Consider the following 57,671-nt stretch of genomic DNA (forward strand, 5'->3'; position numbering starts at 1 on the left):
CAACAAGATACAGGAGTATGGAAAAATCAAGGCTCTGGGAGCGACAAAAAAGCAGATGAAACAACTGATCTTCAGAGAGGGCATTTTTTTGACAATTTTTTCAATACCGGTTGGATTGCTTTTTGGCTTTCTGATTGCAAAATGCGGTTTTAACTGGCTGGTAGAACAGGGGAACCTTGTATCAACCGGAACTGGCTCTATGGGAGTTCAAAATCAGCAGGTTCCTCTGTTTTCCCTGCCTGTTATGCTTCTCTGTATTTTCGTATCATTTCTTACCGTTGCTTTGGCACTGCGTAAACCAATGAAAATTGTTTCACGGATTTCGCCTATCGAAGCAACACGGTATTTAGAAAATGCAGAAACACAAAGAAATGGAAAACGAAATGGCAGAAAAAATGTTACCGTGTTTTCTATGGCAATGGCAAATGTAACGGGTAATCCCAAAAGAACCATTGGTACCATCCTTACGATGGGGCTTTCCTGCACATTGTTTGTGATTATCTCTAATTATGTGGGAAATATTGACACGGAGCATGAAGCACGTCTTTCCGTTAATCATGGACAATTTGAACTGCAGCTTGACTATTCTGCTGAGTATGATGAAAGATATCCGGAGAATAATCTGGATACGATTCTGACGGATGATCCATTGAATGATTCGCTGATTGAAGAAATCAAAAGCATTCCGGGAGTAACAGATGTCATGACGAGAGAGATTGTCTCTGTAAATCTGAACGGAACAAGATTTCCGGCTACTATTGTGAGTAAAAAGGATTTTGATTTTATGCGCCAAGAAGGGGATATTGGCTCTATGGACTATGATCAGGCGGTAAAGAATGGTGATATTTTCTTTGGCTGGTCAACGTGGATGGAACAAGATGGATATGCTCCGGGTGAATCCATTGCATTTGACTTTGAGAATGGAAGTGGAACCTATACCTATCAGGGAAAGATTGCAGGATCTTTTGTAAGTGCGGACACTTATCTTGTCATTCCGGAAGGTGTATATCGTTCCATGAATCCGAGAGGGACAGCCTATGGCTATCTGTGGGTGGACTGTGATAAAAAAGATGTGGCATCTGTAGAACAAAGTCTGAATACTTTGATTTCTAATACTTCGCATATAAAAATGGATACTTATCATGCCCAGTTACAATCTGCAGAATTTGCAGCCCGCATGATGAAGCTTGGCTGTTATCTGTTTATGGCTATTGTAGGACTCATCGGGTTTATGAATATGGCGAATACCATGATCATGAATATTACGACAAAAAAGCAGGAATATGGTATATTACAGGCTGTGGGTATGACAAATAAACAATTAAATTTATGCCTGCAGTTACAGGGACTGATTTTTTCGGTTGGCACCATATGTGTAGCACTTGTCGTTGGTCTGCCACTTGGCTACGCGCTCTTTGCCTATGCAAAGCATAATGGAATATTTGGAATAAATATCTATCATGTTCCAATCGTACCAATTTTTATTATGATTTTTTTGGTCGGTCTGTTGCAGATTGTACTTTCCTGCGTTTTAAGCAGTAATCTGAAAAAGGAAACGCTGGTAGAAAGAATAAGGTATCAGGGATAGTAAGTATGAGAGTATCAGATAATTGCTTATACCGAATGCAGAAATGAGAATGGAATAAGAAACACTATATGCCATATATATTAGTTTATTAGTTGATATTGCGGAATTTTCGATTATTGAAATTATAAAGAGGATAGAAGAAGTGTGGTGAAAATAGGGTAGAAGATGGAACAAAAAATGGGATAGAAAAGAATTTAACCTTGCACCTCCACCGAAAATAGTGTATAGTTTGCTTGTTTTTGAATACTAGAAAAGTATTGGAGGAATGGGAAATGGCAAAAAATCTGGTAATTGTCGAGTCACCGGCAAAGGCAAAGACAATTAAAAAATTCCTGGGTGCATCCTATGATGTTATCGCATCGAACGGACATGTACGGGATATGCCGAAAAGCCAGATGGGTATTGATATTGAACATGATTACGAACCGCATTACATCACAATTCGGGGGAAAGGTGAATTATTGGCGCAGCTTCGTAAGGCAGTCAAAAAAGCAGATAAGATCTATCTCGCAACGGACCCTGACCGTGAAGGAGAAGCAATCTCGTATCATCTGATTGCCGCCCTGAAACTGGAAGGCAAAAATTATAAGAGAATTACATTTAATGAGATTACGAAAAATGCAGTCAAATCTTCTATAAAAAATGCCAGGGAAATTGACATGGATCTGGTAGATGCACAACAGGCAAGACGTGTGCTTGACCGTCTGGTTGGCTATTCCATCAGCCCGCTTTTGTGGGAGAAGATCAAGAGAGGTTTGAGTGCCGGTCGTGTGCAGTCAGCCGCTTTGAAACTGATCTGTGACCGGGAAGATGAGATCAATGCATTTATTCCGGAAGAATACTGGAGCTTAGATGCGTATCTGTCAGCGAATCCGGCGTTGAAACCGGTTTGCTTTCATTATGCGAAGGATAAAGTCAAAAAAGAAGAACTTGATCGGGTAAAGAAAGAAATCGACGGAAAGCCATTTACGGTTTCGGAGATAAAGGTAAGCGAGAAGACGAAGAAACAGCCACTTCCGTTTACAACAAGTACGTTGCAGCAGGAAGCTGGAAAGAAATTGAATTTTGCAACAAATAAGACGATGCGTATCGCACAGCAGTTGTATGAAGGTGTGGAGATCAAGGGCATGGGCTCGATCGGTCTGATTACATACCTGCGTACAGATTCGACACGAATCTCAGAGGAAGCAGACAAAAATGCGAAGGAATACATCAAGCAGCAGTTTGGTGAGAATTATGTCGGTGAGGCAAAGGATGTAAAGACCGGCAAGAAGATTCAGGATGCGCACGAGGCAATCCGTCCGACAAATGTCGAACTGTCTCCTGTAAAATTAAAGGAGCAGCTTCCACGTGACCAGTTCCGTTTATACCAGCTTATCTATAACCGTTTTCTGGCAAGCCGTATGGCACCGGCAGTTTATGAGAACAAGACAGTATATGCCACGGCAGAGGAACATAAGTTTAAGGCTTCTACATCGAAGGTTGTGTTCGATGGATTCATGTCTGTATATTCGTTAGATGAAGAGAAGGAAGAAAAGACAAGACTGACCGGACTGGAAAAAGGTACAATACTTACCTGTGCAGAGCTTGAGGAAAAGCAGCATTTCACACAGCCGCCGGCACATTATACAGAGGCGCTTCTTGTAAAGACGATGGAGGAGCTTGGAATCGGGCGTCCGTCTACGTATGCATCGACGATCACAACGATTTTAAACAGGCGTTATGTGATCCGGGAGAACAAGAATCTGTATGTGACAGAGCTTGGTGCGGCAGTCAATAAAATGATGTCGGATGCATTCCCGGCAATTGTGGATACCGAGTTTACAGCAAATATTGAGTCGCTTCTGGACAGCATTGAAGAAGGGAAATTAGAGTGGAAGGTTGTTATCCGGAATTTCTATCCGGATCTCGCAGAGTCTGTGGAGAAGGCAAAGGAATCTCTGGAATCTGTGAAGATTGCCGATGAGGTATCCGATGTGCCGTGTGACCAGTGCGGACGCATGATGGTCATCAAATATGGTCCACATGGAAAGTTTCTTGCTTGTCCGGGATTCCCAGAGTGCCGGAACACAAAGACATACTATGAGAAGATTGGCGTTGCCTGTCCGAAATGTGGCAAGGATATCATCCTTCGAAAGACGAAAAAGGGCAGACTTTACTACGGATGTATCGGTTATCCGGACTGCGATTTCATGTCCTGGTCGAAGCCGTCGGACAAGAAATGTCCGAAATGCGGCGGCTACATGGTGGAGAAGGGAAACAAGCTTCTGTGCGCCTCCGAGACGTGCGGATACACCTGCGAACGCGAAAAAAATGAAAATGAGTAAATATTTAGTGGTAGGAAAAGATTTTTGTTGAAGCATACCACAAAATATGGTAGGATAGTTACTGTATGGAAATCTGTACAGTAACTATTTTTGTATGGATACAATATGGGTGTTTAAGACGGCTATATTTTATATCAATACATATCCGTTCTGATATGTGTTAGATGATTTGAATATAGATAAAGGAGGAAGTCGATGATCACATCCGGTATTTATAATTATGTGAATATTTTGGACAAAGCAGCGGATGCAGCGAATCTGCGAAATGAGCTTCTGACAAACAACATTGCGAATGTAAGCACACCGAATTACAAGCGGAAAGATCTGGATTTTGAGTCGGTTCTGCAAGGTGAGCTTGCAGGGGAAAAGAATCTGAGCAAGGCAGTAAAAAAAGCAAATCAGAATCTTGAGACATTGGATGCACAGGTGTATACGGATAATGCATCACTTTCTTACCGGTTAGATGGTAATAATGTCGATATTAATACCGAAGAAGCAAGACTGGCGGAAAACCAGATCAAGTATCAGGCACTTGTAGATCTGATGAATCAGGAATTTGCCAGATATAATACTGTGCTTAGCTCTGGAAATTAATGAGGATAATATCTGATAGTGATGTACCCATAAGAACATCAGATATCAGAATAGGGAGGTAACAGCGATGGGTGTATTTTCAGCGATGAACGTATCTGCAACCGGTATGACGGCACAGCAGATGCGAATGGATGTAATTGCACAGAACATTGCCAATGCAAATACTACACGTACAGAAAACGGTGGTGCGTATCGCAGAAAGACGGTCGTGTTTGAAGAACAGGATACAACATCTTTTGATCATATGTTAAATGGTTATATGGCAAATTATGAACCAAATGGTGTCAAGGTAACAAAGATTGTGGAAGATCCATCAGATTTACGTCTTGTATACGAGCCGGATAATCCGGATGCAAATGCAGATGGCTATGTGGAATATCCAAATGTGGACACGGTGACCGAGATGACAAACCTGATTGATTCAAGCCGTTCCTATGAGGCAAGTGCGACGGCATTCAATGCAGCGAAAAATATCGCAGCAAAAGGATTGGAACTATTTAACAGCTAAGAGTAGCAGGAGATAAATAAATGGCAATTACACCAGTAAGTCTGTTCAGTGATGAATGGACAACCTTAAACAGTATTCAGTCTGCGAATTCCGCAAGCTCTGCGGAACGTGCAGATAAGAAGACGTCTGGCTCACAAGGTACGGCGTTTGATACATTTTTGAATGCGGCAGTGGATATGTACAAAGAAACAGATTCTCTTCAGAAGTCTGCAGAGTCTGCGGAGATGAGTTATGCACTCGGTTATTCAGATAACATCCATGATGTTGCTGCTGCTGCGCGTAAGGCAAACATTTCCCTGCAGTATACAGTGAAAGTTACAAATGCGGTTGTATCCGCATATAAAGAATTGATGAATATGCAGTTGTAATCAGATGCATATAGAGTAGGTAGCATATGAGAGAATGGTTTAGTCAACTACCGTCAAAGATAGTTGAGTTTTGGAAAAAATACACAAAGAGACAGAAAGCGTTATTTTTCTCGGTTCTGGCGGCAGTTCTGGTTGCAGTGATTGCGTTGGTTGCAATCTTAAATCGGACTTCTTATGTGGTGTTGTCCACCTTTGAGGATACAGCGACAGCCGCGCAGGCAGCGAATCTGCTGGAAGAAAATTCAATTACATACAAGGTCAGCGACGATGCGTTAAAAATCGAGGTCGATGAAAATCAAGTGTCTCAGGCACGTCTGCTCCTTGGCGAGAATGGTATTGGAACGAACAACGGACAGTCGGATTATGACAGTCTGTTTAACAACAGTTTTAATACCACAGATTCGGAGAAGAAGCTTAAGGCAAAGCTTTATAAACAGTCTGAGATGGAACGGGATATCGCATCCATGCAGGGCGTGACGAAAGCATCGGTTACAATTAATCTGCCAGAAAGTACGAACACGGTATATGCGAGTGATCAGACTGCATCGGTCAGCATTATGCTTACCATAAACGGTGATTATAATCAGGAAAGTACAAATGCGATTGTAGAATATGCAAAAACATGCGTTGGTAATTCGGATACTAAGGCAATCACAATCGTGGATAACAAGGGTGAATTATTATTCTCCGGTCAGAATTCCACAACAAGTGCTTCTCCGGTTATTATGGTACAACAGCAGGTCGAGGAGTATTACAACAGCAAGCTTTGGAACTTGATGGTGAATTCTGGTGTATACGATGAAGTATCTGTATCTGCAAATCTGGATGTGAATATTTCCCAGCAGGAGATTGAGGACATCAAATACTATTCCAACGATGAGGACGATACCGGTCCGAAATCATCCCACTATTATTATCTGGCGGAAAACACAGATGGTACCGGTGGTGTAGTTGGAACGGATGCAAATGGTGAGGAAATTACAGACTATAATCTGCTTGATAATGCAAATGCCGGTTCAACACTGAGTGTTCTTCGTGAGGATTATGAGACAAGCAGTACAACTACACGTACTGTGACACCGGTCGGAGATGTCGATATGAAGAATTCCAGTATGGCGCTGTATCTGACACGGTATGAGAATTATTACGAGGATCAGATGAAGGAGCAGGGGTTGTTGAATGACACAACCTTTGCAGAGTATCAGGCAGCGAACTCGACACCGACGGAGAATATTAATCCGGAAGAAATGGTAAATATGCTTGCAAGTGCAACTGGCATGAAGGCGGCAAATATCTATGTTGTAGAACGGATTGTGCCTGTTTTTTACCCGGCAGAGACAAAGTCTGTACCGGTACAGAGTATTTTGTCAATTGTTCTTGCTGTGGTTATTGGTGGATTACTCTTATTTGTTGTATTCCGTAGCATGAAACCACAGGAGGTTGTAGAGACAGAACCGGAGCTTTCGGTAGAAGCTTTACTTGCGACAACGAAGGAAAACCAGACTTTGGATGATATTGAGTTTAGTGATAAATCCGCTTCCAAGCAGCAGATTGAGAAATTTGTGGATGAGAATCCGGAAGCAGTAGTGGCATTGTTACGAAATTGGCTAAACGACGATTGGGAGTGATACTATGGCGACAACATTACATTCATCGGATATTACAGGTGTGCAGAAAGCTGCAATTTTGCTGATCGCGCTTGGCCCGGAACGTTCCTCCAAAATCTTTCAACATTTGAAGGATGATGAGATTGAGGCACTGACATTGGAAATCGCCAATACAAAAAGTGTATCGGCAGAGTTAAAAGATGAGGTGTTGGATGAATTCTATGAGGTTTGTCTGGCACAGCAATATATTGCAGAGGGTGGTATTGCATATGCCAAGGAGCTTTTGGATAAGGCGCTTGGCGAGGATCGTGCAAGAGATGTCATTGGCAGATTGACGGCATCTTTACAGGTGCGTCCGTTTGAGTTTGTTCGAAAAGCAGACGCAAATCAGCTGTTGAATTTCATTCAGGATGAGCATCCGCAGACAATTGCTTTGATTCTCTCGTATCTTCCGGCATCACAAGCGGCAGCTGTGGTTAGTGCGTTAGCTCCGGAGAAGCAGGCGGATGTAGCAAAACGTATAGCAATGATGGATCGAACCAGCCCAGATGTAATCAAAGATGTGGAGAAAATTTTGGAGAAAAAACTGGCATCTCTGGTCAATCAGGATTACACAATTGTCGGTGGCGTGGACTCCATCGTCAATATTCTGAATACCGTCGACCGGAGTACCGAGAAACATATTATGGAAAATCTCGAAATCGAAGAACCGGAATTGGCAGACGAGATCCGCAGAAAGATGTTCGTGTTCGAGGATATTCTGTTGCTTGATAATCGTGCAATCCAGACAGTGCTTCGTGAGGTGGAGAACAACGAACTTGCAATTGCACTTAAAAATGCAAATGAGGATGTACAGAAGGTGATCTTTGATAACCTGTCTTCCCGTCTGGCTTCTATGATCAAAGAGGACATGGAATTTATGGGACCTGTCCGGCTGAAGGATGTCGAGGATGCACAGCAGAAGATTGTAAATATTATCCGAAAACTGGAGGATGCCGGCGAGATCGTAATTTCCCGTGGTGGAGGTGACGAGATCGTTGTCTAATATTTTTAAATCCGGGATACCGGGCATGCGAACGGTGTCGCAGGAACCGTTTGTGATTGATGCAAACAGCCGTGTGATTGAACCGCCCAAAACGCGTGTGGTTCGTCAGAAGAATGATGTACCAGATAATTCTGCAGATGCAGGAGATACCTTTGAGGCGGGTATTACAGAGATGGCTGCCACAATCAATCTGGAAGAACACAAAGAGCTTTTGGATGATGCGATGGAGAAGGCGAAGCTTTTGCAGGATGATGCGCGCGCGCGGGCACAGAAGATTTTGGAGGATGCCAATGCAGATGCAGAGGCAATCCGCAAGGCTGCACAGGAAGAGGGCTTTGCAAAAGGACTCGAAGATGGAAATATGGAAGCGATGCGCCGAGCAGATGAGTATCTGGAAAAGATCAGCCGGGAACGCGATCAGGCACTCGCACAGGCACGGGAAGAAATGATGGAGAACATCACAGATACCGAGGAACAGATTGTGGATGTTGCCTGTAAGCTGATTCAGAAGCTGACCGGCATACTGGTCGATGATTATAAGCCGGTAATGATCTATATGATCAATCAGGTGTTAAATGAGGATGAGGATTCCAGAAAATTTGTCATCCGGGTATCAGAAGAGAATTATACATATATTGCAGATAATGCGGATCGATTGTCCGGAGCTGCGAATCCGGGAATAACCATAGAGATATTCAGTGATACAAAACTACAAAAGGGGCAATGTCAGATCGAAAGTGACACGGGCATCGTGGATCTGTCCATGGACGTACAGGTGCGGAATCTGATTACCGCTATCAAATTATTATCTACGCAATAAAGGCATGATCGCAGATAGCAATATCTGCGATTCTCTATATATAGCCGTAAATGGAGCAATGGGATGTTGAAGAAGTTTGACCGAACAAAATATGATGCGCTGCTGTATCGTGATTTCAGCGTGCATTACGGAAAAGTAAATAAGGTTGTCGGGCTGACGGTAGAATCGGTAGGCCCACCGGCAAAACTGAACGATCTGTGTGAAATCATCTCGAAAGATGGTATGACGAAGGTTATGGCAGAGGTCGTCGGTTTCCGTGAGAACAAGGTACTACTGATGCCGTATGATTCGGTTGATGGAATCGGACTGGGGGCAACGGTTCGGAATACGGAAGGTGTCCTGCAGGTTCCGGTTGGCGAGGAGTTGCTAGGAAAGGTGTTAGATGGCATCGGGCGACCGATGGACGGAAGTACGCTTACAACGTCGAAAACGTACCCGATTGACGCGCCACCGCCAGATCCGCTCAAGCGTAAATTGATTGATGAGGTGCTGCCGCTCGGGGTAAAGGCAGTGGATGGACTTTTAACGATCGGAAAGGGACAGCGTATTGGCATCTTCGCCGGAAGTGGTGTTGGGAAAAGTACACTGCTTGGTATGTTTGCCAGAAATACAAAGGCGGACATCAACGTGATCGCGCTGATCGGCGAGCGTGGCCGTGAGGTAGGGGAGTTTATCGAGCGGGATCTGGGAACAGAAGGTCTGAAGCGTTCTGTGCTTGTAATTGCAACTTCGGATAAACCGGCGCTGATCCGCAATAAAGCGGCAAAGACTGCAACCGCGATTGCAGAATATTTTCGGGATCAGGGCAAGGATGTCCTTCTGATGATGGACTCTCTGACCCGATTTTCAATGGCACAGCGGGAGATCGGACTGGCATCCGGGGAACCACCGGTTACAAGAGGATATCCGCCGTCGGTATATGCGGAGCTTCCAAAGGTATTAGAACGCGCAGGAAACACACAACAGGGTTCAATCACAGGCCTTTATACGGTACTTGTCGATGGTGATGATTTTAACGAGCCAATCACTGATACGGCGCGAGGCATCCTGGATGGACACATTGTGTTGTCAAGAAATCTGGCACATAAGAACCATTACCCGGCAATCGATATTATGGCGAGTATCTCCCGATGCATGAGTGCGATTGCATCGAAGGAGCATAAGCAGGCGGCGGGCAGATTAAAAAATGTGCTTGCAACTTACAACGATGCAGAGGATCTGATCAATATTGGTGCCTATAAATCCGGATCCAATCCGGAGATTGATTATGCAATTACGAAGATCAATCAAGTCAATGCGTATCTGATGCAGGACGTGGACAGCAAGTTTTTGTTGGAAGATGAGTTGCAGCAGTTGTATGCAATTTTTGAATAAGACAGGATGAAGAATGTATGGCGAAGTTTATCTATCAGATGCAGAACATTTTGAATATCAAATATAAGCTGGAGGAATCTGCCAAGCAGGAGTATGCGGAAGCAAGGCAGACGCTTATGGTGGAGGAACAGAAGCTTGCGGCATTAAAGGAACGCAAACAGGGATATTATGAAGCTTATCAGACGTCCATACAGGGAAAACTGGATTTTCTTGAGATTGAAGAAAATGCAAACAGCATGGATATCTTAGACATGATGATTGAGGCGCAGAATGCCGTGATCCGTCAGAAGAGTAAAGAGCTGGAGCTTGCCAGACAGAAGATGGCACGGGAGATGCAGGAACGGAAGATGCATGAAAAGCTCAAAGAAAAGAAGTTTGACGAATTTAAACAGGAGCTAAATGCGACCGAAAAGCAGGAGACCGACGAGGTGGCAGGGTATCAGTTTACAAGCGCGAAGAAAGAGGTGGAAGGCAATGGCAAAAAATAAGAGAGAAAAAGGAGAAAACTCCAGCAACAATAAAGGTGTAGGCATTCTGATCGGCGTTTTAATCGTAATTACATGGTTGAGCGTGATGTGCCTGCTCATAAAATGTGATGTAGGTGGATTTGGAAGCCGTGTGCTCCGCCCGGTATTTAAGGATATTCCTGTAATCAATAAAATATTGCCAGATGCTTCGGATGAGGAAGTTGCAATTGAGAGTGATTATCCTTATGATAACCTGCAGGATGCTTTAAAACAGATTGAGACACAGGATGCAGCGATTGGAAGCAAAGATGCGGAAATCTCCGAACTGAACGACAAGGTGACGGAATTACAGGCAGAAGTTGACCGTCTGACGACCATTGCAAAGGATCAAAGTGACTTTGAAGATGAAAAAAAGAAATTTTATGACGAAATAGTCTATGGAGATTCGGCTCCAGATACCGATACATATAAAGAGTGGTACAATGAGTTGGATGCGGAATCCGCCGCTGAGATCTATCAGCAGGTGTTGGAACAGGATCAGGCAGATGACAGTATTAAGAAAATGGCACAGTCTTATGAAGAAATGAATGCAGCGGAAGCTGCAAAGATTTTGGAGACGATGGGCAATGATCTTGATACGGTTGCGTTGATCATGAACAATATGGATGCGCAGTCAAGAGGAAAGGTACTTGCAGCAATGAATCCGGATTTTGCGGCTGCGGTAACAAAAAAACTCTTGCCATAGAGCTGTTGTACAATTCCAAATAAGAAAAAAGGAGGAACGCGAATGATTGTAGGAATTCAATCAAGTGGAATCGGAAAAATCGATATACCCCAGACAGGCGGAATTACAGACAAATCAAAGTCGAAGGACAAAGCTTCTGGAACATTTGCAGACCTGATGAATCTGGCTGTAACCAAGCCGGATACCACCGCACAGACAGCGGATTCTGAAATGACGAAAAACGATGTAGATGCAGTAAAACAGGCAGACACAACGGTTTCTGGTGAGAAAAAAAAGACGAATCTGAACAAGTATGAGAAAACGGATGCAAAGACAGAAACAACACATACCGATGCAGAAAAAACAAAGCAAAATGAAGCTGCACAGGAAACAGAAAGCGACGATATAAAAGTGAAACTGCTTTCTGGTAAGCTGAAAAAGTTTTTGAATGTGGATGATGAAACATTGCAGAATCTCTTGCAGACAGCGGGACTTATGATGAAAGACCTGCTTGACCCGGCTGTGATGAAGGATTTTATTCTGCAGATTAATGATGCAACATCTGTGGATTTGCTGATCAATGAATCTCTGGATACTCTCATGCAACAGGCAATGCAGCTTCTGGATGAGGTTTTGACTGTGGCGGATGAGACAGTGATTTCGACAGAAGTGCCGGTTGAGGAATTATTTCCGGAGGAGATAGAATCAGCATATACAGAGAAAAATGAACCGGTTGCAGATACTGAAAAGCCACAGACGGTGGAAGCAAAAACTGAGATGGTTGCACAGACAACACCGGAGGAGCATGTTACCCAGACAGATGTAAAAAGTGCTGAACCCCAGACTACTGACACGGAGATACAGGTGACTGTACAGACAGAGGATTCCGGAGATTCGAATGCTTCGGCAGATATGATGAAACAGAATGCAGAAGGTTTGATTTCCAATCTTAATCAGGCGATGGGTCAAATAACAGGTGATGAGATCGCGACAACGCCGTTTGATACATCTGTAACACAGACGGATATTGTCCGTCAGGTGGTGGATGAGATTAGATTGAACTTATCAAAAGATGTCACATCGATGACCCTGCAGCTGAATCCGGAACAGCTTGGAAAGGTACAGATTCATGTATCTACAAAAAATGGTGTGATGCAGGCGCAGATTATTGCAGAAAACGAAGCGGCAAAGGCGGCTGTGGAGTCGGGCCTGACAGTGCTGAAAGAAGCTTTTGAAAATCAGGATCTTAAGGTAGAGGCCATTGAAGTTATGGTCGGGACACCAGATTATTTTACGGAAGAAAGCGATGCACAAGCACAAATGGAGCAAAAAGAGCAAAAGCCAGGAAAATCGGCTGGCTCGGTTAACTTCTCAAGCGGTTCTGACGATGAAATAAATGAAGATATGTCATTGAAGTCAGAAATGATGAAAGCACAGGGTAATCAGGTAAATTATATGGCATGACATAAGAAAGGAGGCATAACATGGCAGTTGATTCAGCAGTCAGCAGTATTGCAAACAGCTCAAATAGTTATTCTGCAACATCCAAGGGAAAAACATCCGGAAGCGATCTTGACAAGGAAGCGTTTTTGAATCTGCTTGTAACACAGATGCAGTATCAGGATCCCTTAAATCCGAGTGATAATACAGAATATATGTCTCAGTTAGCACAATATTCTGCGTTGGAGGCACAGCTTAATATCAGTGATACACTGGATAAGGGAAATAACCTGAATCTGGTTGGCAAATATGTAATCATGAATACAACGGATGCTTCAGGTAAGCAGGCAATGATCAGTGGACTTGTAGAGTATGCGACGGTAAAGGATGGTGATGTGTACCTGTCAGTTAATAATACATATTATCCAGCAGAAGATTTGGATTCGGTGATTGATTATGATTATTATCTATATTTGAAGAAACATGCAAACAGCGATGGAACAATTAATAAAGATAATAATTCTGATGACAGCACAAACGATACAGACAATACTGGAGACAAAACAGATAAAACAGATAAAACAGAAGAAGCTTAAGGAATGACAGTCTTATGCAGAACAAGGAGGGAATGCATATGCGATCTTTCGATGTCGATTTTCTTTCTATGGGACAGGCTGCAAATCTGTATTTCCAGAATGTGAAGCCGGAAAAAACGACAGAATCAAACAAAGAAGCTGTCAGCTTTCAGGAAGTATTAAATGCGAAATTCGAACAGAAAGTGAAATTTTCTAAGCATGCAAATCAGCGGTTGGAAAACCGGAATATTGAGTTGTCCGAGGATCAGCTGGAACGTCTGAATCAAGGCGTTGGACAGGCGAGGACAAAGCAGATTCAGGAATCACTCGTGATGATGGACAATCTGGCATTTATTGTAAATGTCAAGAACAATACCGTAATCACTGCGATGGAGCAGGGAGAAAGCGGACAGGTGTTTACAAATATTGATGGAGCCGTCATTGTATAAAAAAGCCGGACCGATAAGGAGGCTTTGGTTTTCCGAATGACAGAGGAAAATTTTAAACAAGATTATGGAGGTCAAAAATTATGATGAGATCACTTTATTCTGGTGTTGCCGGGCTTAAGACACATCAGACAAAAATGGACGTTATCGGTAATAATATCGCAAACGTTAATACAACAGGATTCAAATCTTCATCGGTGTTATTCAGCGATGTTTTATATCAGACAAGTGCCAATGCGACCGGTGCGACAGCTACCACAGGCGGTACAAACGCATCCCAGATCGGTCTTGGTGCCAAGACATCATCCATTCAGACATCGATCACACAGAATGGTAGTGCGCAGACAACAAACAACACATATGATATGATGCTTTCCGGTTCTGCGTTCTTTGTAGTCAGCCGTGGTGGAACAAATTATTTTACTAAGGTAGGTTCCTTTGGCGTCGATGGAAGTGGATGTCTTGTAAACGGAAGTGGATATCAGGTTATGGGATGGCAGGTTGATCCGGATAATCCGAACCAGATCAAGAAGGATACGGTATCGGCACTTTATCCGGAGTCAGAAGATAACAAGGTGTCATCTCCACAGATGACAACCGATGCACATCTGACCGGAAATATTGATATGACAGATCCTGAACTTACATCTGTGGATGGACGTGCAATTTCGGTGTCAATCTATGATGCGCTTGGTTATAATTATACTGTAAAATTCAAGTTAACGCAGGATCAGAACCAGGCGGATAAGTCTTTATATAATCTTGAGATTGTATCCATCAAGGATTCAAATAATATTGAGATAACAGGAACGGACGATCCGACAACAGCTACTGTTGAAGGTGGTTATACAGCTACAATTGGAGGCGCAAATTCCATTCAGGTCAAATTTGATGCGGATACAGGTAACTTTGAATATGTTGGAGCAGCGGGACAAAAGAATGCGAAGCTTGAGATTAAACCGAATAATCCGAATGAGAAGGGCGATGTATTCCAATCTGTAATCAATGGTGAGGCTGTCGATGGAATTGATGTCAATTTCTCATATTTAACAAGATTTGAATCAAACGGTAAGTCTACAGTAAAGGCAGTACGTGGAGCTGCGGATTCTACTGGTGGCGGTCGTTCCATGGGTAAGTTGAATGATGTCAGCATTGATGAGACAGGTAAGTTATATGGCGTTTACACAAACGGTGAGACAAAGCTGCTTGGACAGATATCTGTTGCAACTTTTGCAAACCCGATGGCACTCGAAGCACTTGGTAATAGTGTGTATACAACTACACAGAACTCCGGTTACTTTGATGGTATCGGAACGTCTGTTGACGAGGATGGCGGAAAAATCTCACAGGGTGTTCTAGAGATGTCAAATGTTGATCTTTCTGCAGAGTTTACAGATATGATCACAACACAGAGAGGATTCCAGGCGAATTCCCGTATTATCACAACCTCAGATTCCATGCTTGAAGAGCTTGTAAACCTGAAACGATAATTTATAAATAAAAGGGCAGGTATTTTCTACTTTTGACGATGTGAAAAAGTGGAAAATGCCTGCCTTATTTTGTAGACATAAAAATCGAACTGTGCTATAATTAGCCTAATTGTAATGTCGGAAAATGTGTAATCTTTCAGGGAGTACAGAGATATGATTGAAGTAACCAGATTAAAAGGGAAAAAGATGACGATCAATGCCGAACTGATAGAGACAGTGGAGGAGACTCCGGATACTGTGATTACGCTGACGAACGGCAAGAAATTCGTCGTGAGTGAGTCTGCTGAGCAAGTAACCTCACTTGTGATTGGTTATAAGAGAAAAATATTTGCTTTATTCTTGGATTGTGGGAACAAGGCAGAGAATGTATAGGGGATAACAACATGGATTTTACTTCAATCATAGGAATGGTGGTTGCATTTGGCTTGATGATTTACGGAATGGTAAATGGTCATGATTTCAGTGTAATCGTAGATAATTTTGTCGATATGCCATCAGTATATATTGTATTTGGTGGCGTTCTGGGTAGTGCGTTTGCCGGAAACTCTTTAAAAGGGTTTTTATCTGGCTTAAAGTCCATTGGTCTGATTTTTAAGAATCCAAAGTCGGATGAGGCAGGTACAATCAAATCAATTATCGAGCTTTCTAACCTTGCAAGACGTGAAGGCTTACTTGCATTGGAAGAATCGGCAAATAATTTGGAAGATGAATTTATGAAAAAAGGAATCATGCTGATTGTCGATGGTACGGATCCGGAACTTGTACGAAGTATTCTGGAAGCAGAACTTATGAATGTGGATTCCCGGCATCAGGGGAATATAACGTTTTGGAAAAATATTGCGACTGCAGGTCCTGCATGGGGTATGATCGGTACATTGCTTGGATTGATTAACATGCTGAAGAATCTGTCAGATCCAGATTCTATCGGTCCAAACATGTCCGTTGCGCTTGTTACAACGTTGTATGGTTCTATCATAGCCAACTGGTTATGTGCGCCGATTGTTGCAAAGCTGTCTTTACAGAATGAGACAGAAATCAAATTAAAAGAGGTCATGATCGAGGGAATCCTGTCAATTCAGGCAGGTGAGAATCCTCGTGTCATAGAAGAGAAGTTAAAGTCATTCCTTGCACCGAAGGATCGTCAGGAGTTCGCAGAAGAAGGCGGTGGTCGTTAATGGCAAAAAGAAAACAACAGCCGCCAGACGAAGGCTCGCCGGCGTGGATGTCCACGTTCAGTGACCTAATGAACCTGTTGCTTTGTTTCTTCGTATTGCTTTTTGCGAGTTCAACGATGGACGAGGGAAAGATACAGAAGATTGCAGCATCCTTTGACAATCTGTCATTCAGTGTGATCAGCGAAGGAAGTGTTTCGCTTTTGACGGGAGAGATGTTATCTGGAGGTATGACACAGCTTGCAGATACTGACAGTGTGTTGTTGGAAGCAGGCAAGAACATCGACGGAAACACAGGGGACAAGTCAAGCAGTGCATCCCCGACGGATGCGGAGCATTTGTCAGACGGTGATCTGCAGGCGGAGGTAGAACGCCGGGGGGAGAAACAGTCGGAAGAAATGTATGAGGAAGTCATGCAGATGGCAGAGACCTATGCGATTGATGACCAGATTATCCTTGATTTTAACGATCAGTATGTGGAACTGGATCTGAATGGTTCGATTCTGTTTGATTCCGGTAATGCGGAGATCAAAGATAATTCCAAGCTGTTTTTGCAGAAGATTGCACAAATCCTTGTCAAGTACAAATACAATGTAATCGAGATTGAGGGACACACGGATAATATCCCAATCTCAAATTCAAAGTATGAAGATAATCGCTCGCTTTCCGCAGAACGTGCGCGCAGTGTATATGAATACGTTGTGTCGCAGGAGCATTTCATAGACAGCAACATCAAGATTGCCGGCTATGGAGACAGCCGCCCGGTTGCGTCAAACGAGACAGAAGAGGGAAGAGCGAAGAATCGTAGAGTTGCGATTAAAATCTACAACAAGCAGAATTCAAATAATTAAGGAGTCAGAAACATGAAGAAAAATCTTATAACCGTTGTTATATTAGCAATTAGTATTATAAACCTTGTATTTAATATTTTGCTTGTGTTTGTGTTTATGCCTTCCACATCGAAGACAAACAGACTGATTACCGATATTGCAGAGGTTCTTGATATTGAGATTGCTTCGCAGACAAAGGACGACAGTATATTTGATGTTAGCAATCTGGCACATTACCAGTTGGAACAGGGAAATCCAATCAACCTGAAAAATGATGGTTCGGGTGACCTGCATGTTGTACAGTATGGTTTGACAATCAATATGGACAAGACAGCTAGTGATTACTCCAAGGTATCTGCCAACATCGAAGCATCTACCGCGATGATCTACGATATGGCAAGAAACATTATTGGAAGTTATACATATACCGAAGTGATTGATGGAGAGACAACCACGAACAAGATCAAAGAGGAATTGTTGAAGCAGCTCAAGGAAACATTTAATACCGAATGTATTTATTCCGTAAGTTTTTATAACTGGGTTGCACAGTAGATTATTGCCAGCAGGAGGTGAGAAAACGTGGCTGACGTACTCTCACAAAATGAAATAGATGCGCTCTTGAAACAATTATCTACTGGAGAGCTTGATGCGGACGACTTTACACAAACAAAAAGTGTAAAAGTCAAGGAGTACGATTTTTCAAGACCAGCCAAGTTTTCAAAAGAGCATCTGCGTACATTAGAGATTATATTTGAACATTACGGAAGATTACTGAGCAGTAACCTGCCAGCGTATCTGCGAAAGAATGTGCAGGTTGAGGTGATGAATTCAGAGGCAGTTACATACTCAGAGTTTTCCAATGCCTTATCTAACCCGGTATTGCTTGGTGTCGTTAATATGGCACCGCTAGCAGGCAATATTATTATTGAGATTGCAACCAATCTTGGATATGCGATCATCGACCGCCTGCTTGGCGGAGTTGGAGAACCGTTAGAAAAGAAAAGAGAATTTTCTGAAATTGAGCTTTCAATACTGGAAAAGATATTTACCATATTAATTGATCTGTTGCGGGAACCGTGGACAAATGTTGTGGAGATTCATCCGTATCTGGAACGGATCGAGACGAATCCACAGTTTGCACAGATCATTTCACCGACAGAGATGATAGCGATTGTAACGGTTAATATCAACATCGGTGGAGTGGAAGGATTGATGAATATATGTCTGCCATATCTGACGTTGGAAGATGTGATGGATAAGTTGAATACCAAATACTGGTTTTCAACGATGCAGGATCGTGACGAGACGAGCTATGCTGATGTTATCGAAACTGCTATCAACCGGGCACTGATTCCGGTATCCGCGGAGCTTGGAAAAAGCTCACTCACCGTTATGGATTTTATTAATCTACAGGTGGGAGACGTGATCAAGCTGAATCGAAAGATTGAAGATGAACTTGATATCTATGTAGGTAATATAGTAAAATTTAAAGCATTGCCGGGATCATTTAATGATGATTACGCAGTGAAAGTAACTGAGATTATAAGAGAGGAGGAATAAAAGAACATGGACGGAATGTTATCTCAGGAAGAGATTAACGCATTGCTTGGGAATATGAATACAGGTTCTTCCTCTGCCCAGACAAGTAATAACGATATTGTACTTTCCGATGCGGAAAAAGACGCAATCGGAGAAATTTCCAATATCTGTATGGGTACAGCAGCAACAACGATGTACTCGCTTGTGAACCAGAAGGTCCTTATTACAACACCGGTTGTTGAGATTACAAATTGGGATAAGCTTACAGCAGAGTATGCAAAACCATGTGTATTTATTAATATCCTATACAAAGAAGGAATTGATGGAAATAATGTATTGATTTTAAAAGAAGATGATGTAAAGGTCATTACAGATCTGATGATGGGAGGTGATGGATTAAATCCTGCACCAGAACTGACAGAACTGCATTTTTCAGCCATTTGTGAAGCAATGAATCAGATGATGGGAAGCTCCGCGACGTCATTATCTTCTATGCTGAATTGTAAGATTGATATCAGTCCGCCGGAAGCAGAGCTGGTAGATATGGCTGGCAATATAGATGCTGCGAAAGCCAGTGATTTTTTGGATAAGGATTTTGTGCGTGTCACGTTCCGAATGACAATCGGAGATCTTGTTGACAGTACGATTATGCAGCTATATCCGATTCAGTTTGCGAAAGATTTATATAAAAAATTCAGTGGAGAATCGGAAGAAAAGGAGGAAACACCACCGCCAGCTCCACAACCGGAGCCGCAGCCACAACCGGTTCCACAACCACAGCCGCAGCCACAACCTGCGATGGGAACTCCGATGGGACAGCCGATGATGGGACAATCTATGATGCCACAGATGATGCAACCGGATGTCAATGTACAGAATGTACAATTCCAAGCATTTAACCCGGTTATGAATCCTGCTTTGCAGCAGGAAAATATAGATTTGATTATGGATGTTCCCTTGGAAGTATCGGTCGTTTTGGGACGGACGAGAAAATCCATCAAGGAGATTCTGGAGTTTGCACCGGGAACGATCATTGAGTTGGATAAGCTTGCTGGTGAGCCAATCGATGTGATGGTAAACCAGAAGCTGGTTGCAAAGGGAGAAGTTGTTGTAATCGAAGAAAGTTTTGGTATCAGAATTACTGAAATAATAAAAGAAAAAATCTAAGTTTTAAGGAGTAATGATATGGCAAAGAGTATACTTATTTGTGATGATGCTGCATTTATGAGAATGATGATTAAGGACATTCTGGTAAAGAATGGATATAACATCGCCGGGGAAGCAGAAAATGGCGTAAAGGCTGTTGAGAAATATCAGGAGACAAAACCAGATCTGGTATTGATGGACATCACAATGCCAGAGATGGATGGTATTCAGGCGTTGAAGAAGATTAAGGCAATTGATGCGAACGCGAGTGTTGTAATGTGTTCTGCAATGGGACAGCAGGCAATGGTTATTGAGTCCATTCAGTCCGGAGCCAGAGATTTTATTGTAAAGCCATTCCAACCGGATCGTGTCATTGAAGCAGTGAAAAAGGCAGTGGAATAGTATGTTTTTTGGTGCATTTCTTACGAATACTTTTTCGGCTGGCTGGAGTATTGTTAAACTGATACTGATTACGATTCTTGTTCTTGTTTTAGCATTTTATTCCACGAGAATGATTGCAAAATATCAGAACAATACATGGTCGTCGAAAAATAATATTCAGTTTATAGAATCTTATCGTATCGGTGGCAACAAGATGGTTGCCATAGCGAAGATAGGAGAAAAATATTTTGCTTTAGGAATTGGAAAAGAAGAGATTCATGTGATCGCGGAGTTGAATAAGGACGATTTGAAGCTTTCAGATCATAGGGTGGATGTGACAGATGCAAAGACACCGAAAATGAGTTTCAAGGAAGTTTTGGCGAATATGAAAGGAAATGCAGAAGACGATAACGAAAAGTAGGTATAAAAATGAAATCCAGTAAAATACGAAAATTTTTTGTGCTATTTCTTATACCGCTTGCGTTTGTTGTTATATTTTCCGGTGCAGGTGTAGCTCATGCAACGACTGTGACACCGGATACCGGAGCAGAAGAGGAACAGACCGATAGTGTAACATCGGACAATGACGATGCAACTACACTTGGATTATCTCTGAGTACGAACTCAGATGAGACGTCTCTTTCCGGTACACTTCAGATTTTATTGATCATAACAGTAATTTCGTTAGCTCCATCAATTCTGGTTATGGTGACCTCGTTTACACGAATCATTATCGTGTTACATTTTGTGCGGACGGCAATTGGTACGCAGAGTTCACCGCCTAATAACGTTTTGATAGGGCTCTCGTTATTTTTGACCATTTTTATTATGAGTCCGGTGATTGCTCAGATAAAGACGGAGGCGTATGATCCTTTGGTGGCTGAAGAAATAACGCAGCAGGAGGCATTGGAACGGGGAATACAGCCCTTGCGCGAATTTATGCTGAAACAGACACGACAGGATGACTTACGGTTGTTTATGGACATCGCAAAGGTAGAACCGGTAGAAAGTGTGGATGAGCTTTCCATCACCATTATAATTCCGGCATTTATCATCAGTGAATTGCGGGCTGCATTTATCATAGGATTTTTAATCTATGTTCCGTTTATTGTGATTGATATGGTGGTATCTTCTGTACTTATGTCCATGGGCATGATGATGCTGCCACCGACGACAATCTCCATGCCGTTCAAGATTCTACTGTTTATCCTGGCAGATGGATGGAATCTGGTTATTGGACAGCTTGTAAATTCATTTAATTTTTGATAGCAGAGTAACGAGGTGATTATATGAGTACAGGTGATGTTGTAGCTATCACGGTGGAAGCTGTATGGCTTGTGATCAAATGCAGTGCGCCTATGTTAATTACATCTTTGGTTGTTGGTTTGATTATCAGTATTTTCCAGACAGTTACATCTATTCAGGAACAGACACTGACATTTGTACCAAAGATGATTTGTGTATTCTTGTCACTTATTATCTGTGGAGACTGGATCCTGAATAATATTTTGTCGTTTATACAGGAATTGTATAGCCGGTTTGGAGATTTTGTGGGGTAATAAACGATGACCTTTACGATATCGACACTGACATTAGAAGCTTTTTTGCTAGTGTTTGTCCGTGTTGCTTGTTTTATATCAATTGCACCTATTTTTGGGCACAATTCTCTGAATGCGAGAATGAAAATATCCATTGCGTTTTTTGTATCCCTGATCCTGTATCAAGTGGTCAATGTTTCACTTCCGGAATATACGAATGTACTTGGGTATACGACGCTTGTGTTAGAGGAGGCACTGGTTGGTCTGTTGCTTGGATTTGTGGCAGGACTTTCTATGAAAGCACTGGCAATTGCGGGAGAGTTTATCGACCGTGAAATTGGATTTTCGATGGCAACGACCTTTGATCCGAATCAGGGAATGGTGACAATCACAGGTGAATTATATGATAAAATTGTGTGTCTGGTTATTGTGATATCCAACTTACATTATTATATTTTGTCCGCAGCAGCACAATCGTTTGAACTGGTGCCGATCGGAAGCGTTGTATTAAATCCCGGATTGATCTACACATCTCTGATTCAATTTATCGGGCAGATGTTTATAATCGGATTTCGGATAGCAATGCCGGTATTCTTAGGGGCAACCATGCTGAATGTTATTTTAGGTGTTCTTGCAAAAAGCTCGCCACAGATGAATATGTTCGCAATCGGTATGCAGTTGAAAGTATTTGTTGGTTTATTTTTGCTAGCAGTATGTATTATGTTTATTCCAAACATAGCAAATTATATTATGGAACGTATGCGCGATATGATTCAGACGATATTAGGAGGGTTGTGACGTGTTTTCTCCGGAAGAAAAACGGACACCGCTTTTGCTTGCCTATGACTTGCAGTTGTTTGCAAATGATGAAGGCGGGGAGAAGACGGAAGAACCAACCGCTAAGAAAATCGAAGATTCCCGAAAAGAAGGTCAGGTGGCAAAGAGCAAAGAACTCACATCTGCAGCTATGCTTCTGGCATTTTTTTTGTGCTTGCGGATATTTATGTCGTTTATCGGAAAACGTCTTGTTAACGTATTTCCATATTTTTGGCGTGATATCACAAATGAAACGGGGGATGGATTTTCTCATGTACGTGCATGGCAGATTCTGCTTGATTCCGTACAGTATATTGCAATTACAATCGCACCGTTTGTCATATTTGCATTTGTGATTGCATTTTTATCACAGCGAATCCAGATCACGTGGAAGGTAACATCAAAACCGATGGAACCGAAACTTAACAAGCTGAGTCCCATCAGCGGATTTAAGCGTATGTTTTCCAAACAATCGTTGTTTGAACTGGCATTGTCAATCTTTAAAATAATCGTATTTTCTGCGGTTGCTTATTCGGTAGTGAAGGACAATATAGGTATTTTTGTAACGGCCTATGATCTGACGATTCAGGATTGCCTTGGTATTTTATTCGATATGGTAATGGAGCTTGGTATCAAGATAGCCGTAACGTATTTGATACTTGCACTTGGCGACTGGGTGTTCCAGAAATGGAAACATAAAAAGGATCTGCGTATGACAAAGCAGGAGGTTAAAGATGAGTATAAGAATCAGGAGGGAGATCCAAAGGTCAAGTCACAGCAGCGACAGCGGATGCAGCAGGCGGCACGCCGAAGAATGATGCAGAGTGTGCCGGAGGCAGATGTTGTTATTACGAATCCGACGCATTTTGCCGTTGCTTTAAAATACGATAACACGGTCAGTATGGCCCCAGTTGTCGTAGCCAAGGGTGCCGATTATCTTGCTTTCAAGATCAAAGATCTTGCAAAAGAAAATGATATTGAAATTGTCGAGGATAAGCCGCTGGCACGAATGCTATATGCAAATGTTGAGGTTGGAAATGAGATTCCGCCGGAATTGTATCAGGCAGTTGCAGAAGTGCTTGCTTATGTATATAAATTGAAAAATAAAGTAAGTTAGCGAACGAACAAAAATAAGATTACACGGGAAAGGACGGTGATGGTATGAAGAAAAATGATATATTTTTAGGAGTTTATCTGCTAGCAGCAGTTGTATTTCTGATTATCCCGATTCCAAGTACCATGCTGGACTGGCTGATCTTATTCAACATCTCCTTGTCATTGATCATTGTATTCAACTGTTTGTTTACAAGCGAGACACTGAATATGTCGGGATTCCCGACCCTGCTGCTCTTTACAACTGTGTTCCGTATATCCCTGAACGTATCTTCCACACGACTGATCCTGTCGACAGGTAATCCAGGTAAGGTTGTTAAAGTATTTGGTTCATTTGTTGGTGGTGGTAATCTTGTCATCGGTGCGATTGTCTTTATCGTATTGATCATCGTACAGATGATGGTAATTAATAAAGGTTCTGAACGAGTATCTGAGGTAACAGCCCGTTTTACATTGGACGCTATGCCGGGAAAACAGATGGCGATTGATGCAGATCTTTCATCTGGCGCAATCGACGACAAAGAAGCAATCCGCAGAAGAGATAAGATTCAACAGGAATCCGCATTCTTCGGTGCCATGGATGGTGCATCCAAGTATGTAAAAGGAGATGCAACTGCTGGTTTGATTATCACAATCATCAACATCGTTGGTGGTCTGATCATGGGTATGACACAGCAGGGACTTAGCTTTTCCGAAGCAATCAGTAAGTATACCATCCTTACGATCGGTGATGGTCTGGTATCCCAGATCCCTTCAATGATGATCTCTCTTTCCACAGGTATTCTCGTTACGAAGGCATCGAAAGAGGAGAATATCGGAGATATCTTGATTGGGCAGTTGTTTAGTATTCCGAAGGTATTGCTGCTGGTCGGTGTCACAATGCTTTTGTTCGGTATTTTTACACCGTTGAATTTCTTCTTCTGTGCGGTCTATGGTGTGCTGTTTATTCTGCTTTCCTTCTCCATCAAGGGTAAGGAAGAGGCGCAGGCAATCAAGGAGGAAGTCGAGGAAGAGGAAGTCCAGGCAGAGGAGGTTCGAAGGCACGAAAACGTCAATTCTCTGTTACAGGTAGATCCTATTGAACTCGAATTTGGATATGGTATAATACCGTTAGCAGATGTCAATCAGGGTGGTGATCTGCTTGACCGTGTTGTTATGATACGACGACAAATTGCGTTGGAGCTTGGTGCAGTTGTACCGATTATCCGTCTACGAGATAATATCCAGCTTAATCCAAATCAATATATTATTAAAATCAAAGGAATTCAGGTCAGTGAGGGCGAGATCTTATTTGACCACTATATGGCGATGAATCCGGGCTATGTTGAGGATGAAATCGTTGGTATTCCGACATTGGAGCCAGCCTTTCATCTGGAGGCAATGTGGATCACAGAATCTCAGCGGGAACGTGCAGAATCACTTGGCTATACCGTTGTCGATCCACCATCGATCATTGCGACGCATCTAACAGAGGTTATCAAGCAGCATCTCGATGAACTGCTGACGAGACAGGATGTACAGAATCTGATTGATAATATCAAGGACAACAATAAGACACTGGTAGATGAACTTGTACCGAAATTACTCAGTGTCGGTGATATTCAGAAGGTATTGCAGAATCTGCTCCGGGAAGGAATTTCAATTCGGGATCTTGTCACGATTTTTGAGACGCTGGCAGATTATGCGGCGACGAGCCGAGATACTGATATTTTGACGGAGTATGTACGACAGAGCCTGAAACGTGCCATTTCCAACAAATATTTTGGCGATGGAGAGTCCGGCACCGTAGTTACCCTTGATCCGCAGATTGAGCAGATGATCATGGGTTCTGTGAAGCAGACCGAACAGGGGGCATTTATCTCGCTGGATCCCGCGGTGACAAAGAGCATCTTAAAAGCGACAGAGGACGAGGTCAAGAAACTGGAGAGCAAGGGCGATGCGCCGATTGTCGTCACATCACCGATTGTTCGTATGTATTTCAAGAAATTAACGAATGACTACTTGAAAGACCTGATTGTTATCTCATATAATGAGATTGATTCGGAAGTGGAATTAAAATCCGTGGGAGTGATAACGATTCATGATAATTAAGAAGTATAAAGCATTAACTGAAAAAGAAGCAATCCTGCTCGCCAAAGAGGATCTGGGACCGGATGCCATTGTAATGAATGTGAAGAAAATCAAACCGGGTGGGATTATGCGTCTCTTTAAAAAGACGCGTGTGGAGCTGACAGCAGCAATTGACGATGATATGGAGGAACAGGCTGCTACGGCTGCACCGATGCCATCATCAGTAAAGTCAGAAGATGAACAGACCATTGATCTCAGGCAGAAACGCCGGGGTGAGTCCACAGAGGAACCTTTCCTGTTTGGCAAGGCGTTTGGGGAGAATAAGGATTCTTACAGTGAAGAAGCCCAGAATGCCATCGAGGAGAAGATCAACAGTATTGCAAAGCTTCTCGAACAACAGGTGCAGACACAGAAGTCTGCGGAAACCTCGATCAAGGAAGCTGCTAATCAGGTGATTCCTTCAGGTGAGGTGGCTGTAAGGACGGAAGAAAAAGAACCAGAGCAGTCGGGCAATAAGGTGGTTGATCTGGTAATCAAACAGCTGATAGACAGTGAGGTTACGGAGGCACATGCCAAAGAAATTATTGACGAGCTGACGGTGAAGGATGATAAGCAGCCAATTGACAATATATTAGCAAACGTATATCAGAAGATTGTTTTGAAACTTGGCGAGATCCAGCCGTTAACAGCCGGGGAGAAGAAACCAAAGGTTGTATTTTTTGTTGGAAATACCGGAGTTGGTAAGACGACGACGATGGCGAAGCTGGCGTCGCTTTGTACACTGGATATGAAATTAAAATGTGCGATGTTTTCCATCGACACATACCGTATCGCAGCAATCGAGCAGTTAAAGACGTATGCGAATATTTTGTCCGCACCGATGGAGGTTGTGTATACCCCGGAGGAGATGGCGCAGAGTGTAGAGAAGTTTAAAAATTATGATCTGATTTTAGTTGATACAGCCGGACGATCCCATAAGAGCGAGGAACAGAAAGATGATTTAAAACAGATCATTGATTCTGTGAAAGAATACGAGACGGAGGTATTCCTTGTTGTATCTGCCACGGTAAAATATGCGGATCTGCTTTCCATTGCCAATACCTATGGCGAGCTGTTTGATTATAATCTTATTTTTACAAAACTGGATGAAACAAATGGTCTGGGAAGCATATTGAATCTGAAACTAGATACAGGAAAGCCACTTTCATATGTGACATGGGGACAGAATGTGCCGGATGATATCGGCGTTCTGGATCCACAGATTATTGCTAAGAAATTGTTAGGGGGTGGAAAGTGATGGATCAGGCAACGAAATTACGGGAACGTGTGCAGACCAATCAGGAAATCTCAAACGCAAGGGTAATAGCAATTACAAGTGGAAAAGGTGGTGTCGGCAAGACAACACTGTCAGTCAATGTTGCACTGGAGCTTGCACGGCGCGGAAAAAAGGTGGTTGTATTTGACGCGGACTTCGGACTGGCAAATGTCGAGGTTATGCTTGGAATCCGTCCGCAATATAACCTGCTGGATCTGATACATAACAATAAATCTATGACGGAGATTATTACGCAGGGACCAGAGGGAATCGGTTTTATTTCCGGTGGTTCCGGGGTGTCCGAGCTTGCAACGCTTGATAATGCGAGTATTAAGCTTTTGATCTCCGAGTTAGTGAAACTCGATCAGATGTATGATGTTGTGATCATTGATACCGGTGCTGGTATTACAGATTCTGTAATGGAGTTTGTCATGATGAGTCCGGAGGTTGTATTGGTTGTGACACCGGAACCAACATCCATCACAGATTCTTATTCGCTGCTTAAGGTATTGCGTAGAAAGAATAGTTTCAATCCAATTTACAAGACGATTCATGTTGTGGCAAATCGTGTGGAAAATGAAACAGAGGGTGCAGAAATTTTCCACAAGATTGATACAGTTTCTTCAAAATTTTTGAATACAAAACTTTCATTCCTGGGCTCTGTGTTACAGGATAAAAATGCTTCCATGGCAGTGATCGAACAAAAACCACTGGTGCAGGCGTATCCGGGAACGACAGCAACAAAGGGAATCTGTCAGCTTGTCAATCGTCTGAGTGATGATGCGGTTGAGGAGAGCAAGAAGAAAGAGGGAATCGCAAGGGTATTTATCGACTTCTTCCGTTCCAAGAAAAGAATCCGTTAAAGATTAAAGTATAGACAGCAGAAAAAAGGAAAGATGGTACATATGAATGGGAATAGCGATAGGAAATAAAATTGAATTGGTGCGACTCGATCAGGTCATTCGCAATGAGCAGAATAAAAAGGTTTATGTCAGTAAAATCTACGATATTCTAGATCGGGATAAATTACAGATTGCGATGCCAATCTTTGAGGGACGGATTGTGCCTCTGGATCTTGATGAGCGTTATACGGCATGCTTTTACACGGAACGGGGATTGCTGCAATGTAATGTGCAGGTTACAGCACGTTATAAGAGTGGAAATTTGTTTTTCCTTGATGTCAAGCTGCTTGGCGCATTAGAGAAGGTTCAACGACGGCAGTTTTACAGGTATGACTGTCTGATTGATGCGCAGATCCGTGTTGTCTCAGATGAAGAGTACGATACAGGGATTCCGGATGATATCTCCGTTCCGGAGGACGTCCTGCCTTGGCAGCCTGCCCGGATTGTGGATATCAGTGGTGGTGGTCTCAGACTGAATCAGAGAACGGATATTGAACGCAATGAAGTGGTAAAGGTTAAATTCCTTGTCTCAATTTTGGGTGAGATCTTACAATTTAACTTATTTGCACGTATATTATCAAGTGTACCTGTTTCTGGACGTTCCGATATGTTTGAACAGCGAATGGAATTTTTGAAAATAACGCAGGACGAGCGTGATAAGATTGTTCGTTTTATTTTTGAAAGTGAAAGAATGGAAATAGCAAATGGAAAAAAATCCTAAAAAAATATTACTTATAGATGACTCTGCACTTATGAGAAGAGTTATGTCTGATATAATAAATCATATTGATGGTTTTACAGTTGCATATCTGGCGGCAGATGGTGAAGAAGGCTATGCATATTTGTCAAAACATAGCGATATTGACGTAGTAATGACGGATATCGATATGCCAAAGATGGATGGTCTGGCGTTGATCAGGAAAGCAAAAGAAAGAGGGCTTTCTTCTCCATTTATTGTATTTAGTGCAAGAGAGGATTCTTATGCTGTTTTTACAGCCCTGGATCTTGGTGCGATTGAATTTATCAAAAAACCGGAACACATCTTTCAAAATGATGTGCAAAAATATGCGGAGAAGATTAAAAAAGCACTCTGTATGGCGGTGGAGGTAAAGGAACGCACTCAGAATAAGCTGGAGACGGTGTGTACCAGGGAAACGGAGAAAACTGTAATAACCAGAAAACAGCGGAAACAAAAACATGGAAAAAAACTGGTGGCTCTTGTGTGTTCCACCGGAGGACCACGGGCGTTACAGTCTGTGATACCGAAGCTTCCGAAAAACCTTGCTGCTCCGGTTGTTTTAGTACAGCATATGCCGGAGGGATTTACGAAAACACTTGCAATGCGTTTGAATGAGCAGAGTGAAGTATCTGTGCAGGAGGCCGCAGAGGGCGATGTATTACAGAATGGACACGTCTATATTGCCAGAGGTGGAACGCATCTGGCTTTGCATGAGACAGCAAAAGGCTGTGAAGTGTTCTTTGATGACAGACCGCCGATTGGAGGCTTGAAACCATGTGGAAATGTAATGCTGTCGAGCTTGAGTCATGTATCATATGACGAGATTATATGTGTCATTTTAACCGGAATGGGTGCAGATGGAACCAAAGGTACGCAGGAACTTGCAAAATATAAGTCCATCTATGTAATTGCACAGGATGAAGCAAGCAGTATCGTATATGGAATGCCAAAGGCAATCCGGGATGCCGGACTTTGTGACTGTGTATGTGATCTGCAGCAGATTGCGGAAGAGATAACAAAGAAAGTAGGGGTGTAAGAATGGATTTAAGTCAATATCTGGAGATTTTTATTGATGAATCAAAAGAACATTTACAGACACTCAACGATCAGGTGCTGATATTAGAGTCAGAACCGGAGAATGTTGATACGGTAAATGAGATTTTTAGGGCGGCCCATTCATTAAAGGGAATGGCAGGAACCATGGGATATAAGCGTATGCAGCGCTTGACGCATGATATGGAGAATGTGTTCTCCGAGATCCGGAATGGAAAGATGAACGTCAATGCGGATCTTGTTGATATCGTGTTCAAATGCCTGGATGCGTTGGAAGAATATCTGACCAATATCATCGAGACATCAGATGAAGGTACGGAGGATAATGACGAGCTGATTGCACAGTTAAATGCAATTTTGCAGAACGGACTGGCAGGAGGCGTGGAAGCACAGGCGGCAGCGACAAAGGAAGAAGTCAAAGAGGAGAAGAAGCCGGAGGGTGGAGACCGCAGAAAATACCTGTCCATTCCATTGGCTGATTTCGAGAAAAATGCAATCAGTGAGGCAAAGGCAAAGGGAATGCATGTCTATGCTACGACGGTTTATATTCAGGAAACCTGTCTGTTGAAGGCGGCACGTGCATTTCTGGTATTTAAAGGCTTGGAGAGCAAGGGCGAGATTATCAAATCTGTGCCAAGTGTACAGGATATTGAGGATGAGAAGTTTGACCTTGATTTTTCTATGTTTATCATTTCAGACAAATCGTTAGAGGAAGTAAAGAAGGCAATCGAGAATGTCTCTGAGATTGAGGAGGCAGTAATCGAGGAATATGAGCTTACAGAAGAAGAACCGGCGCAGGCGGAAGTAAAAGAAGAGAAGAAGCTGGAAGAACCGGCTGCCAAGGAGACTGCACCTGCGAAGAAGGAAGAAAAGAAATCAGCAGGTAAATCCGGAAAGCCGGTTGTCAATCGTTCGGTACGTGTGGATATTGAAAAGCTGGATGATCTGATGAATCAGGTGTCTGAGCTTATCATTGCAAAGAATGGACTTGTCTCTGTGACAGGAACTCTTTCTTCCCAGGAACAGTCGTTCAATGAACAGATTGAGTACTTGGAACGAATCACAACAAACCTGCATGAATCTGTTATGAAGGTTCGAATGGTTCCGATTGAGAGCGTAGTCAACCGGTTTCCACGTATGATCCGTGATCTCTCTAAGAAACTCAATAAGGAGATGGAATTGATCATGACTGGTGAGGACACCGAGCTTGATCGTACTGTTATCGACGAGATTGGTGACCCATTGATGCATATGCTTCGAAATGCAGCTGATCATGGATTAGAGTCGACAATCGATCGTTTGAAGCTTGGAAAGCCGCAGGTTGGCACAATCCGACTGGATGCATATCAGGATGGAAATAATGTTACGATTGAGGTCAGTGATGATGGTGCTGGTATAGACGTTGAAAAGATCAAGCGCAAGGCTCTGGAAAAGGGACAGGTCACAGAAGAACAGGCAGAATACATGACAGAAAAAGAAGCAATCGATCTGTTGTTTATGCCGGCGTTCTCAACCGCAGAGAAGATTTCAGATGTATCTGGCCGCGGGGTTGGTCTGGACGTTGTAAAGAACAAGATTGAAGGCCTTGGCGGTGATGTCGAGGTAGTATCGAAGCTTGGAGAAGGAACAACCTTTATCGTACGATTGCCACTGACGCTTGCAATCATTCAGGCATTGATGGTAGAAGTATCCGGAGAGAAGTATGCACTTCCATTGAATTCAATTGTGACAGTTGAAGAGATTTTGCCGGAGGATATCCGATATGTACATACAAAAGAAGTCATCAACCTGCGTGGATCTGTAATTCCGTTGGTACGCCTGAACGAAGTTCTGGATATTGATCCAATTGAGAAAGATGAGGATTCCATCGAGGATGAGGGTGAGATTGTCGTAATCGTAAAGAAAGGTGACAAACAGGCAGGCCTTGTGATCGACAAGTTGCTCGGACAGCAGGAGATCGTTATCAAGTCACTTGGAAAATACATTCATGTGCCAAAGATGATCAGTGGTGCAACGATTCTTGGAAACGGTGAAGTTGCATTGATTATTGATTCAAACACATTGGTGTAAGGGAGGTGCACATATATGGATGGAAATGCAGTAGCAAATAGCGCAAAGCAGTTTATTATTTTAAAATTTGATAATGAACAGTATGGAATTGACATTAGTTATATTGATAATATTGTCCGTTTGCAGAAGATTACAAGAGTTCCACATGCACAGCCGTACTTTCTGGGCATCATCAATTTGCGGGGAGAGGTTGTTCCGGTTATGAGTATGCGGAGAAAATTTGAACTGCCGGACAAAGAAAATACGAATGCGTCCCGTATTCTGATTCTGAAAGTAGAGGGAAATGCCAAAATCGGTATTTTAGTCGACGAGGTACGAGAGGTAGTGACTCTGACGGATGATAATATTGAGCAGATTGCAACCGAGAGTGGAGATGCACGTACCTATCTAACTGGTGTTGGAAAATACAATGAATCTCTGATTTCACTTCTGAATATCGGTGCGTTGATTACAGATATTGATAATGAGTAAAAAAGGTATATGCCATGGAAAAACATACCGAACAGTTGTCAGAGCAGGTAAAAGATGCCTTGACAGAGCTTGGAAATATCGGAGCCGGCAATGCAACGACATCCCTTTCTGTATTGCTGTCATCCAAGCTTAGCATGAGCGCTCCGACAGTAAAATTATATGATTTTAATGAGCTTGAAAATGCACTAGGAGGGCCGGAGACATCAGTAGTTGGCGTATTAAGCCGGTTGCATGGTTCATTTAATGCGATGATTCTGTTTGTTCTGGGATTAGAAGATGCCAGGCATCTGTCAGAGGTTTTATTGGGGCAGACACAGGACTGGCACTGTGAGATGGGAATGTCAGCAATCGGAGAGATTGCGAACATCCTGATTGGTTCGTATGTTGCTTCGCTGGAGAATCTGTCAGGGATGGAGCTTCGATACTCCCAGCCGCAGATCTGTATTGATATGGCAGGTGCAATTCTAAGTGTGCCTTGTATAGAATATGGTATGGTAAGTGATAAGGCACTGCTCATTAATTCCGGATTCAAAGCCGGCAATCAGGAGATCGACGGTTATATTATGCTGATATCAGAGATGCATTCTTTTGACCAGATGCTGCAGAAGCTTGGAATTGGAGGTGCAGGCGTTGAATGATGTTATCCGTGTAGGGATAGCAGATATGAACACTTGCATGGCGGGGGATACGATCACAACCATCGGGCTTGGATCCTGTGTGGGGATTGTATTATATGAACGTACAAAAAATATTGCAGGATTGGTTCACATTATGCTTCCTGACAGTACAAAGATCAGACAGAACCAGAATAAATTAAAATTCGCAGATACCGGAATACAGGCATTGATTGAAAAACTCGAAAAACAGGGACTCAGTCGGAAAAATATGATTGCCAAGATTGCCGGTGGTGCGAAGATGTTCCAGTTTTCTTCTGATACAGCAATGGGAAATATCGGAGAGAAAAACGTGGAAGCGGTGCGGGAAGTCCTGAAGCAGTATGGAATCAAGATCGTGTCGGAGGATGTTGGATTGAATTATGGACGAACTATTGTATTTGATCCGGTAACCAAAGATATGACCGTGGTGACTGCCGGAAAGCAGACACATATTATATAAGTTGGAGACGATATAGTTGGAGACGAAAGACAGATATAAAAATGCAAGAGCGTTTATCGTGTTACTGGCAGCATTTATCACGTGGCTGCTTAACATGAAATATGAACGGAGTCTTGTGCGATCTCTGATCATATTGCTGGTTGTTATTGCTATTTTTTACGTGATCGCAACGATCGCATTGAAGCTGATTGATAAGATCCGCAATATGGAAGAGGTAAAAGAAATGGATATGGAGGAGGCACCGCCGGAGGAAGAAGGTACGGATGCGCAAAACCACGTATAACGGAAATAAGGGGTGTTGCTGTACATGGCAATCTTGGATAAAAAAGAACGATTATGGATTGAATACAGTCATTCCAAATCCACGGCCGTTCGGGAAGAACTCATAATGGAATATGTTTCTCTGGTAAAGTTGGTTGCTGGAAGATTAGCCATTTACCTTGGATCAAATGTAGAGTATGACGATCTTGTCAGCTATGGAATATTTGGGCTGATTGATGCAATCGATAAATTTGATTACGGAAAAGGTATCAAGTTCGAGACGTATGCAAGTCTCCGTATCCGTGGGTCGATTCTTGACCAGATCCGGAAGATGGATTGGATTCCGCGTTCGGTCCGTCAGAAACAAAAATCAATCACGGAGGCTTCCAAGAAGCTCGAAGCATTGAAGGGTCCGAATTATTCTGACGCAGATATGGCAAAGGAGCTTGGAATTTCGGAGGAAGAATATGATACGTGGATGCAACAGACGAATGTGACGAACATTTCATCACTGGATGATTTTATGGAACAGGGGAATGATGTGAAAGCATCTGCCTATCACGGTACGGGTGTGAATCCGGAAAACCGAATCCTGAAAGAAGAGTTGAAATCACAGTTGACAGAAGCACTTTCTATGTTGACAGAGAAAGAGAAGACTGTGGTACTTTTATATTATTATGAAGATCTTACATTAAAAGAGATCAGCCGGGTAATGGAAGTATCGGAATCCCGTATCTCACAGTTACATTCCAAGGCACTGACGAAAATGCGTCGGTGCATGAACGATAATTTTGCGCTGATGATGGGTTGAGGAAATGCCTATGAAATACAAAAACTCTTTTTTTAAAATTCGAATCAAAGAGGATGGCACTTATCTGGACGTTTTCCCACCAAAGGAGGACGGAAAACGATTGGATATACGCGAGGTCGTTTCTTTTCTGGAGCAAAAAGGATTTACTGATTTTTCAATAGAGGCACTGCGCAAGACACTGGATCTGTTGCAGGAGAAACCAATGCAGATCAAAATCAGTGATACATGTGCAGAGGCATTTAATGAAAGTGCAGCCATAATTACCGGAAAAGATAATATGATTGCCTATATACGTTTTTATCCACCGTCGACAGGAGGAAAACTGATGACGGAACGGGAGATACGTGCGGAATTAGAACGTGAAAAGATAACATACGGGATTCTGGAACCGGTCATGGAAAAGCTTAAGATGGCGCGTACATATTGTACGAATATTCCAATCGCAAAAGGAATGGCTCCAACACCGGCGAAGGATACGGTGATTGAATATTTCTTCAATACGAAACCGCTTGCAAAACCGAAGGTATTAGAAGATGGAAGTGTGGATTTTCATGCACTCAATCTTTTTTCGACGGTGAATGAAGGAGACAAGCTTGCAAAGCTTACACCACATGATCCGGGAAAACCAGGCATGAATATCTATGGAAAAACGCTTCCGCAGAATCATCCGAAAATTCGTAAATTAAAGTATGGAAGGAATATTACATTGTCTGAGGACGGAACTGTGCTCACGAGTAATGTCAATGGTAATGTGATTCTGGCAGATGGTACGGTGTTTGTGTCAGATACCTATAAGGTAGCTGCTGATGTCGATGCGTCGACCGGAGATATCGAATACGAAGGAAATGTGATGGTGCCTGGCACGGTACGGACTGGATTTACGATCCGTGCGAAGGGCGATATTGAGATTAATGGTGTCGTGGAGGGTGCAACGCTGATTGCCGGCGGTAACATCGTAATCAAACGTGGTGTGCAGGGCATGGGAAAAGGTAAGCTGTGTGCTGGCGGAGATATCTGTGCACAGTTCCTTGAAAGTGCAAATGTATTTGCGGATGGCGATGTTCTTGCAGGTTCGATTCTGCACAGTCATATCCAGTCGGGCGGAAAGGTTGTCATTCATGGAAGAAAGGGCTTTATCGTGGGCGGCGAGTTGATCTGTGAAACGTATGTGGAAGCAAACAGTGTTGGCAACCGTATGGAAACACAGACGATATTAAAAGTTGGAGTCAAACCGGAGTTGTATGAGCGTACAAAGACTTTGGTTTCGGAAGTTATGGATTTAAAGACATCCATAGAAGAGACAACCTCATATCTGAATGTATATAAAGAAAAATTAAAGCGTGGAATTAAGTTGACACCGGAAAACGTAAAGCAGATTAAGACGTATACGGAACGTGCAGAAGAAATAAAAGCAGAATATCAGAAAAAAAATGATACCCTGCAGGAACTGCGTTTTCAGTTGACAATGGGAAAAAAAGGCAGCGTCAAGGTGCTGGGAAATGCGTACCGTGGTGTTATAATCTATATATCAAACCAATCCTATGCAGTGAAGGATGTGGATAAGCACAGCTGGTATAAAATTGTAGATGGTGTTGTAAAACCGACACCATTTTAAAGAACAGCTGGTAAAGGAGGAATGGCAATGATTTCACCATTAGTTGTAACACAGGCATCAACACCGATTGCTTCTATTCAGCAGAATGCGGATGCACAAAGTATCCTGCATAGTCAGAATGCATTGCATGAGACAAAGGAGCAGGAACGGGAAGTGCGTGAAACGGTTGTACAGAAGGAAGAGGCGGCATACTACGAGCAAAGTCCGGATGCAAAGGAAGAGGGGAGAAACAAATATCAGAATCTTTATTCCGGAAAAAAGAAGAAAGCAAAAACGGAAGATACGGAAATGCATACTGGTATCAATCGTGTAAATATTGATCTAAAAATATGAGATGAGGTAGGATAAAATGTCAACAACAGTCATTGTTTTAATTGTAATTGGTTTAATTTTTATTTTTGTCAGTTTTGCTCTCTCAGAGAAGCTCTCTGAGGAAAGAGAGGAAAGCACCGGCGTGGTGAAGATTCCGAAGGAATTGACACAGGAGCAGAGAGAGAAGATTGACACGCTGATTCGTGATTATATGGATCAGCAGGTGGACGGAAAGCTCGCAGATATTGAGACACGTCTGGCAGAAATTGTAAACCAGAAGACTCTGGCACTTGGTGATTATGCAGTGTCTGTCAATGAGGAAATCGACCGTAACCATAAGGAGGTTGTATTCCTGTACGATATGCTTTCTGATAAACAGAAGGAGATCATGACTACAGTTAATATGATTGACGAGTATAAGAAGGAAATTGCTGCGATGGTACAGGAGCAGGCAGCGCAGAACATTGTCAGAGACAGCCAGAGTACACCGGCACCAGCTGTTGAGACGGAGGCGCAGGAAGTAGCACAGTCAGAGGAACAAGCAGAGATGGAACCGGGCCTGGATGATGCAATCCGGGATTTAGAGGAGACACCGCTTCCGGAAGAGACAAGAGAAGAATTGGAGAATGTCGACAACAAGGATATGATTTTAGAGATGCATAAGGCAGGACTCAGTATTCTTGAAATTGCAAAGCATCTGGGACTTGGTGTTGGTGAGGTAAAACTGGTAGTAGACTTATATCAAGGAGAGGCAAAGTAATGAAGAGAAAATATTTTGTACGCGGACTTGGTGTCGGTATTTTATTTGGTGCGTTGATCATGTTTGCCGCATATATGACTTCTGGTAAGAACCACATGAGTGATGAAGATGTAATCAAACGGGCACAGGAACTTGGAATGGTAAAACAATCGGAGTATGTTTTAGAGTCCGATGTCACATCTGAGAATACAACAACAGAGGAAATCAAGACGGAGGCAACCACGGAGAAGGTGACAACGGAAGCAACAACGACAACGGAGGTAACAACAGAAAAAACGACAGAGGCAGAAGCAACAACCGAGAAAACAACGACGGAGAAAGCAACAACCGAAGCTGCAACTACAGAGCAGACGGATACAAAGACGAAAGCTACGATCACGGTAAGTGGAGGAATGAGTTCAGAGACAATCTCCTCTCTGCTTGAGAATGCAGGATTGGTTGATTCCGCATCAAAGTTCAACAGCTTTCTGGTGCAGAATGGATATGATAAAAAGCTTGAGACAGGCAGTTTTGATATTTCCGGTGGTATGACATATGAAGAAATTGCCAAGATATTGACAACAAAATAGTAAAAACACGGAAATTATCAAAGAAAATCCATAGAAAACAAAAAAAGTGCTTGTATGCACTTTTTTTTTATGTTATAATCGGCTTCGTGTGAAAAAACATGTGAGTGAATCGGCAGAAAGGGTGCCATATAACGCGATGGTTTTCTGCTAGACAGCTTGACACACGGCTGTAAGAAGCTCACAGAAGAAAATATTTTATAACCCAGGAGGTAAGTTATGAGCGTTATTTCTATGAAACAGTTACTCGAGGCAGGTGTTCACTTTGGACATCAGACAAGAAGATGGAACCCTAAGATGGCTGAGTATATTTATACTGAGCGTAACGGTATCTACATTATTGATCTTCAGAAGTCTGTTGGCAAGGTAGACGAGGCTTATAAGGCAGTTCTTGACTGTGCAGCAAACGGCGGAAAGATTCTTTTCGTTGGTACAAAGAAGCAGGCACAGGATTCTATCAAGGCTGAGGCTGAGAGATGTGGTATGTACTATGTTAACCAGAGATGGTTAGGTGGTATGCTTACAAACTTCGAGACAATCAAGACAAGAATTGCAAAGCTTGAGAAGTACGAAGCAATGGAGCAGGATGGTACATTTGATGTTTTACCTAAGAAGGAAGTTATCGAGATCAAGAAGGAGATGGACAAGCTTCAGAAGAACCTTGGCGGTATCAAGGATATGAAGGACATTCCTGACATGATTTTTATCGTAGATCCTCGCAAAGAGAGAAACTGCGTACATGAGGCACATACACTTGGTATTCCACTTGTTGGTATCGCAGATACAAACTGTGATCCGGAAGAGCTGGATTATGTAATTCCAGGTAACGATGATGCTATCAGAGCTGTAAAACTGATTGTTTCTAAGATGGCAGATGCTGTTATCGAAGCTAATCAGGGTGCAGATGTAGAGACAGCAGAGGAAGCTGAATCTGCAGAGGTTGACGCAGAGCAAGAGTAAGAAGTATCGGTTTAGGAGGACAAGAAAATGGCAGCTATTACAGCTAGTATGGTAAAAGAATTAAGAGAGATGTCTGGCGCTGGTATGATGGATTGTAAGAAGGCTCTTACAGAGACTGACGGCGATTTTGACAAGGCAGTAGAGTTCCTTCGTGAGAAAGGACTTGCAACTGCTGTAAAGAAGGCAGGAAGAATCGCTGCAGAAGGTATCGTTATGACAACTGTTGTTGATGGCGGTAAGAAAGCAGCTATGGTTGAAGTAAATGCCGAGACAGATTTCGTTGCTAAGAACGAAGTATTCCAGACATATGTAAAGGAAGTTGTTGATCAGATCGTTTCTACAGACGTTCAGGATGTAGAGGCATTGAAGAATGAGAAGTGGGCACTTGATCCTTCTATGACAGTTGCTGAGAAGCATGCTGCTATGGTTGCAAAGATCGGTGAGAACATGAACATCCGTCGTTTTGCCAAGATCAACACAGATGGACATATCGTTTCCTATATTCATGCAGGCGGAAAGATTGGTGTATTGGTTGAGGCTGATACAGATGCATCCGGTGAGGCTATTGACGAGTGCATGAAGAATATCGCAATGCAGGTTGCAGCTATGAATCCAAAGTATGTTTCTACAGATGAAGTATCTGAGGAGTACAAGGCTCACGAGCTTGAGATTCTTGTTGCACAGGCAAAGAATGATCCTAAGAATGCAAACAAGCCTGATAATATCATTGAGAAGATGGTTCAGGGACGTCTGAACAAGGAACTCAAGGAAGTTTGTCTGCTTGAGCAGGAGTATGTAAAGGCTGAGAACAAGGAAAGTGTTGCTCAGTACGTTGCAAACGTAGCAAAGGCGAATGGATGCAAGCTTGCAATCAAGAAGTTTGTTCGTTTTGAGACAGGTGAAGGCCTTGAGAAGAAAAACGAGGATTTCGCAGCTGAAGTAGCAGCTCAGATGGCTGGAAACTAAGCAATAAAAAAGATTAATAGAACGCCTGATATACCGCTTTGGCATGTCAGGCGTTTTTTCAATTTATAAATGAATCGGAGATGAAAGACATGAAGAAATATAAGATGCTTATTTTTGATATGGATGGAACGATTTTGTACACCTTAGAGGATCTGAAGAACACGACTAATTATGCGCTTAACGAGCATGGATTTCCGGAACGTACATTGGAAGAAGTACGCCGGTTTGTCGGAAATGGAATTCATAAGCTGATTGAACGTGCGGTTCCGGAAGGAACTTCGGATGCAGATATCGAAGCTGTGTTCACAACATTTGAAATCTATTATAAAGATCATTGCATGGATACAACAAGGCCATACGATGGCATCAATGATCTGCTTACGAAGCTACGTGCGAAAGGTTATATGACTGCGGTTGTGTCAAATAAGGTGGATTTTGCTGTACAGGATCTTGTAAAAGATTTCTTTGCCGGCCAGTTTGACATTGCAATCGGGGAACGCGAGGGTGTGCGTAAGAAACCTGCACCGGATTCCGTATATGAAGTATTGAAAGAATTCCATCTTGGTAAGGATGAAGTAATCTATATCGGTGATTCGGATGTGGATTATGCAACTGCAAGAAATGCGGGCGTAGACTATATCTTAGTGGAATGGGGCTTCCGTGACCGGGCATTTCTAGAGTCACTTGGTGCAACTGTATTCGCGAAGAAGCCAGAGGATATTCTGGACATAGTTGATAATGTGTAATATATGTGAAAAGAATATGAATTGTTAGCACTTCCTATTGCTGAGTGCTAATATAAATGCTATAATATTTCGTGTTCATAAAAGGTTTTTACGGAAAATGGAAAGGAGCATGGAATGTTACGTATTTTTAAGAATTTCCGGAAACGGGAAGTGGTATTGGCTCTTTTCAGTGTGGTATTTGTAGTGGCACAGGTCTGGCTTGAGTTAAAACTGCCGGATTATATGCGGGAAATTACATCACTGATTACGACACAGGATAGTGCAATGCATGATATCCTGATTGCAGGCGGTAAAATGTTACTTTGTGCGTTTGGCAGTTTATTGGTAACGGTACTGGTAGCTGTCTGTGCATCACGGATTGCTTCGAATTTCAGTGCAATCGTACGTGGGAAGTTATTTGACAAGGTACAGTCTTTTTCGATGGAAGAAATCGGACGGTTTTCAACAGCGAGTCTGATTACGCGTTCTACAAACGATGTGACTCAGGTACAGATGTTGATTGTAATGGGTCTGTCTATCATGTTGCGAGCACCAATCATGGCGGTGATGGCTATCTTGAAGATTGTTGATAAGAGCTGGCAGTGGACACTCTCCACGGGCGTTGCGGTTGTTGTATTATTGGTTGTCGTTATTATATGCGTCAGCTTATGTATGCCGAAGTTTAAGCGCTTACAGAGTCTGACGGATGATATCAATCAGGTAACACGTGAGAATCTGACCGGTTTGAACGTTGTTCGCGCCTATAATGCAGAAGAATATCAGGAGGAGAAGTTCGAGAAGGTCAACAAGGATCTGACAGATACCCATTGGTTTACATCAAAGACTATGGCCTTCATGATGCCGACAATTATGATGATTATGAATGGCCTTTCGCTTGCTATTTATTGGATTGGTGCGGTTTTGATCAATGATGCACAGGATATGCAGGGAAAATTCACGTTATTCTCGGATATGGTTGTATTTTCCTCGTATGCAATGCAGGTTGTCATGTCGTTCATGATGCTGGTTATGATCTTCATTATGCTGCCACGTGCGTCGGTTGCTGCAAAACGTATCTTAGAGGTGTTAGACACTGAGCCATCCATCGAGGATGGAACGAGAGATACGTTCCCGATTATGAAGGATGGAGAAGTGGAATTTAAGGATGTCAGCTTCAAATATCCGGACGCAGAAGAGTATGTGTTGGAACATATTTCTTTCTCGGCAAAGAAGGGAGAGACGATTGCATTTATCGGTGCAACCGGATGTGGCAAGAGTACTGCTATCAATCTGATTCCGCGGTTTTATGATGCGACAGAGGGTGAAGTGTTTGTCGATGGCGTGAATGTTAAGGAATATACGCAGGAGACGTTGCATAACAAGATTGGATATGTCAGCCAGAAGGCAATTTTGTTCTCCGGAACAATTGCAGACAATGTGGCATATGGCGAAAACGGAAAAGCACCTGCCACACAGGACGACATTGCGATGGCGGTAAAAGTAGCGCAGGCAAGTGAATTTGTGGAGAAGAAGGATCAGGGCTATGACGGGTATGTGGCTCAGGGCGGCTCAAACTTCTCGGGTGGACAGAAACAGCGTCTGTCGATTGCACGTGCGATTGCCAGACAGCCGGAGATCTTGATCTTCGATGATTCGTTCTCGGCATTGGATTATAAGACAGACCGTATCCTGCGGGAAGCACTGCGCAAAGAATGTAAGGATGCGACGAAGATCATCGTAGCACAGCGAATCGGTACAATCCGTGACGCGGACAAGATCATCGTGTTAGACGATGGACAGATTGTCGGTATGGGAACGCACGACGAACTTATGAAGAACTGCGAAGTGTACCAGGAAATCGCATATTCTCAGTTATCAAAGGAGGAGCTTGCATAATGAAAAAAGATAATTATGAAGTAGGTCAGAATAATCGTGCTCCAAAGGTTCCTCGTCACGGTCCGGGCAGAGGCATGCGCCCTGGCGAAAAAGCAAAGAACTTCAAAGGTACATGGGTAAAGCTCCTTACTAACTGTAAGAAATACTGGGGTGCTATGATATTTGCGATTATCTGCGCAGGCATTGGAACCGTATTAACATTGATCGGACCGGATAAATTATCCAAGATGACCGATCTTATCACCGAGGGTGTGATGACCGGGATTGATATGGATGGAATCAAACGGATTGGAATTACGCTCATCTGCTTCTATGGATGCAGTGCGTTGCTATCTCTGATCCAGAACCTGATCATGGGTTATGTAACACAGCAGGTATCAAAGGGACTCCGAAGCGATATCTCTAAGAAGATCAACCGCTTGCCAATGTGGTTTTACAATCAGACATCGACCGGGGATGTGTTATCCCGCGTAACAAACGATGTTGATACGATTGCCCAATCCTTTAATCAGAGCATGGGAAATCTTGTGACAGCGGTTACGCTGCTTCTTGGTTCGCTGATTATGATGATAAAGACAAATATCATAATGACGGTTGCAGCGATACTTTCAACGCTGCTGGGCTTTGTATTCATGACTCTGATTATGAGCAAATCTCAGAAATATTTTGCGAGACAACAGATGCATCTGGGGGAAATCAATGGACATGTTGAGGAGATCTATGCCGGACACACAGTCGTGAAGGCGTATAATGGCGAGAAAAAATCAAAGGAAACGTTCGATAAGATGAATGAAAATCTGCGTGACAGTGCCTTTAAGGCGCAGTGTCTCTCCGGACTTATGATGCCACTCATGACATTCATCGGTAACCTTGGCTATGTGGCGGTCTGTATTGTCGGTGCGCTTCTTGTAATGAATGATAAAATATCATTTGGTGTGATTATTGCGTTTATGATGTATGTACGTTACTTTACACAGCCACTCAGTCAGATCGCACAGGCGATGCAGGCACTGCAGTCTGCGGCTGCTGCCGGTGAACGTGTATTTGAGTTTACCGACGCAGAAGAGATGGAAGATGAGAGCACTAAGACGAAGAAGCTGAACGATGTGAAGGGTGAGGTATCCTTTGAGCATGTCAAGTTTGGCTATAAAGACAGCGATAAGGTTGTCATCCATGATTTTTCAGCTGTAGCAAAACCGGGACAGAAGGTTGCAATTGTCGGACCGACCGGTGCCGGTAAGACAACGATGGTGAATCTTTTAATGCGGTTCCATGAGATCTTAGATGGTGATATAAAAATTGATGGTGTATCCATCAAGGATATGACGCGGGAAGAAGTACACGACCAGTTCTGTATGGTATTACAGGATACATGGCTTTTTGAAGGAACGGTTCGTGAGAATCTCGTATACAGCCAGGAGAATGTACCGGAAGAAAAGATTGAGCAGGCGTGCAAGGCAGTTGGCTTGCACCGATTTATCCGTAGTCTGCCGAAGGGCTATGACACGGTGTTGAATGATCAGGTTAACCTGTCACAGGGACAGAAGCAGCAGCTTACCATCGCCCGCGCGATGATTGCAGACCGCCCGATGCTTATATTAGATGAGGCGACAAGCTCTGTCGATACGAGAACCGAGCTTATCATCCAGAGAGCCATGGACGAACTGATGAAGGGAAGAACTTCGTTTGTAATCGCACACCGGCTTTCTACAATCAAGAATGCTGATCTGATCCTTGTATTGAAGGATGGCGATATTATCGAGAGCGGTACGCATGAGGAGCTGCTTGCGAAGAAGGGCTTCTATGCGGATCTCTACAACAGCCAGTTCGAGCAGGCGTCATAAAAATAAATTTGGAATCAGGACAATCGCTCCCTGCATACATTTATGTGAATGTATGTAGGGAGCTTTTTATATGAGAAAGATAACGGCAAGGAGAATCCGGCAATCCGTTGTTGCAAGTGTTGTCGGAGTGACATGTATTTTTTTCTGTGGAAATCTGGAGACTACATTTGCAGAAACAGCAACTGTGACAGATGCGACAGCGGGGGATGCAACGGCAGGAGATGTAGGACAGAATATAGATATTCAGTCTGAAGGCGTCATGACAATCGGAGATGCAGTTGTACAGACCGATACAAGAGAAACAGATTCAACACAAACAGATGCGGCAGGAACGGTTGCAACTGGCAAGGATAGTAAAATTGATGGCATTTCTGTGCTGAATGCTCAGGAGGCAGGTTTACAGGTAAGCAGCAAAAAATATGAAGGAGAATATCACATAGATTACATTTTGTCACATTGCAGTTATTTTGTACAAAGTGACCTCGAAGGAGATACTGTCGCAGATACAGTTGGCACGATCATAGTTGGAAATCGTCTGAATCTGAAAAACAGCGTTGGAAAGGTAAAAGCAGCAGCGTCCTATGCAAGGTACCTGATTGATCTTAATGATTATCTCGTTGATTCATGGAATGACACGACAGGAATTGATACGAACTTTTATTATACAGAAAGTTATCTGTCCTACAAGGACTGGCTGACAAACCGCATGGTAAAGGTTGCAGATAATTATATCAATATGGATGAGGCATTTGCAGTGATCAAACAGGAATCCCAGGCATTGGAAAAAGCAGGGCAGGCCGGATATGAGGAACAGGGTAACCTGATTATTGATTTTTCCAATTCCAGAACAATAACAGTCAGCGGAGAACAATTTTCAAGTGCAAGGCGTGTGATCCTGAAAAATGTAACTGCGGAGGACATTTTCTCGAACGCGTATACAATCTCTGTTTCAGGGGATGGAGATTATGCATTGGATACTTCGAAAATTGAAATTGGAGGTACGGCTTTAAACAATAATTATTTCCTTAATCTGGCGAAAAACAGACCAGGCGGTGTGCAGGGCGGCCAGTATTACAATGGCGGATTTGGATTGGTCTGGAATTTCCCGGATGCAAAAAATATTACAGCGAACTTTTTGACCGGACATATCATTGCACCATCCGGAAATGTTTCGCTGATTGGAGGCAATCACGAGGGACAGGTAATTGCACAAAATGTAAAGTCAAGTTCGGAGTCGCATTTCTACCCATATAATGTTACTACAACAGAAACAACCACGACAGAAGCAACCACGACGGAAAGTACGACGACAGAGACAACAACGACAGAAACAGCTACGACGGAAAGAACAACGACAGAGACTACGACGACAGAAACTACAACAACTGAGGCAGTAACAACTGCAGAGGGTACTGCAATCACAGAAGAGACAACGACAGAAAATGTTATTACAACGAGAGCAACATTAATTGTATCACCAAAAGCAAGCTCTACGTCAAGACCGGTTCCGGAAACTGAGATATGGGCGGAAACGGATGAAGTGAGAACCGGGGATTCCATGGCTCTTGGAATAGTTGTTACATTGTTGGTTGCATCTGTGGGAGGAGTTTTATTGTTTGCTGTACTTCATGAACATAAAAAGAAATAATCTGCATATAAGTAATTATAAGAGATGGCGGATGCGTGACAAATGCAGAGAACGAAACGATATCTGACAGTAATTCTGGTGGTGGTATGCCTGCTCCCTTCCATATGTGTAATGCGGAGCGGGCAGGCAGCTGTCTGTCTGCCTGAACAATCTAATTATGAAATTGAAAAACGTGCATGCTGGATTTCCTATATCGATATAGAAGAAAACCTGGCAGAAAAAAGTGAAGCAGCATTCCGGGCGAAAGTACATGCTATGTATGAGGAAGTCAAAAAATATGGTATGAATACAGTAATCGTACATGCACGGGCGATGGGAGATGCTTTCTATCCATCCGAATATTTCCCGTATTCCGAATATTTGTCTGAAACCCGGACTTATCCGGGTTATGATCCATACGCAATTATGGTTTCAGTTGCACATGAGGAGGGACTTTGCTTTGAAGCATGGATCAATCCTTATCGTCTGTCTATGGGGGAAGAGACAACCGTAAGCTTTGAAAATACGTCATTTTATACAGAATATCAGTCTGTGATATTGGAATATAAGGGGCAGAATGGTACATGTCTGGCACTGAATCCGGAAAATCCGGAAGCACAGCAACTGGTCATAGATCAGGTAGTTGAGATTCTGGACCGGTATCCGGTCGATGGAATCCATTTTGATGATTATTTTTTCGTTGATGGCATGCAGGATAGCTTGTCGCAGGAAGAAAAGATGCTGGCCGTCAATGCGTTGATACAGAATGTGTATCAGACAATCAAACAGAAAAATCCGGATTGTGAGTTTGGAATCAGTCCGGCAGGGAATCCGGACTATGCGCGTAGCCAGGGGGCAGACATTGACACATGGCTTTCGCAGGATGGGTATGTTGATTATGTCATGCCGCAGATTTACTGGACGGATCGTTATAAGATAGGGGATGAAGAAGTTCCGATGTTTTCTAACCGGTGCGAGGAGTGGCTGAAACTACGCACAAATATGCGAATTAAACTTTATATTGGCCTTGCACTTTACCGTGTTGGAGAAAATTCGAACACGGATTTGGACTGGTCGTTTCGCACAGATAATTTGGCAGGGCAATGTGCGCAAAGCTACGGTATGGGATATGATGGTTTTGCTTTATTTCGGTATGCATATCTCAGGGAGAACGGGGCACAGCAGGAACTTCGAAATTTATATGATTATCTGAAAAGGCAAACGGGGATTCTTACATCAGACCTGGATGCTGGTATTGTATATACCGCTCATACGTCAGAATTTGGCTGGCAGGAGGCAAAAACAGATGGCATTGTAGCAGGTTATCCCAGACAGGATTTGTTTTTAGCTGCTGTGCGTATCCAGCTTGGAGCCAACATGCCAGAAGGAAATGTGCGATATGTCGTAGAGCTGGCGCAGGGACCGAGTGAATGGTGTATGGATGGGGAACTGGCAGGAAGTGCAGAGAAGGCGAATCCATTGCTTGGAATCCGCATCAATCTGACGGGGGAAATTGCTGAAACCTACGATATTGCTTATCGTGTGTATGTATCTGAACAGGGATGGACCGCGTGGGGAAGAAATGGTTCTTATGTCGGTGGAGATGCAATGCAGGCGTTACAGGTAAAACTTGTTAAAAAGACCGAATAAGTACTTGCAAAAGATTGAAAACATGTTATAATATATAAGACTTGAATACAGATGACGCAGAGTGGGTTATAAAAACCCACTCTTTGTTTTTGAAAAGGCAAAAAAAGTCAGAAAGGTGGCAGACGTGAAAAAACAGGAAATTGAACAGCATTGCACTGAGCTTGTGACACCAATTATCGAAGAAAATGGGTTTGAGCTGGTGGATGTAGAGTACGTAAAGGAAGGCTCTGATTATTATCTGCGTGTGTACGCGGATAAGGAAGGCGGCATCAACATTGATGACTGTGTTCTGATCAGTCGGAGCTTGGAAGAAAAACTGGATGCTGCGGACCGGATGACAGACCCATATATTTTGGAAGTGAGTTCACCGGGACTAACAAGACCGCTTAAGAAGGACAAAGATTTTAAACGGAATCTTGGTAAGAAGGTGGAGGTAAAGCTTTACCGTGCGGTAGATGGCAGTAAGGAATTCGAGGCGGTTCTGATGGGATACACCGACACAACAGTCGCATTGCAGCTCGATCCGGCGGAAGAACCAAAAGAATTTTCAAGAAACGATATTTCTATGATAAGATTGGCATTTGAGTAGAAGAGGAGGATAAAAAAATGTCAGAGATTATTGATGCTTTAAATCAATTAGAGCGCGAAAAAAGTGTCAGCAAGGAACTGGTGATGGAGGCAATTGAGAAATCATTGGTTGCAGCATGCGAGAAAGATTACGGAAAGAATGTACTTGTGGAAGCACACATGGATCGTGAAACTGGTGCAATCACAGTTGTACGCAAGAAGGAAGTTGTCGAGGAAGTGGAAAATGATGAGAATCAGATTTCACTGACACAGGCAAAGGCAATGGATGACAAGTATGAGATCGGCGATTTTGTAGAGTATCCATTGGAGTCTATGGACTTTGGCCGTATGGCAGCACAGAAAGCAAGAAGCATTATCATCCAGAATATCAAAGAGGGTGAGCGTGATGCAATCTATGAGCGTTTTGCATGCAAGGAACATGATATTGTCAATGGTGTGGTACAGCGTTTCGTAGACAACACGATCTATATCAGCCTTGATGAGAAGACTGAAACAAGACTCAAGGAAAATGAACAGGTAAAATCGGAGCATTACAAGGTTGGCGACCATATCAAACTGTATGTGGTTGAGGTAAAGAAACCAGAGAAGAAAGAAAACAAGCGTAAGGACGGCAAAGATAAGAAGAACAATACAGGGATAAACATCCATGTATCCCGTACGCATCCAGAGCTTGTAAAGCGTTTGTTTGAAAATGAGATTGAAGAGATCCAGAATGGTGTTGTTGAGATCATGGGTATCTCCAGAGATGCAGGTTCCCGTTCGAAGCTTGCAGTACGTTCGTTAGATCCAAACGTAGATCCGGTTGGCGCATGTGTCGGTATGGCAGGTGCAAGAGTCAACACAATCGTCGATGATTTGAAGGGCGAGAAGATTGATGTTATCGCATGGGATGAGGATCCGGAGGTTTACATCAAGAATGCGCTTAGTCCATCCGATGTCATCTGGGTACAGGCATACACAGAGGAGCAGGATGGAAAGCAGAAGAAGTGTGCAAGAGTCGTTGTACCGGACGATCAGTTGTCACTTGCAATTGGCAAGGAAGGACAGAATGCAAGTCTGGCTGCAAAGCTGACTGGTTATAAGATTGATATCAAGAGTGAGTCGCAGGCACGTGATCTGGGTATGATTATAGATGATTATGATGAAGATTATGCCGCTGACTATGAAGATGAGGAGTAGATAACTTGGCAAAGCAGATACCGCTTCGACAGTGTGTAGGCTGTCGGGAGATGAAACCAAAGACAGAGCTTGTCAGAGTCATTAAGACGCCGGAAGATGAGATATGTCTGGACAAGACCGGAAGAAAAAATGGGCGAGGTGCATACATTTGTCTGAATCAGGCGTGCCTGGAGAAAGCAAAAAAATCAAAGGCACTGGATCGTTCATTAAAGACAGAGATTCCGGAGGAAATCTACCAGACCATCGCAGAGGAGATGATATAGTTGGTACAAAATCAGAATCGTGCGTTGTCTATGCTTTCAATTGCGGCAAAGGCAGGAAAAGTGCAGAGTGGCGGATTCCTGACCGAGAAGGCGATTCAGGAGGGCGTTGCATATTTTGTGATCATAGCAGAGAATGCATCAAACAACACGCAGAAGAAATTTATGGATAAATGTAAGTATTATGAGATTCCATATACGATCGCGTTTGACAGTACAACGCTGGGCAGACAGATCGGGAAACAGGATCGGACAGTACTTGCAGTGACTGATGCAGGTCTGGCAAAACAGATTTCTGACAAGTTGGATTAGTTTAAGATTGGAGGTGTAACCCATGAGAGTACACGAGTTTGCAAAACAGTTGACAGCAGAACTTGGAAAAGAAGTAAAAAGCAGTCATATTATTGATATATTGAGCAGCAAAAAAGAAGGGTTAAAAGCACAGAGCAGCATTGATGAGTCGATGATGAAATTTGTGCGGGAGTCTTTGGGCGGAAACAAGCCGGCTGAAGCAAAGAAAGAAACGCCAAAGAAGGAAGAAGCAAAGAAGGAGGCGCCAAAGAAAACAGAAGCTCCAAGGCAGGAAAACAAGAAAGCACAGCCGAACAACAATGCTAATTCCGGCAATCAGAACAACCTGAATAAGAAGAACAATAATAACAATAATAACAATAATAACCAGAACCGTAACAACAATCAGGGTAAGAACAATAACAATAACGGAAATAATCAGGGCAGAAATAATAACGGTAATAACAATAAGCAGAATAATAACCAGAACAATCAGGGGAAAAATAATGCAAACAAGCCTGCAAATGGCAACAACCAAAATGGTGCCAAGCAGGAGAGCCGTGGTACAAATTTCCGAAATGCGGTAAGCAATAACCGGAATACAAGAAATAACAACAATAATAACAATCGTTTTAATAACAATAACAACCGGAATAATAACAATAAGAATCATCAGCCTGCACCGAAGAAACAGGAACCGGTAGAACCAGTGATCAAGACAATCAAGCTGCCGGAGGTTCTGACTGTAGGTGAACTTGCAAGCAAAATCAAGGTGCCAGTTGCACAGCTGATCAAGAAGATGTTTATGGCAGGTAAGATGTACAATGTAAACTCTGATCTCCCATTTGATGAGGCTGCAGAGATTGCTCTGGAATATAACTTTATTGCTGAGGAAGAGGAAAAGGTCGATGTGATTGAAGAACTTCTCCGTGAGGAGGAAGAGGATGAGGCAGATATGACCTCCAGACCACCGGTTGTCTGCGTTATGGGACACGTTGATCATGGTAAGACATCGCTGCTCGATGCAATCCGTAATTCTGATGTAACGGCTGGTGAGGCCGGTGGTATTACACAGCATATCGGTGCATCTGTAGTATCGATCAATGGACAGAAAATTACATTCTTAGATACACCGGGACATGAGGCGTTTACAGCCATGCGTATGCGTGGTGCACAGTCCACAGATATCGCAATTCTGGTTGTAGCAGCCGATGATGGTGTTATGCCACAGACGGTAGAGGCTATCAATCATGCAAAAGCAGCTGGTATCGAGATCATCGTTGCAATCAATAAGATTGATAAGGAAAGTGCCAATATCGACCGTGTAAAGCAGGAGTTGATGGAATATGAGCTGGTACCAGAGGACTGGGGTGGTTCAACAGTATTCTGTCCGGTATCTGCACATACAAAAGAAGGTATTGACAATCTTCTGGAAATGATTATTCTGACCGCCGAGATTCTGGAGCTTAAGGCAAACAAGAATCGGAAGGCACGCGGCATTGTAATTGAGGCACAGCTTGACAAGGGACGTGGTTCTGTGGCAACTGTATTGGTTCAGAAAGGTACTCTGCATGTGGGAGACTGCCTTGCAATCGGTGATGTACATGGAAAGGTTCGTGCAATGTTTGACGACAAGGGACGCAAGGTGAAGGAAGCAACACCTTCTATGCCGGTTGAGGTACTTGGCTTAAATGGTGTTCCGAATTCCGGTGAAATTGTGATTGCTACAGAAAACGAGAAGGAAGCGCGTACGATTTCTGAGGCATTTATCAATCGGGGTAAGGAGAAGCTGATTGCTGATACAAAACAGCGCATGTCTCTGGATGATCTTTACAACCGGATTCAGGAAGGCAATGTAAAGGATCTGAACCTCATCATTAAGGCAGATGTACAGGGTTCTGTAGAGGCAGTCAAGCAGAGTCTGCTCAAGCTTTCCAATGAGGAAGTGGCTGTCAAATGTATCCACTCTGGTGTTGGTGCCATCAATGAGAGTGACGTGATTCTTGCTTCTGCAAGTAATGCGATTATCATTGGATTTAACATCCGTCCCGACAACCAGGCAAAAGAGGTTGCAGAGCGTGAAAAGGTTGATATCCGTCTGTATCGTGTTATCTATAATGCAATCGAGGATATTGAGAGTGCGATGAAGGGTATGCTTGATCCGATTTTCGAGGAGAAGGTTATCGGACATGCAGAGGTTCGTCAGACTTACAAGGCCTCCGGTGTTGGTACAATCGCAGGTTCGTATGTTTTAGATGGTACAATACAGAGAGGCTGCAAGGTTCGGATCAGCCGGGAAGGTGAGCAGATCTTCGAGGGCGAGCTTGCATCTTTGAAGCGTTTCAAGGATGATGTAAAGGAAGTTAAGACAGGATTTGAATGTGGTCTTGTTATGGATGGATTCAATGATATCAAGGAAGGCGATATTATTGAGGCATATATTATGGTTGAGGTACCAAGATAGAAATGAGAAAAACAAGTCATAAATCACAGCGGATTAACGGGGAAGTTCAAAAAGAGCTTTCCAGGATTATCCGGATGGAGTTAAAGGATCCACGTATCAATCCCATGACATCGGTAACAGATGTCATGGTGACACAGGATCTGAAATATTGTAAGGCATATATCAGTGTATTAGGAGATGCAGAGTCTGGTGCAGAAACGTTAAAGGGTCTGGAGCAGGCGAGTGGATTTATTCGCCGCGAGCTGGCGCGTACAATCAATCTTCGAAATACACCGGAGCTTACGTTTGTGTTGGATACATCGATTGAGTACGGAAATTATATGTCCAAACGTATCGATGAGGTAATCAAAGAGGATCAGAGTAAGCAGAATGAAGAAGTGTGAGTTATTAAATCTAATTGAAGATGCAAAGACAATCGGAATATTCGGGCATATCCGCCCGGATGGCGATTGTGTTGGTTCATGCCTGGGGCTGTATAATTATATCCGGGATAATTATGACGCAGAGGTAACTGTTTACCTTGAGAAGATTCCAGATAAGTTTTCATTCTTAAAGGGAGCGGATGCAATCTGTCATGAACCGGAGTCCCGTGAGTTAGATCTTGCAATCTCTCTGGATTGTGGTGATCGTGACCGGCATGGAAGCTTCTATGAGCTTTTTGGCATGGCAAAGAAAAGTGCCTGCCTGGATCATCATAGCAGTAACCGGGGTTTTGGAGATTATTACTATTGTGATGCAGATGCTTCTTCTGCAAGTGAAGTGTTGTTTCGTCATATCGAACCGGATAAGATCTCGCTTGCATGTGCAGAGTGCCTGTATCTAGGAATCGTGCATGATACCGGTGTATTTAAATATGCAGCATGTACAAAGGATACGATGCAGGCAGCCGGTGAACTGCTTGCACATGGTGTGGACGCACAGAAGATTATTGATGACACCTTTTACAGAGTCAGCTATAAGCAGAATCTGTTGATGGGACAGGCAATGGTCAATGCAAAGCTGGCATTGTCCGGACAGGTTGTATACACCTTTGTGACAAAGGAAATGTTTGAGACCTTTGGCTGCGGAAAGGAAGAGACAGACGGGATTGTTGACCGCATTCGTGTGATCGATGGCGTAGAGGTGGCGATATTTGTATATCAGCTTGACAACGCAATGAAGGTCAGCCTGCGATCGATCCGTAAGGTCGATGTGAGCAGAATCGCAGTTGCCTATGGTGGTGGCGGACATATCCGTGCAGCCGGATTTGAAGTAACCGGCGATTTTGACACAGTGGTTGCAGATATTATAAAGAGGATAGAGGAACAGCTTTGATAGACGGGATTTTGAATGTATATAAAGAACAGGATTTTACCTCGTTTGATGTAGTGGCAAAGCTTCGTGGAATCTTAAAACAGAAAAAAATCGGACATACCGGGACACTGGATCCAATGGCAGAAGGTGTCCTGTTGGTCTGTCTGGGGAAAGCAACGAAGCTGGTAGATCTTCTGACAGAAGGAGATAAATGTTACCGTGCGACAATGAAACTTGGCTACGAGACAGATACGGAGGATGTGACAGGTGAGAAAACTGCGGAGAGCAATACGGCAGTGATGGCACAGCTGACACAGACGGAGATAGAAGCTGCAATTATGTCTTTTGTTGGCAAATATAATCAGATACCACCGATGTATTCGGCAATCAAAAAAGATGGAAAAAAATTATACGAATACGCCAGAGCCGGGATTGAAATCAAGCGGGAAGCAAGACAGGTAGAAATCTATAAAATTTGTGATATTACAAGAGAGTCCGCTGATACTTACAGCTTTGATGTATATTGCTCCAAGGGAACATATATCCGGTCGTTGTGCCGGGATATCGGGAGAAAACTTTCCTGCTTCGCTGTGTTGTCCGGCTTGCTTAGAAAAGAAGTGCATGGATTTTCCGTGACAGATGCACTGACGTTACAGGAGATAGAAGAATGTCAGATAAATGGATGCTTGCAGGAAGCAATCCTGCCGGTAGATGCACTTTTACAGCAATATCCGGCATATGAAATTACCGAACAGGCAGAAAATTTTCTGAAAAATGGAAATAAATTATCCCCCCGGTTTTTCAAAAATTTAGGCGAAAAACGGGATTTGCGGATCCGAGTGTATTATGCAGGCGAATTTACAGCCCTGTATGATTACAAAGAGGAAGAACAGGTATACAAACCATTTAAAATGTTTTTATGAGGAAACCAACGTGAAGAAACTAGCATACAATGACGTGAATATAGCAGATACCGTTGTAGCACTTGGAAAGTTTGAGGGCTTGCATAAGGGACATATGCTCCTCATCAACAAAGTGTTACAGCTGTCTCATGAGACAGGAAAGCAGTCGGTCGTTTTCTCGATTGATATGCCGGGAACGAAGCGGATTTATACGATTCCGGAGCGGGACCGCCTGTTGGAGGAATTCGGTATTGACTGGAATGTTACATGTGAGTTTACGAATAAATTTGCATCGATGAAACCGGAAGCATTTATCAAAGATGTGTTAGTGGAGCGATTGCACCCGGAATATGTAGTAGTTGGAAATGATTTTCGGTTTGGCAGGAACAGGCAGGGAGACGTAGCTTTGTTACAGGAATATGGAGCCCTGTATGGATATGAAGTACTCGCGTTTGAGAAGCTACGTGAAAAAGGAACCGTGATCAGTTCTTCGTATATCCGGGAACAGATTGAGCAGGGGCAGATGGATACGGTTCGTGAATATATGGGACGCCCATACAGTATTTCTGGGATTGTTCAATATGGAAAGCAGCTCGGAGCAACGATTGGATTTCCAACTGCAAACCTGATCCCGACGGAGGAAAAACTTTTAGTTCCGAACGGTGTATATGAGACAGGGCTTATGATTGCCAATAAACGTTATCATGGGATTACGAATGTCGGAGATAATCCAACGGTCGATGATGATCATAAGATTAAAGTCGAGACACATGTCCTAGATTATGATGGAAATCTATACGGAACCTACTTGAAAATAGAATTTTTACGACAAATTCGAAAAGAAATTAAATTTGATAGCATTGAAGCCTTGAAAAATCAGATCAAATCGGATATACTAGAAATCGCGCACCAGTAGCTCAGTGGATAGAGCAATGGCCTCCGGAGCCATGTGCGGAGGTTCGATTCCTCTCTGGTGCATTTTTATATAGTTGTTCGAAGGAGGAGCTATGAGTAAGAAGGGTTCAAAAGAAAAGAAAGGCGTTTCGGGCTTATTACTTTTTTTAGGCTGGATGATTTTTGTTCTGCTTGCAGTTGTTTTTTATTTCTATTTCTTTTCAGATTTAGATTTGAAAATGTTTAACAAGGATAAAGCAACGCAGACAGATGCAACGCAGGAAGAACCGGCAGGTTTTTCTTATGAGACAAATGCTAATCTTGATATCAATTCTTTGATTATCGAATATTATGCAGCGTTAGCAGTATGTGATCAGAACAAACTGAAAAGCGTAGTGACTGATCCGAGTCAGTTTGATGATATGACGGTTTATCAGCAGCGGTCAGCTGTGATCAAGGCATATTCAAATGTTAACTGTTATACAATGCCGGGATATACAGAAGATGCAACACTGGTGTATGTGACAAGCAATTTAAGTCTTGCCAATATTACAAGTGTTCCACTTAATATCAATCGTTTTTATGTATTAAATACAGCAGATGGATATAAGATTGATAATTCAGCACTTTCGCAGGAAGTTACGAATTATATTGAGACACAGAGTCAATCAAATGATATTCAGAATCTGTACAGAGCAGTTCAGGATAATGTCAATAGCTGCATTGCAAATGATTCTGCATTTGCAGAGTTTTACAATACAATTAGTTCCGGACAATAAAAATAAGGGCTGTTGCTCGTCAACAGCCCTATTATTATATCCTTTCATCCTATAAGAAATCATCGGAGTCATCGTCTTCGTCATCTTCATCTGCTGCGCGCACATCAATGCCGCGTGGTGGAACAGGCGTCGAGAATACGATCTGGGTTTCCGTGTTTCCATATTTTTGGAGCTGGCCGATGAAGGTATCCAGTTCCAGGGTGCTTGGAAAGCATACCTTTATCAACATGGAATATGCGCCGGTAACGCAATTACATTCCAGTACATTCGGACAAGCCTGTATAAATGGATAGAATTCCGGTTTTCGTTTTGGATCGAGTGCCATGTTTATAAAGGCTGTAATATGATAGCCGAGAGACACTGGGGCAACACTCGCGTGATAGCCGGAAATGATTCCGCTTTTCTCTAATCGTTCAATACGGGCAGAGACAGCAGGAGAGGAAAGAAATACTTTACTTGCCAGATGCTTCAGTGGATATCTGGCGTTTTCCTGTAATAAGTGAAGAATTTTTTTATCAATATTATCCATAATATGCCTCCTTTACACTTTTTCTAAAATTTATAAAGCGATTATACAACTGCAAATACAAAAATGCAACAAAAAAATTAATTAAATTAAGAGGAAAACTATGTCTAACGAAATTCGATTAAATAAATACCTAAGTGAAGCCGGAATTTGCTCCCGAAGAGAAGCTGACCGGCTGATTGAAGCCGGGAAGGTAATGGTGGATGGAACGGTTGCAGATATTGGAACACGGGTTGGTGAGACTTCAGTTGTTACGTGCAATGGAAATCCAGTACGGCTGCGCAAAAAAAAGGTGATTTATGCGTATAATAAACCGATTGGACAGGTTTGCACGTCGAAAGAAGCAGACAAGGACAGCATCTTCCGGTATGTGGAGTTCCCAGAACGGGTAAACTATGTAGGACGACTCGATAAGGATTCAACCGGGCTTTTACTGCTTACGAACGACGGAGATCTGGCAAATGAGATCCAGCGATCCAGAAATAATCATGAAAAGGAATATCATGTGCGTGTCAATACTGATATTACCGAAGATTTTATTAAGAAGATGTCGGAAGGTGTTGAGATCTTGGATACAGTGACGAAGCCATGTAAAGTCAAAAAGACCGGAACGAGAAACTTTTCAATTATATTGACACAGGGATTGAACCGGCAGATACGGCGGATGTGCGATGCATTACATGTACGTGTCGTACATTTAAAGCGTGTGCGGATCATGAATGTACGGCTTGGAAATTTAAGACCGGGCGAGTTCCGCACACTGACGCGGGACGAAGAACAGGAGCTTCGGAGACTGGTGCAGAAGAAATCGTAACAGGAGAAGGAGAAAAACGATGGATGCAAAAACAGAGCGTATGA

The 57,671-nt window shown here is 42.9% G+C and carries 62 protein-coding genes and 1 tRNA gene (1 of these 63 running past the window's edge); 62 read left to right on the forward strand and 1 reads right to left on the reverse strand.

Annotated features, from left to right (window positions below):
• From ACZQK9_RS10520 to ACZQK9_RS10815, 60 genes are all read left to right on the forward strand, one after another.
• The coding region (locus ACZQK9_RS10520) for an ABC transporter permease (RefSeq protein ID WP_483270533.1) at positions 1-1,588 on the forward strand (1,588 nt) is incomplete at its 5' end.
• Positions 1,589-1,860: 272 nt separating this feature from the next.
• A complete protein-coding gene (gene topA, locus ACZQK9_RS10525; protein ID WP_483270534.1) occupies positions 1,861-3,915 on the forward strand; it encodes a type I DNA topoisomerase in 2,055 nt (684 codons plus the stop codon).
• Positions 3,916-4,110: 195 nt separating this feature from the next.
• On the forward strand, positions 4,111-4,509 hold the full coding sequence (gene flgB / locus ACZQK9_RS10530) for a flagellar basal body rod protein FlgB (protein WP_021985357.1): 399 nt from the start codon (positions 4,111-4,113) through the stop codon (positions 4,507-4,509).
• Between the two features lie 67 nt (positions 4,510-4,576).
• Entirely contained in the window at positions 4,577-5,017 is a 441-nt protein-coding gene (gene flgC / locus ACZQK9_RS10535; RefSeq protein WP_178017390.1) for a flagellar basal body rod protein FlgC, read from the forward strand.
• 20 nt (positions 5,018-5,037) lie between these two features.
• Entirely contained in the window at positions 5,038-5,385 is a 348-nt protein-coding gene (gene fliE, locus ACZQK9_RS10540) for a flagellar hook-basal body complex protein FliE (RefSeq protein WP_216507195.1), read from the forward strand.
• Between the two features lie 26 nt (positions 5,386-5,411).
• On the forward strand, positions 5,412-7,013 hold the full coding sequence (locus ACZQK9_RS10545; protein ID WP_483270535.1) for a hypothetical protein: 1,602 nt from the start codon (positions 5,412-5,414) through the stop codon (positions 7,011-7,013).
• Positions 7,014-7,017: 4 nt separating this feature from the next.
• Positions 7,018-8,037, forward strand: a complete 1,020-nt coding sequence (gene fliG / locus ACZQK9_RS10550) for a flagellar motor switch protein FliG (RefSeq protein WP_178017387.1) — start codon at positions 7,018-7,020, stop codon at positions 8,035-8,037.
• Complete coding sequence (locus ACZQK9_RS10555; RefSeq protein WP_483270536.1) at positions 8,030-8,857, forward strand: FliH/SctL family protein; 828 nt, start codon at positions 8,030-8,032, stop codon at positions 8,855-8,857. The genes fliG and ACZQK9_RS10555 overlap by 8 nt, the downstream gene beginning before the upstream one ends.
• Positions 8,858-8,920: 63 nt before the next feature.
• Positions 8,921-10,231: a flagellar protein export ATPase FliI gene (fliI, locus tag ACZQK9_RS10560; RefSeq protein WP_483270537.1), complete on the forward strand. Its 1,311-nt coding sequence runs from the start codon at positions 8,921-8,923 to the stop codon at positions 10,229-10,231.
• Between the two features lie 17 nt (positions 10,232-10,248).
• Positions 10,249-10,719 carry a flagellar export protein FliJ gene (gene fliJ / locus ACZQK9_RS10565; protein ID WP_483270538.1) on the forward strand — a complete coding sequence of 157 codons (471 nt, stop codon included), beginning with the start codon at positions 10,249-10,251 and terminating at the stop codon, positions 10,717-10,719.
• Positions 10,706-11,443, forward strand: coding sequence for a MotE family protein (locus ACZQK9_RS10570; RefSeq protein WP_178017383.1), 738 nt, complete (start codon positions 10,706-10,708; stop codon positions 11,441-11,443). The genes fliJ and ACZQK9_RS10570 overlap by 14 nt, the downstream gene beginning before the upstream one ends.
• A 42-nt stretch (positions 11,444-11,485) precedes the next feature.
• Positions 11,486-12,886 carry a flagellar hook-length control protein FliK gene (locus tag ACZQK9_RS10575; RefSeq protein ID WP_483270539.1) on the forward strand — a complete coding sequence of 467 codons (1,401 nt, stop codon included), beginning with the start codon at positions 11,486-11,488 and terminating at the stop codon, positions 12,884-12,886.
• 20 nt (positions 12,887-12,906) lie between these two features.
• Positions 12,907-13,458 carry a flagellar hook assembly protein FlgD gene (locus ACZQK9_RS10580; RefSeq protein WP_178017381.1) on the forward strand — a complete coding sequence of 184 codons (552 nt, stop codon included), beginning with the start codon at positions 12,907-12,909 and terminating at the stop codon, positions 13,456-13,458.
• A 38-nt stretch (positions 13,459-13,496) separates the two neighbouring features.
• Positions 13,497-13,886 carry a TIGR02530 family flagellar biosynthesis protein gene (locus ACZQK9_RS10585; RefSeq protein ID WP_178017380.1) on the forward strand — a complete coding sequence of 130 codons (390 nt, stop codon included), beginning with the start codon at positions 13,497-13,499 and terminating at the stop codon, positions 13,884-13,886.
• A gap of 80 nt (positions 13,887-13,966) precedes the next feature.
• Positions 13,967-15,373, forward strand: coding sequence for a flagellar hook protein FlgE (locus tag ACZQK9_RS10590; protein ID WP_178017379.1), 1,407 nt, complete (start codon positions 13,967-13,969; stop codon positions 15,371-15,373).
• Between the two features lie 153 nt (positions 15,374-15,526).
• Entirely contained in the window at positions 15,527-15,745 is a 219-nt protein-coding gene (locus tag ACZQK9_RS10595; protein ID WP_118734162.1) for a flagellar FlbD family protein, read from the forward strand.
• An 11-nt stretch (positions 15,746-15,756) separates the two neighbouring features.
• Positions 15,757-16,548, forward strand: a complete 792-nt coding sequence (locus ACZQK9_RS10600; RefSeq protein WP_178017378.1) for a motility protein A — start codon at positions 15,757-15,759, stop codon at positions 16,546-16,548.
• A complete protein-coding gene (locus ACZQK9_RS10605) occupies positions 16,548-17,396 on the forward strand; it encodes an OmpA family protein (RefSeq protein ID WP_178017377.1) in 849 nt (282 codons plus the stop codon). Before ACZQK9_RS10600 ends, ACZQK9_RS10605 begins: the two co-directional genes overlap by 1 nt.
• 12 nt (positions 17,397-17,408) lie before the next feature.
• Positions 17,409-17,927 (forward strand): flagellar basal body-associated FliL family protein, encoded by a 519-nt coding sequence (locus ACZQK9_RS10610; protein ID WP_483270540.1) that lies wholly within the window; start codon positions 17,409-17,411, stop codon positions 17,925-17,927.
• Positions 17,928-17,954: 27 nt separating this feature from the next.
• Complete coding sequence (gene fliM / locus ACZQK9_RS10615) at positions 17,955-18,935, forward strand: flagellar motor switch protein FliM (protein ID WP_178017375.1); 981 nt, start codon at positions 17,955-17,957, stop codon at positions 18,933-18,935.
• A gap of 6 nt (positions 18,936-18,941) precedes the next feature.
• A complete protein-coding gene (gene fliY, locus ACZQK9_RS10620) occupies positions 18,942-20,081 on the forward strand; it encodes a flagellar motor switch phosphatase FliY (RefSeq protein ID WP_483270541.1) in 1,140 nt (379 codons plus the stop codon).
• A gap of 18 nt (positions 20,082-20,099) precedes the next feature.
• Positions 20,100-20,462, forward strand: a complete 363-nt coding sequence (locus ACZQK9_RS10625) for a response regulator (RefSeq protein ID WP_021985376.1) — start codon at positions 20,100-20,102, stop codon at positions 20,460-20,462.
• 1 nt (position 20,463) lies between these two features.
• On the forward strand, positions 20,464-20,862 hold the full coding sequence (locus ACZQK9_RS10630) for a flagellar biosynthetic protein FliO (protein WP_483270542.1): 399 nt from the start codon (positions 20,464-20,466) through the stop codon (positions 20,860-20,862).
• 8 nt (positions 20,863-20,870) lie between these two features.
• On the forward strand, positions 20,871-21,707 hold the full coding sequence (gene fliP, locus ACZQK9_RS10635) for a flagellar type III secretion system pore protein FliP (protein WP_483270543.1): 837 nt from the start codon (positions 20,871-20,873) through the stop codon (positions 21,705-21,707).
• 23 nt (positions 21,708-21,730) lie between these two features.
• Positions 21,731-22,000 (forward strand): flagellar biosynthesis protein FliQ, encoded by a 270-nt coding sequence (gene fliQ / locus ACZQK9_RS10640; RefSeq protein ID WP_483270544.1) that lies wholly within the window; start codon positions 21,731-21,733, stop codon positions 21,998-22,000.
• Between the two features lie 6 nt (positions 22,001-22,006).
• On the forward strand, positions 22,007-22,777 hold the full coding sequence (gene fliR, locus ACZQK9_RS10645) for a flagellar biosynthetic protein FliR (RefSeq protein WP_483270545.1): 771 nt from the start codon (positions 22,007-22,009) through the stop codon (positions 22,775-22,777).
• 1 nt (position 22,778) lies between these two features.
• A complete protein-coding gene (flhB, locus tag ACZQK9_RS10650) occupies positions 22,779-23,912 on the forward strand; it encodes a flagellar biosynthesis protein FlhB (protein ID WP_483270546.1) in 1,134 nt (377 codons plus the stop codon).
• Positions 23,913-23,956: 44 nt separating this feature from the next.
• Positions 23,957-25,999 (forward strand): flagellar biosynthesis protein FlhA, encoded by a 2,043-nt coding sequence (gene flhA / locus ACZQK9_RS10655; RefSeq protein ID WP_216507184.1) that lies wholly within the window; start codon positions 23,957-23,959, stop codon positions 25,997-25,999.
• On the forward strand, positions 25,989-27,275 hold the full coding sequence (flhF, locus tag ACZQK9_RS10660) for a flagellar biosynthesis GTPase FlhF (protein ID WP_483270547.1): 1,287 nt from the start codon (positions 25,989-25,991) through the stop codon (positions 27,273-27,275). The genes flhA and flhF overlap by 11 nt, the downstream gene beginning before the upstream one ends.
• Positions 27,275-28,156, forward strand: a complete 882-nt coding sequence (locus ACZQK9_RS10665; protein WP_178017367.1) for a MinD/ParA family protein — start codon at positions 27,275-27,277, stop codon at positions 28,154-28,156. The genes flhF and ACZQK9_RS10665 overlap by 1 nt, the downstream gene beginning before the upstream one ends.
• Positions 28,157-28,202: 46 nt before the next feature.
• Entirely contained in the window at positions 28,203-28,916 is a 714-nt protein-coding gene (locus tag ACZQK9_RS10670) for a flagellar brake protein (RefSeq protein ID WP_178017366.1), read from the forward strand.
• Complete coding sequence (gene cheB / locus ACZQK9_RS10675) at positions 28,900-29,970, forward strand: chemotaxis-specific protein-glutamate methyltransferase CheB (protein WP_216507182.1); 1,071 nt, start codon at positions 28,900-28,902, stop codon at positions 29,968-29,970. Before ACZQK9_RS10670 ends, cheB begins: the two co-directional genes overlap by 17 nt.
• Positions 29,971-29,972: 2 nt before the next feature.
• A complete protein-coding gene (locus ACZQK9_RS10680) occupies positions 29,973-32,057 on the forward strand; it encodes a chemotaxis protein CheW (RefSeq protein ID WP_483270548.1) in 2,085 nt (694 codons plus the stop codon).
• Between the two features lie 15 nt (positions 32,058-32,072).
• Positions 32,073-32,528: a chemotaxis protein CheW gene (locus tag ACZQK9_RS10685; RefSeq protein ID WP_178017363.1), complete on the forward strand. Its 456-nt coding sequence runs from the start codon at positions 32,073-32,075 to the stop codon at positions 32,526-32,528.
• Between the two features lie 14 nt (positions 32,529-32,542).
• Entirely contained in the window at positions 32,543-33,166 is a 624-nt protein-coding gene (locus tag ACZQK9_RS10690; protein WP_178017362.1) for a chemotaxis protein CheC, read from the forward strand.
• Positions 33,150-33,644, forward strand: coding sequence for a chemotaxis protein CheD (locus tag ACZQK9_RS10695; protein ID WP_483270578.1), 495 nt, complete (start codon positions 33,150-33,152; stop codon positions 33,642-33,644). The genes ACZQK9_RS10690 and ACZQK9_RS10695 overlap by 17 nt, the downstream gene beginning before the upstream one ends.
• 16 nt (positions 33,645-33,660) lie before the next feature.
• Positions 33,661-33,927, forward strand: a complete 267-nt coding sequence (locus ACZQK9_RS10700; protein WP_483270549.1) for a hypothetical protein — start codon at positions 33,661-33,663, stop codon at positions 33,925-33,927.
• A gap of 24 nt (positions 33,928-33,951) precedes the next feature.
• Positions 33,952-34,716 carry a FliA/WhiG family RNA polymerase sigma factor gene (locus ACZQK9_RS10705; protein ID WP_178017359.1) on the forward strand — a complete coding sequence of 255 codons (765 nt, stop codon included), beginning with the start codon at positions 33,952-33,954 and terminating at the stop codon, positions 34,714-34,716.
• Positions 34,717-34,726: 10 nt separating this feature from the next.
• Positions 34,727-36,331 (forward strand): flagellar assembly protein A, encoded by a 1,605-nt coding sequence (locus ACZQK9_RS10710; protein WP_483270550.1) that lies wholly within the window; start codon positions 34,727-34,729, stop codon positions 36,329-36,331.
• Between the two features lie 27 nt (positions 36,332-36,358).
• A complete protein-coding gene (locus tag ACZQK9_RS10715; protein WP_483270551.1) occupies positions 36,359-36,664 on the forward strand; it encodes a hypothetical protein in 306 nt (101 codons plus the stop codon).
• A gap of 16 nt (positions 36,665-36,680) precedes the next feature.
• Entirely contained in the window at positions 36,681-37,403 is a 723-nt protein-coding gene (locus ACZQK9_RS10720; protein ID WP_483270552.1) for a DUF6115 domain-containing protein, read from the forward strand.
• On the forward strand, positions 37,403-37,972 hold the full coding sequence (locus ACZQK9_RS10725) for a hypothetical protein (protein ID WP_483270553.1): 570 nt from the start codon (positions 37,403-37,405) through the stop codon (positions 37,970-37,972). Before ACZQK9_RS10720 ends, ACZQK9_RS10725 begins: the two co-directional genes overlap by 1 nt.
• 216 nt (positions 37,973-38,188) lie before the next feature.
• The gene (gene rpsB, locus ACZQK9_RS10730; RefSeq protein ID WP_483270554.1) at positions 38,189-38,929 is read left to right on the forward strand and encodes a 30S ribosomal protein S2; all 741 of its coding nucleotides are present in this window, start codon (positions 38,189-38,191) and stop codon (positions 38,927-38,929) included.
• 27 nt (positions 38,930-38,956) lie between these two features.
• Positions 38,957-39,895: a translation elongation factor Ts gene (gene tsf, locus ACZQK9_RS10735; protein WP_178017353.1), complete on the forward strand. Its 939-nt coding sequence runs from the start codon at positions 38,957-38,959 to the stop codon at positions 39,893-39,895.
• A gap of 89 nt (positions 39,896-39,984) precedes the next feature.
• Entirely contained in the window at positions 39,985-40,641 is a 657-nt protein-coding gene (locus tag ACZQK9_RS10740; RefSeq protein WP_216507175.1) for an HAD family hydrolase, read from the forward strand.
• 114 nt (positions 40,642-40,755) lie between these two features.
• The gene (locus ACZQK9_RS10745; protein WP_483270555.1) at positions 40,756-42,516 is read left to right on the forward strand and encodes an ABC transporter ATP-binding protein; all 1,761 of its coding nucleotides are present in this window, start codon (positions 40,756-40,758) and stop codon (positions 42,514-42,516) included.
• Complete coding sequence (locus ACZQK9_RS10750; RefSeq protein WP_483270556.1) at positions 42,516-44,360, forward strand: ABC transporter ATP-binding protein; 1,845 nt, start codon at positions 42,516-42,518, stop codon at positions 44,358-44,360. The genes ACZQK9_RS10745 and ACZQK9_RS10750 overlap by 1 nt, the downstream gene beginning before the upstream one ends.
• Positions 44,361-44,430: 70 nt before the next feature.
• A complete protein-coding gene (locus tag ACZQK9_RS10755; RefSeq protein ID WP_483270557.1) occupies positions 44,431-46,008 on the forward strand; it encodes a collagen-binding domain-containing protein in 1,578 nt (525 codons plus the stop codon).
• Between the two features lie 42 nt (positions 46,009-46,050).
• Positions 46,051-47,637 carry a family 10 glycosylhydrolase gene (locus ACZQK9_RS10760; protein WP_483270558.1) on the forward strand — a complete coding sequence of 529 codons (1,587 nt, stop codon included), beginning with the start codon at positions 46,051-46,053 and terminating at the stop codon, positions 47,635-47,637.
• Between the two features lie 124 nt (positions 47,638-47,761).
• On the forward strand, positions 47,762-48,226 hold the full coding sequence (gene rimP, locus ACZQK9_RS10765) for a ribosome maturation factor RimP (protein WP_178017398.1): 465 nt from the start codon (positions 47,762-47,764) through the stop codon (positions 48,224-48,226).
• Between the two features lie 17 nt (positions 48,227-48,243).
• A complete protein-coding gene (gene nusA / locus ACZQK9_RS10770) occupies positions 48,244-49,404 on the forward strand; it encodes a transcription termination factor NusA (protein WP_178017347.1) in 1,161 nt (386 codons plus the stop codon).
• A gap of 5 nt (positions 49,405-49,409) precedes the next feature.
• The gene (rnpM, locus tag ACZQK9_RS10775) at positions 49,410-49,667 is read left to right on the forward strand and encodes an RNase P modulator RnpM (protein ID WP_178017346.1); all 258 of its coding nucleotides are present in this window, start codon (positions 49,410-49,412) and stop codon (positions 49,665-49,667) included.
• Entirely contained in the window at positions 49,668-49,976 is a 309-nt protein-coding gene (locus ACZQK9_RS10780; RefSeq protein ID WP_483270559.1) for a L7Ae/L30e/S12e/Gadd45 family ribosomal protein, read from the forward strand. It abuts the gene before it with no gap.
• Positions 49,977-49,998: 22 nt separating this feature from the next.
• Positions 49,999-52,419, forward strand: coding sequence for a translation initiation factor IF-2 (gene infB, locus ACZQK9_RS10785; protein WP_483270560.1), 2,421 nt, complete (start codon positions 49,999-50,001; stop codon positions 52,417-52,419).
• A 2-nt stretch (positions 52,420-52,421) separates the two neighbouring features.
• Positions 52,422-52,802 (forward strand): 30S ribosome-binding factor RbfA, encoded by a 381-nt coding sequence (gene rbfA / locus ACZQK9_RS10790; RefSeq protein WP_178017344.1) that lies wholly within the window; start codon positions 52,422-52,424, stop codon positions 52,800-52,802.
• On the forward strand, positions 52,789-53,733 hold the full coding sequence (locus ACZQK9_RS10795; protein WP_483270561.1) for a DHH family phosphoesterase: 945 nt from the start codon (positions 52,789-52,791) through the stop codon (positions 53,731-53,733). Before rbfA ends, ACZQK9_RS10795 begins: the two co-directional genes overlap by 14 nt.
• Positions 53,730-54,635 (forward strand): tRNA pseudouridine(55) synthase TruB, encoded by a 906-nt coding sequence (gene truB / locus ACZQK9_RS10800; RefSeq protein ID WP_483270562.1) that lies wholly within the window; start codon positions 53,730-53,732, stop codon positions 54,633-54,635. The genes ACZQK9_RS10795 and truB overlap by 4 nt, the downstream gene beginning before the upstream one ends.
• Positions 54,636-54,645: 10 nt before the next feature.
• Complete coding sequence (locus ACZQK9_RS10805; RefSeq protein WP_483270563.1) at positions 54,646-55,530, forward strand: bifunctional riboflavin kinase/FAD synthetase; 885 nt, start codon at positions 54,646-54,648, stop codon at positions 55,528-55,530.
• Positions 55,521-55,592: transfer RNA gene (locus ACZQK9_RS10810), tRNA-Arg, on the forward strand. Before ACZQK9_RS10805 ends, ACZQK9_RS10810 begins: the two co-directional genes overlap by 10 nt.
• 29 nt (positions 55,593-55,621) lie before the next feature.
• Complete coding sequence (locus ACZQK9_RS10815) at positions 55,622-56,287, forward strand: hypothetical protein (RefSeq protein WP_178017340.1); 666 nt, start codon at positions 55,622-55,624, stop codon at positions 56,285-56,287.
• 49 nt (positions 56,288-56,336) lie between these two features.
• Here ACZQK9_RS10815 and ACZQK9_RS10820 read toward each other — a convergent pair whose 3' ends face one another.
• A complete protein-coding gene (locus tag ACZQK9_RS10820) occupies positions 56,337-56,816 on the reverse strand; it encodes an Lrp/AsnC family transcriptional regulator (RefSeq protein WP_483270564.1) in 480 nt (159 codons plus the stop codon).
• A 100-nt stretch (positions 56,817-56,916) separates the two neighbouring features.
• On the opposite strand from ACZQK9_RS10820, the gene ACZQK9_RS10825 reads away from it, so the two are divergent.
• Positions 56,917-57,627 (forward strand): pseudouridine synthase, encoded by a 711-nt coding sequence (locus ACZQK9_RS10825; RefSeq protein WP_178017338.1) that lies wholly within the window; start codon positions 56,917-56,919, stop codon positions 57,625-57,627.
• A 19-nt stretch (positions 57,628-57,646) separates the two neighbouring features.
• Positions 57,647-57,671, forward strand: the start of a protein-coding gene (gene ligA / locus ACZQK9_RS10830) for an NAD-dependent DNA ligase LigA (RefSeq protein ID WP_483270565.1). It continues 1,922 nt past the right edge of the window; 25 of the gene's 1,947 nt are visible here — the first part of the coding sequence; its start codon is at positions 57,647-57,649; its stop codon lies off the right edge, out of view.

The sequence above is a fragment of the Wujia sp. genome, assembly GCF_056872695.1.

Bases quoted from the DNA above. Each gene is read 5' to 3' on its own strand.
- topA (WP_483270534.1), top strand. From the start codon at position 1,861: ATGGCAAAAAATCTGGTAATTGTCGAGTCACCGGCAAAGGCAAAGACA.
- flgB (WP_021985357.1), top strand. From the start codon at position 4,111: ATGATCACATCCGGTATTTATAATTATGTGAATATTTTGGACAAAGCA.
- flgC (WP_178017390.1), top strand. From the start codon at position 4,577: ATGGGTGTATTTTCAGCGATGAACGTATCTGCAACCGGTATGACGGCA.
- fliE (WP_216507195.1), top strand. From the start codon at position 5,038: ATGGCAATTACACCAGTAAGTCTGTTCAGTGATGAATGGACAACCTTA.
- ACZQK9_RS10545 (WP_483270535.1), top strand. From the start codon at position 5,412: ATGAGAGAATGGTTTAGTCAACTACCGTCAAAGATAGTTGAGTTTTGG.
- fliG (WP_178017387.1), top strand. From the start codon at position 7,018: ATGGCGACAACATTACATTCATCGGATATTACAGGTGTGCAGAAAGCT.
- fliI (WP_483270537.1), top strand. From the start codon at position 8,921: ATGTTGAAGAAGTTTGACCGAACAAAATATGATGCGCTGCTGTATCGT.
- fliJ (WP_483270538.1), top strand. From the start codon at position 10,249: ATGGCGAAGTTTATCTATCAGATGCAGAACATTTTGAATATCAAATAT.
- ACZQK9_RS10570 (WP_178017383.1), top strand. From the start codon at position 10,706: ATGGCAAAAAATAAGAGAGAAAAAGGAGAAAACTCCAGCAACAATAAA.
- ACZQK9_RS10575 (WP_483270539.1), top strand. From the start codon at position 11,486: ATGATTGTAGGAATTCAATCAAGTGGAATCGGAAAAATCGATATACCC.
- ACZQK9_RS10580 (WP_178017381.1), top strand. From the start codon at position 12,907: ATGGCAGTTGATTCAGCAGTCAGCAGTATTGCAAACAGCTCAAATAGT.
- ACZQK9_RS10585 (WP_178017380.1), top strand. From the start codon at position 13,497: ATGCGATCTTTCGATGTCGATTTTCTTTCTATGGGACAGGCTGCAAAT.
- ACZQK9_RS10590 (WP_178017379.1), top strand. From the start codon at position 13,967: ATGATGAGATCACTTTATTCTGGTGTTGCCGGGCTTAAGACACATCAG.
- ACZQK9_RS10595 (WP_118734162.1), top strand. From the start codon at position 15,527: ATGATTGAAGTAACCAGATTAAAAGGGAAAAAGATGACGATCAATGCC.
- ACZQK9_RS10600 (WP_178017378.1), top strand. From the start codon at position 15,757: ATGGATTTTACTTCAATCATAGGAATGGTGGTTGCATTTGGCTTGATG.
- ACZQK9_RS10605 (WP_178017377.1), top strand. From the start codon at position 16,548: ATGGCAAAAAGAAAACAACAGCCGCCAGACGAAGGCTCGCCGGCGTGG.
- ACZQK9_RS10610 (WP_483270540.1), top strand. From the start codon at position 17,409: ATGAAGAAAAATCTTATAACCGTTGTTATATTAGCAATTAGTATTATA.
- fliY (WP_483270541.1), top strand. From the start codon at position 18,942: ATGGACGGAATGTTATCTCAGGAAGAGATTAACGCATTGCTTGGGAAT.
- ACZQK9_RS10625 (WP_021985376.1), top strand. From the start codon at position 20,100: ATGGCAAAGAGTATACTTATTTGTGATGATGCTGCATTTATGAGAATG.
- ACZQK9_RS10630 (WP_483270542.1), top strand. From the start codon at position 20,464: ATGTTTTTTGGTGCATTTCTTACGAATACTTTTTCGGCTGGCTGGAGT.
- fliP (WP_483270543.1), top strand. From the start codon at position 20,871: ATGAAATCCAGTAAAATACGAAAATTTTTTGTGCTATTTCTTATACCG.
- fliQ (WP_483270544.1), top strand. From the start codon at position 21,731: ATGAGTACAGGTGATGTTGTAGCTATCACGGTGGAAGCTGTATGGCTT.
- fliR (WP_483270545.1), top strand. From the start codon at position 22,007: ATGACCTTTACGATATCGACACTGACATTAGAAGCTTTTTTGCTAGTG.
- flhA (WP_216507184.1), top strand. From the start codon at position 23,957: ATGAAGAAAAATGATATATTTTTAGGAGTTTATCTGCTAGCAGCAGTT.
- flhF (WP_483270547.1), top strand. From the start codon at position 25,989: ATGATAATTAAGAAGTATAAAGCATTAACTGAAAAAGAAGCAATCCTG.
- ACZQK9_RS10665 (WP_178017367.1), top strand. From the start codon at position 27,275: ATGGATCAGGCAACGAAATTACGGGAACGTGTGCAGACCAATCAGGAA.
- ACZQK9_RS10670 (WP_178017366.1), top strand. From the start codon at position 28,203: ATGGGAATAGCGATAGGAAATAAAATTGAATTGGTGCGACTCGATCAG.
- cheB (WP_216507182.1), top strand. From the start codon at position 28,900: ATGGAAAAAAATCCTAAAAAAATATTACTTATAGATGACTCTGCACTT.
- ACZQK9_RS10680 (WP_483270548.1), top strand. From the start codon at position 29,973: ATGGATTTAAGTCAATATCTGGAGATTTTTATTGATGAATCAAAAGAA.
- ACZQK9_RS10685 (WP_178017363.1), top strand. From the start codon at position 32,073: ATGGATGGAAATGCAGTAGCAAATAGCGCAAAGCAGTTTATTATTTTA.
- ACZQK9_RS10690 (WP_178017362.1), top strand. From the start codon at position 32,543: ATGGAAAAACATACCGAACAGTTGTCAGAGCAGGTAAAAGATGCCTTG.
- ACZQK9_RS10705 (WP_178017359.1), top strand. From the start codon at position 33,952: ATGGCAATCTTGGATAAAAAAGAACGATTATGGATTGAATACAGTCAT.
- ACZQK9_RS10710 (WP_483270550.1), top strand. From the start codon at position 34,727: ATGAAATACAAAAACTCTTTTTTTAAAATTCGAATCAAAGAGGATGGC.
- ACZQK9_RS10715 (WP_483270551.1), top strand. From the start codon at position 36,359: ATGATTTCACCATTAGTTGTAACACAGGCATCAACACCGATTGCTTCT.
- ACZQK9_RS10720 (WP_483270552.1), top strand. From the start codon at position 36,681: ATGTCAACAACAGTCATTGTTTTAATTGTAATTGGTTTAATTTTTATT.
- ACZQK9_RS10725 (WP_483270553.1), top strand. From the start codon at position 37,403: ATGAAGAGAAAATATTTTGTACGCGGACTTGGTGTCGGTATTTTATTT.
- rpsB (WP_483270554.1), top strand. From the start codon at position 38,189: ATGAGCGTTATTTCTATGAAACAGTTACTCGAGGCAGGTGTTCACTTT.
- tsf (WP_178017353.1), top strand. From the start codon at position 38,957: ATGGCAGCTATTACAGCTAGTATGGTAAAAGAATTAAGAGAGATGTCT.
- ACZQK9_RS10740 (WP_216507175.1), top strand. From the start codon at position 39,985: ATGAAGAAATATAAGATGCTTATTTTTGATATGGATGGAACGATTTTG.
- ACZQK9_RS10745 (WP_483270555.1), top strand. From the start codon at position 40,756: ATGTTACGTATTTTTAAGAATTTCCGGAAACGGGAAGTGGTATTGGCT.
- ACZQK9_RS10750 (WP_483270556.1), top strand. From the start codon at position 42,516: ATGAAAAAAGATAATTATGAAGTAGGTCAGAATAATCGTGCTCCAAAG.
- ACZQK9_RS10755 (WP_483270557.1), top strand. From the start codon at position 44,431: ATGAGAAAGATAACGGCAAGGAGAATCCGGCAATCCGTTGTTGCAAGT.
- ACZQK9_RS10760 (WP_483270558.1), top strand. From the start codon at position 46,051: ATGCAGAGAACGAAACGATATCTGACAGTAATTCTGGTGGTGGTATGC.
- nusA (WP_178017347.1), top strand. From the start codon at position 48,244: ATGTCAGAGATTATTGATGCTTTAAATCAATTAGAGCGCGAAAAAAGT.
- infB (WP_483270560.1), top strand. From the start codon at position 49,999: ATGAGAGTACACGAGTTTGCAAAACAGTTGACAGCAGAACTTGGAAAA.
- rbfA (WP_178017344.1), top strand. From the start codon at position 52,422: ATGAGAAAAACAAGTCATAAATCACAGCGGATTAACGGGGAAGTTCAA.
- ACZQK9_RS10795 (WP_483270561.1), top strand. From the start codon at position 52,789: ATGAAGAAGTGTGAGTTATTAAATCTAATTGAAGATGCAAAGACAATC.
- ACZQK9_RS10815 (WP_178017340.1), top strand. From the start codon at position 55,622: ATGAGTAAGAAGGGTTCAAAAGAAAAGAAAGGCGTTTCGGGCTTATTA.
- ACZQK9_RS10820 (WP_483270564.1), bottom strand. From the start codon at position 56,816: ATGGATAATATTGATAAAAAAATTCTTCACTTATTACAGGAAAACGCC.
- ACZQK9_RS10825 (WP_178017338.1), top strand. From the start codon at position 56,917: ATGTCTAACGAAATTCGATTAAATAAATACCTAAGTGAAGCCGGAATT.